The sequence below is a fragment of the Mycobacterium genavense ATCC 51234 genome (genome assembly GCF_000526915.1).
Taxonomy (GTDB): Bacteria; Actinomycetota; Actinomycetes; order Mycobacteriales; family Mycobacteriaceae; genus Mycobacterium; species Mycobacterium genavense.
The window spans coordinates 1-42,828 of sequence record NZ_JAGZ01000020.1 but is presented as its reverse complement, the minus strand read 5'-3'; the positions used below and the strand labels follow the sequence as shown (position 1 = coordinate 42,828).

At 67.2% G+C, this 42,828-nt stretch carries 35 protein-coding genes, 7 pseudogenes and 1 riboswitch; of the genes and pseudogenes, 26 read left to right on the top strand and 16 right to left on the bottom strand.

Annotated elements, in window-relative coordinates:
* The first annotated feature begins 54 nt into the window (after window positions 1–54).
* Window positions 55–1,473 (top strand): annotated as a pseudogene (locus T428_RS30740) (HNH endonuclease signature motif containing protein).
* Between the two features lie 14 nt (window positions 1,474–1,487).
* Here the strand turns inward: T428_RS30740 and T428_RS0124270 are convergent.
* The 3 genes from T428_RS0124270 to T428_RS0124260 are packed head-to-tail and all read right to left on the bottom strand — an operon-like array spanning window position 1,488 to window position 4,269.
* Complete coding sequence (locus T428_RS0124270) at window positions 1,488–2,576, bottom strand: adenosine deaminase (RefSeq protein WP_025738489.1); 1,089 nt, start codon at window positions 2,574–2,576, stop codon at window positions 1,488–1,490.
* Entirely contained in the window at window positions 2,573–3,871 is a 1,299-nt protein-coding gene (locus T428_RS0124265; RefSeq protein ID WP_025738488.1) for a thymidine phosphorylase, read from the bottom strand. The genes T428_RS0124270 and T428_RS0124265 overlap by 4 nt, the downstream gene beginning before the upstream one ends.
* Window positions 3,868–4,269, bottom strand: coding sequence for a cytidine deaminase (locus tag T428_RS0124260; RefSeq protein ID WP_025738487.1), 402 nt, complete (start codon window positions 4,267–4,269; stop codon window positions 3,868–3,870). Before T428_RS0124260 ends, T428_RS0124265 begins: the two co-directional genes overlap by 4 nt.
* Window positions 4,270–4,499: 230 nt before the next feature.
* Here T428_RS0124260 and sdhC point away from each other — a divergent pair, with 230 nt between their 5' ends.
* From sdhC to T428_RS30725, 9 genes and pseudogenes are all read left to right on the top strand, one after another.
* Window positions 4,500–4,838, top strand: a complete 339-nt coding sequence (sdhC, locus tag T428_RS0124255) for a succinate dehydrogenase, cytochrome b556 subunit (protein ID WP_025738486.1) — start codon at window positions 4,500–4,502, stop codon at window positions 4,836–4,838.
* Window positions 4,835–5,305 (top strand): succinate dehydrogenase hydrophobic membrane anchor subunit, encoded by a 471-nt coding sequence (locus tag T428_RS0124250; RefSeq protein ID WP_025738485.1) that lies wholly within the window; start codon window positions 4,835–4,837, stop codon window positions 5,303–5,305. The genes sdhC and T428_RS0124250 overlap by 4 nt, the downstream gene beginning before the upstream one ends.
* 4 nt (window positions 5,306–5,309) lie before the next feature.
* On the top strand, window positions 5,310–7,064 hold the full coding sequence (sdhA, locus tag T428_RS0124245; protein ID WP_025738484.1) for a succinate dehydrogenase flavoprotein subunit: 1,755 nt from the start codon (window positions 5,310–5,312) through the stop codon (window positions 7,062–7,064).
* Window positions 7,064–7,843: a succinate dehydrogenase iron-sulfur subunit gene (locus T428_RS0124240; protein ID WP_025738483.1), complete on the top strand. Its 780-nt coding sequence runs from the start codon at window positions 7,064–7,066 to the stop codon at window positions 7,841–7,843. Before sdhA ends, T428_RS0124240 begins: the two co-directional genes overlap by 1 nt.
* A 511-nt stretch (window positions 7,844–8,354) precedes the next feature.
* Window positions 8,355–8,943 (top strand): annotated as a pseudogene (locus T428_RS30735) (carboxymuconolactone decarboxylase family protein); the annotation flags it as partial.
* A 17-nt stretch (window positions 8,944–8,960) separates the two neighbouring features.
* A complete protein-coding gene (locus T428_RS33055) occupies window positions 8,961–9,104 on the top strand; it encodes a hypothetical protein (protein WP_156943053.1) in 144 nt (47 codons plus the stop codon).
* A gap of 16 nt (window positions 9,105–9,120) precedes the next feature.
* Entirely contained in the window at window positions 9,121–9,693 is a 573-nt protein-coding gene (locus tag T428_RS31480; RefSeq protein WP_025738481.1) for a helix-turn-helix transcriptional regulator, read from the top strand.
* 48 nt (window positions 9,694–9,741) lie between these two features.
* Complete coding sequence (locus T428_RS0124215; RefSeq protein ID WP_025738480.1) at window positions 9,742–10,317, top strand: class I SAM-dependent methyltransferase; 576 nt, start codon at window positions 9,742–9,744, stop codon at window positions 10,315–10,317.
* Window positions 10,314–11,444, top strand: a complete 1,131-nt coding sequence (locus tag T428_RS30725) for an alpha/beta hydrolase (RefSeq protein WP_245605064.1) — start codon at window positions 10,314–10,316, stop codon at window positions 11,442–11,444. Before T428_RS0124215 ends, T428_RS30725 begins: the two co-directional genes overlap by 4 nt.
* Here T428_RS30725 and T428_RS30720 read toward each other — a convergent pair.
* A pseudogene (locus T428_RS30720) lies at window positions 11,330–12,225 on the bottom strand (sigma-70 family RNA polymerase sigma factor). The gene T428_RS30725 and the pseudogene T428_RS30720 overlap by 115 nt on opposite strands.
* 82 nt (window positions 12,226–12,307) lie before the next feature.
* On the opposite strand from T428_RS30720, the pseudogene T428_RS30715 reads away from it, so the two are divergent.
* From T428_RS30715 to T428_RS30705, 3 pseudogenes are all read left to right on the top strand, one after another.
* Window positions 12,308–13,140: pseudogene (locus T428_RS30715) on the top strand (mycofactocin-coupled SDR family oxidoreductase).
* Between the two features lie 35 nt (window positions 13,141–13,175).
* Window positions 13,176–14,506, top strand: a pseudogene (locus T428_RS30710) (aspartate aminotransferase family protein).
* A 9-nt stretch (window positions 14,507–14,515) separates the two neighbouring features.
* A pseudogene (locus T428_RS30705) lies at window positions 14,516–15,524 on the top strand (SMP-30/gluconolactonase/LRE family protein).
* On the opposite strand, the gene T428_RS0124185 reads toward T428_RS30705, so the two are convergent.
* The gene (locus T428_RS0124185) at window positions 15,521–15,784 is read right to left on the bottom strand and encodes a hypothetical protein (RefSeq protein ID WP_036468827.1); all 264 of its coding nucleotides are present in this window, start codon (window positions 15,782–15,784) and stop codon (window positions 15,521–15,523) included. The pseudogene T428_RS30705 and the gene T428_RS0124185 overlap by 4 nt on opposite strands.
* A 138-nt stretch (window positions 15,785–15,922) precedes the next feature.
* On the opposite strand from T428_RS0124185, the gene dacB1 reads away from it, so the two are divergent.
* Both dacB1 and T428_RS33790 read left to right on the top strand, forming a co-directional pair.
* Window positions 15,923–17,149, top strand: a complete 1,227-nt coding sequence (gene dacB1, locus T428_RS0124180; RefSeq protein ID WP_025738478.1) for a D-alanyl-D-alanine carboxypeptidase DacB1 — start codon at window positions 15,923–15,925, stop codon at window positions 17,147–17,149.
* Window positions 17,150–17,307: 158 nt separating this feature from the next.
* Window positions 17,308–20,206, top strand: a pseudogene (locus T428_RS33790) (MMPL/RND family transporter).
* Here T428_RS33790 and T428_RS31475 read toward each other — a convergent pair.
* From T428_RS31475 to T428_RS31465, 3 genes are read right to left on the bottom strand one after another with little or no spacing between them, the layout of a single operon-like run.
* Window positions 20,203–20,463, bottom strand: coding sequence for a hypothetical protein (locus T428_RS31475; protein WP_051465349.1), 261 nt, complete (start codon window positions 20,461–20,463; stop codon window positions 20,203–20,205). The pseudogene T428_RS33790 and the gene T428_RS31475 overlap by 4 nt on opposite strands.
* Entirely contained in the window at window positions 20,430–20,720 is a 291-nt protein-coding gene (locus T428_RS31470; protein WP_156943052.1) for a hypothetical protein, read from the bottom strand. Before T428_RS31470 ends, T428_RS31475 begins: the two co-directional genes overlap by 34 nt.
* Window positions 20,717–21,511, bottom strand: coding sequence for a hypothetical protein (locus tag T428_RS31465; RefSeq protein WP_051465347.1), 795 nt, complete (start codon window positions 21,509–21,511; stop codon window positions 20,717–20,719). The genes T428_RS31470 and T428_RS31465 overlap by 4 nt, the downstream gene beginning before the upstream one ends.
* Window positions 21,512–21,682: 171 nt before the next feature.
* Here T428_RS31465 and T428_RS0124165 point away from each other — a divergent pair, with 171 nt between their 5' ends.
* Window positions 21,683–23,017: a sugar porter family MFS transporter gene (locus tag T428_RS0124165; RefSeq protein ID WP_025738477.1), complete on the top strand. Its 1,335-nt coding sequence runs from the start codon at window positions 21,683–21,685 to the stop codon at window positions 23,015–23,017.
* Entirely contained in the window at window positions 23,008–24,135 is a 1,128-nt protein-coding gene (nagA, locus tag T428_RS0124160; RefSeq protein WP_025738476.1) for an N-acetylglucosamine-6-phosphate deacetylase, read from the top strand. The genes T428_RS0124165 and nagA overlap by 10 nt, the downstream gene beginning before the upstream one ends.
* On the opposite strand, the gene yhjD is transcribed toward nagA, so the two are convergent.
* Together yhjD and trpS are read right to left on the bottom strand one after the other, a co-directional pair.
* Window positions 24,132–25,160: an inner membrane protein YhjD gene (gene yhjD / locus T428_RS0124155; RefSeq protein ID WP_025738475.1), complete on the bottom strand. Its 1,029-nt coding sequence runs from the start codon at window positions 25,158–25,160 to the stop codon at window positions 24,132–24,134. The genes nagA and yhjD overlap by 4 nt on opposite strands.
* A gap of 10 nt (window positions 25,161–25,170) precedes the next feature.
* The gene (gene trpS / locus T428_RS0124150; protein ID WP_025738474.1) at window positions 25,171–26,190 is read right to left on the bottom strand and encodes a tryptophan--tRNA ligase; all 1,020 of its coding nucleotides are present in this window, start codon (window positions 26,188–26,190) and stop codon (window positions 25,171–25,173) included.
* Between the two features lie 129 nt (window positions 26,191–26,319).
* Between trpS and T428_RS0124145 the strand changes: the two genes are divergently transcribed.
* On the top strand, window positions 26,320–27,129 hold the full coding sequence (locus T428_RS0124145; protein WP_025738473.1) for an alpha/beta fold hydrolase: 810 nt from the start codon (window positions 26,320–26,322) through the stop codon (window positions 27,127–27,129).
* On the opposite strand, the gene T428_RS0124140 is transcribed toward T428_RS0124145, so the two are convergent.
* Both T428_RS0124140 and T428_RS0124135 read right to left on the bottom strand, forming a co-directional pair.
* Window positions 27,126–28,352, bottom strand: coding sequence for an NADP-dependent isocitrate dehydrogenase (locus T428_RS0124140; RefSeq protein ID WP_025738472.1), 1,227 nt, complete (start codon window positions 28,350–28,352; stop codon window positions 27,126–27,128). The genes T428_RS0124145 and T428_RS0124140 overlap by 4 nt on opposite strands.
* Before the next feature lies 1 nt (window position 28,353).
* Window positions 28,354–30,591, bottom strand: a complete 2,238-nt coding sequence (locus tag T428_RS0124135) for an NADP-dependent isocitrate dehydrogenase (RefSeq protein WP_025738471.1) — start codon at window positions 30,589–30,591, stop codon at window positions 28,354–28,356.
* A 125-nt stretch (window positions 30,592–30,716) separates the two neighbouring features.
* Window positions 30,717–30,838, top strand: a riboswitch (SAM riboswitch).
* 174 nt (window positions 30,839–31,012) lie between these two features.
* Between T428_RS0124135 and T428_RS0124130 the strand changes: the two genes are divergently transcribed.
* From T428_RS0124130 to T428_RS33040, 5 genes are all read left to right on the top strand, one after another.
* Entirely contained in the window at window positions 31,013–32,356 is a 1,344-nt protein-coding gene (locus T428_RS0124130; protein ID WP_025738470.1) for a bifunctional o-acetylhomoserine/o-acetylserine sulfhydrylase, read from the top strand.
* A 20-nt stretch (window positions 32,357–32,376) separates the two neighbouring features.
* Window positions 32,377–33,516, top strand: a complete 1,140-nt coding sequence (gene metX / locus T428_RS0124125; protein ID WP_025738469.1) for a homoserine O-acetyltransferase MetX — start codon at window positions 32,377–32,379, stop codon at window positions 33,514–33,516.
* Window positions 33,513–34,247, top strand: coding sequence for a class I SAM-dependent methyltransferase (locus T428_RS0124120; protein WP_025738468.1), 735 nt, complete (start codon window positions 33,513–33,515; stop codon window positions 34,245–34,247). Before metX ends, T428_RS0124120 begins: the two co-directional genes overlap by 4 nt.
* Window positions 34,248–34,563: 316 nt before the next feature.
* Window positions 34,564–35,196 carry an MFS transporter gene (locus tag T428_RS33045; RefSeq protein ID WP_169733704.1) on the top strand — a complete coding sequence of 211 codons (633 nt, stop codon included), beginning with the start codon at window positions 34,564–34,566 and terminating at the stop codon, window positions 35,194–35,196.
* Window positions 35,193–35,789 (top strand): MFS transporter, encoded by a 597-nt coding sequence (locus T428_RS33040; protein ID WP_169733703.1) that lies wholly within the window; start codon window positions 35,193–35,195, stop codon window positions 35,787–35,789. Before T428_RS33045 ends, T428_RS33040 begins: the two co-directional genes overlap by 4 nt.
* Here the strand turns inward: T428_RS33040 and T428_RS30685 are convergent.
* Together T428_RS30685 and T428_RS0124105 are read right to left on the bottom strand one after the other, a co-directional pair.
* Complete coding sequence (locus T428_RS30685; protein WP_036468825.1) at window positions 35,761–36,174, bottom strand: pyridoxamine 5'-phosphate oxidase family protein; 414 nt, start codon at window positions 36,172–36,174, stop codon at window positions 35,761–35,763. The two genes, T428_RS33040 and T428_RS30685, sit on opposite strands and share 29 nt — an antisense overlap.
* Window positions 36,175–36,373: 199 nt before the next feature.
* The gene (locus T428_RS0124105; RefSeq protein WP_025738467.1) at window positions 36,374–37,816 is read right to left on the bottom strand and encodes an FAD-dependent oxidoreductase; all 1,443 of its coding nucleotides are present in this window, start codon (window positions 37,814–37,816) and stop codon (window positions 36,374–36,376) included.
* Window positions 37,817–38,084: 268 nt separating this feature from the next.
* On the opposite strand from T428_RS0124105, the gene T428_RS0124100 reads away from it, so the two are divergent.
* Window positions 38,085–38,588 carry a DUF732 domain-containing protein gene (locus tag T428_RS0124100; protein WP_025738466.1) on the top strand — a complete coding sequence of 168 codons (504 nt, stop codon included), beginning with the start codon at window positions 38,085–38,087 and terminating at the stop codon, window positions 38,586–38,588.
* On the opposite strand, the gene T428_RS0124095 is transcribed toward T428_RS0124100, so the two are convergent.
* Window positions 38,585–38,869, bottom strand: coding sequence for a DUF3017 domain-containing protein (locus T428_RS0124095; RefSeq protein ID WP_025738465.1), 285 nt, complete (start codon window positions 38,867–38,869; stop codon window positions 38,585–38,587). The two genes, T428_RS0124100 and T428_RS0124095, sit on opposite strands and share 4 nt — an antisense overlap.
* Window positions 38,866–39,711: a bifunctional methylenetetrahydrofolate dehydrogenase/methenyltetrahydrofolate cyclohydrolase gene (locus T428_RS0124090; RefSeq protein ID WP_025738464.1), complete on the bottom strand. Its 846-nt coding sequence runs from the start codon at window positions 39,709–39,711 to the stop codon at window positions 38,866–38,868. The genes T428_RS0124095 and T428_RS0124090 overlap by 4 nt, the downstream gene beginning before the upstream one ends.
* Before the next feature lie 119 nt (window positions 39,712–39,830).
* On the opposite strand from T428_RS0124090, the gene T428_RS0124085 reads away from it, so the two are divergent.
* Together T428_RS0124085 and T428_RS0124080 are read left to right on the top strand one after the other, a co-directional pair.
* Window positions 39,831–41,045, top strand: coding sequence for an NADH:flavin oxidoreductase (locus tag T428_RS0124085; RefSeq protein WP_025738463.1), 1,215 nt, complete (start codon window positions 39,831–39,833; stop codon window positions 41,043–41,045).
* A gap of 76 nt (window positions 41,046–41,121) precedes the next feature.
* The coding region (locus T428_RS0124080; protein WP_036468829.1) for an ATP-binding cassette domain-containing protein at window positions 41,122–42,828 on the top strand (1,707 nt) is incomplete at its 3' end.

Here is a 42,828-nt window from a genome sequence, read left to right as displayed (position 1 = left end):
CTATAATCGAACACGTGTTCGACGGGGGATGCCGATGCGGCGGTGGTGGAGCGGATGTGGGCGGCGGCGCTGGCGGAGAACCGGGCGGCCGGGGCGCGGTTGACGGCGATCGGTGAGCTCGACGTGCTGCGGCTGCGCCAGTGGGGGGAACGAGAGTCCTGGGTGGCCGATACCTGGGCGGCCATCTCCGCCGAGATCGCCGCCGCCCTGGATATCAGCCAGGGGTTGGCGTCGAGTTATCTGAACTATGCCCGCGCGCTGCGCATGCGGCTGCCACGCATCGGTGCGCTGTTGCTGGCCGGCGACATCAGTTAGGCGACGTTTCAGACGATCGTGTACCGCACCGACTTGATCACCGACCCCGAGGCCATGGCCACCGTCGACGCCCACCTGGCGGCCAAGGTGCGTCACTGGCCCTCGATGACCCGCGCCCAACTGGGTGCGGCGGTCGATCGCGTCGTCGCGACCACTGACCGTGACGCGCTCCGGCGCACCCGACAACAGCAGGCCGACCGCGAGGTGTCCTTCCACGACAGCGGCAACGGGCTCAGCGAGATCTTCGGCCGCCTACAAAGCCCTAACACCCACCTCGTCGACGCCCGCCTAACCGCCCTAGCCCAGTCGGTGTGTCCGGCCGATCCGCGCACGCTGGCCCAGCGCCGCGCCGACGCGATGGCCGCACTGGCCACCGACGCCGACCGGCTGCTGTGTCGCTGCGGACAACCCACCTGCCCCGCCGCCACCACCACAGCACCCAGCCCGGTACTCATCCACGTCGTGGCCACCCAATCCACCCTCGATGGCAGCGCCCCCGCACCCGGCGCACTGATCGGCACCGACGTACTCATCCCCGCCGAACTGATCGCCCAACTGGCCGCACAGGCCACCCTGCGACCACTGGTCCACCCCGGCAACGCACCAGCCGAACCCCACTACACCCCCACACCCGCGCTGGCCGACTTCGTCCGCTGCCGCGACCTGACCTGCCGATTCCCCGGCTGCGACCGCCCCGCCATCGACACCGACCTCGACCACACCATCCCCTACGCCCACGGCGGCCCCACCTGCGCGGCGAACATCAAATGCCTATGCCGACTGCACCACCTGATCAAAACCTTCTGGGGATGGCACGACCGACAACTACCCGACGGCACCATCATCTGGACCTCCCCGGCCGGGCGCACCCACATCACCGCCCCCGGCGCCGCCCTACTATTCCCAGCCCTATGCGCCCCCACCGGTGAAATCACCACACCAGACCCGCCCCACCCCTGCACCGACCGCACCGCCATGATGCCCCGACGCCGCCGCACCCGCACCCGACGCCGCTACGACTACATCGGACTACATCGCCGCCGAACGACGCCGAAACCACGCAACACGCCAAGCACACCAACCACACCAACCAGCCCACCCCCAACACAACTCACCACACCGAGCCACCCACCCGACGACGAACCCCCACCCTTCTAAGCGTGGTGACCGCTCTACCCGATCAGGACCGCGTACCGCGGTTTGATCACCTCGTCGATCAACGCCAGCCGCTGGTCGAACGGAATGAACGCCGACTTCATCGCATTGATGGTGAACCGCTCGAGATCGCTCCATCCGTAGCCGAAAACCTCTACCAGTCGGTGCATTTCGAGGCTCATCGTGGTGTCACTCATCAACCGGTTGTCGGTGTTGACGGTCACCCTGAACCGCGCCCTGGCCAGCAGATCGAAGGGGTGGTCGGCGATGCTCTTGACCGCACCGGTCTGCACGTTCGAGCTCGGGCACAACTCCAGCGGAATTCGCTTGTCGCGCAAGATCGATGCCAGCCGGCCCAACTCGACGCGGCCGCCCTCGCCCATCTGGATATCGTCGACGATGCGCACCCCGTGACCGAGCCGGTCGGCGCCGCAGAACGCGATCGCCTCGTGAATGGACGGCAGGTCGAATGCCTCGCCGGCATGAATGGTGAAGCGCGCGTTGTGGTCTCGCATGTATTCGAACGCGTCCAGATGCCGCGTCGGGGGATTTCCGGCCTCGGCTCCTGCGATGTCGAACCCGACAACTCCTTTGTCCCGGAAGCGAATTGCCAGATCGGCGATCTCCCGCGACATTGCGGCATGGCGCATCGCGGTCACCAGCAGACGCACCACGATCGGACGACCCGCGGCCACGGCCGCCTTCTCGCCGGCGGCGAAACCTTCCAGCACCGCCTCGACCACTTCGTCGAAAGACAGCCCCCGGTTGATGTGCAGCTCGGGCGCGAACCGGATCTCGGCGTACACAACCGAGTCCGCGGCCAGGTCCTCCACGCACTCGTAACCGACGCGGAACAACGCCTCGGGGGTCTGCATCACCGCCACCGTGTGCGAGAACGGCTCCAGGTAGCGCTCCAGCGAGCCGCTGTGCGAGCGGGTGCGAAACCAGGTCGCCAACTCCTCGGCGTCGGTGACCGGCAGCTCGTCGTAGCCGATCTGGCCCGCAATGTCCAGCACGGTCGACGGGCGCAATCCCCCGTCGAGGTGATCGTGCAGCAGCGCCTTCGGCGCCTTGCGGATCTGCCGCAACTCCAGCGGGGCGCTCACGACGCGACCCCGATGATCAGCGGCCGCGCCGGCGGTGCCGCATCGCCCACACTCCATCCGCCGTTCAGCTCGGCCATCGCGGCGCCGAAGCGTTCGGGGGTGTCGGTGTAGAGGGTGAACAACGGCTCACCGGACACCACGGGCTGCCCCGGGCGCCGATGAATCCTGATGCCGGCGCCGGGCTGCACTCGCTCACCCGGGCGGCATCGGCCCGCGCCGAGTCGCCAAGCTGCCAGCCCCACTGCCATAGCGTCGATGTTCCCCATTGTGCCGCTCCGCGCCGCGATCACGGTCTCTGAATGTGAACCGATCGGCAACGGTACCGACAAGTCGCCACCCTGCGCCGCGACTAGCTTCCGGAAGCGATCCATCGCGGTGCCGTCGCGCAGGGTCTGGGCGGGATCACGGCCGTCGATTCCCGCCAGCTCGAGCATCTCGACGGCCAACCGCACGGTCAGCTCCACGACGTCGGCAGACCCGCCGCCGGCCAGCACCTCGAGCGCCTCGGCGACCTCGAGCGCATTGCCGACCGTCGCACCCAGCGGGCAGTCCATATCGGTCAGCACCGCGCGGGTGGGCACGCCGTGCGCCGCACCCAGCCCGACCATGGTTTCGGCCAGTTCGCGGCATTGCGCCTCCGACTCCATCAGCGCCCCGCCACCGACCTTGACGTCGAGCACCAGCGCGCCGATGCCTTCGGCGAGTTTCTTGCTCATGATCGAGCTGGCGATCAACGGCAGCGAGTCGACCGTGGCGGTGATATCGCGCAGTGCATAGAGCTTCTTGTCGGCGGGCGCGAGCTCACCGGCACCGAAGATCGCCGCGCCGATATCGCAGAGTTGCTGGCGCACTTGCTCTTTCGAGATCTCCGCGGAGAACCCCGCGATGGACTCCAGCTTGTCCAGCGTGCCGCCGGTATGACCCAGCCCGCGGCCGGAGACCTTGGGCACCGCGCCACCACAGGCGGCGACGACGGGCACCAATACCAGCGTGGTCTTGTCTCCGACCCCGCCGGTGGAATGCTTGTCCACGGTGGCCAATGGCTTACCGCCCGAGCGCAGATCGCTGAAATTCAGCCGATCGCCCGAGGCCAGCATCGCCGCGGTCCACCTGACGATCTCGCCGCGATCCATGCCGCGCCAAAAGATGGCCATCAGCAGCGCCGCCATCTGCTCCTCGGCCACGCGGCCATCGGTATAGGCATCGATGACCCAGTCGATCGCGGCATCGGACAATCGGGCACCGTCGCGCTTGGTCCTGATGACCGTCGGGGCGTCGAATACGAAGGCGGTCAAGGGCGTTCCCGGGCGAGATCGTCGGCATCGAACGGATCGGGCAGCAACTCCTCGAGGCGACGCGGCCCGGCCGGATGCGCGATCAGCAGGTCGCGTCCGCCGTGCTCGAGTAGGAGTTGGCGGCATCGCCCGCACGGCATCAACGACGCCCCTTGTGAGTCAACGCACACCAGCGCAACCAACCGGCCGCCACCGGTCGCATGCAGGGCAGATACCACTCCGCATTCGGCACAGAGACCAAGGCCATATGAGACATTCTCCACATTGCAGCCGGTGATCACCCGGCCGTCGTCGACCAACGCGGACGCACCCACCGGGAACCGCGAATACGGCGCATAGGCTCTTGCTGCTGCTTGTATTGCCTTGTCCCGCAGCAAATTCCAACCAATATCAGGCATACCGCAACCTCAATCACCGATCGGATCAGTCGAGAAAGCCACCCTAACCCTGGCACGAAAACGCCGTTCGCGAATGCTGTTGGCTGGTTCCGGGCGCATCTTTGCCGGGCTAAGCTCAAGTGCCCGGCTTTAGTTTCGCAGCGGATATAAGGACCGGATTGAGCACTGAGACCACAGCGTCATCACGCAAGCGGCGACCACCACGGACCCTGTATCGGGGAGATCCGGGAATGTGGTCGTGGGTGCTGCATCGCATCACCGGCGCGACGATCTTCTTCTTCCTGTTCGTGCACGTGTTGGATACCGCCCTGGTCCGGGTGAGCCCGCAGACCTACAACGAAGTGGTCGCGACCTACACGACGCCGATCGTCGGTCTGATGGAGTTCGGCTTGGTCGCCGCGGTCGGATTCCACGCACTCAACGGGATCCGGATCATCTTGATCGACTTCTGGGCCGACGGTCCCCGCCATCAGAAGACGATGTTGTGGATCATTGCCGTCGTCTACCTGTTGGTCATGGTGCCCGCGGCGGTGGCCATCGGCATCCACATGATGGAGCACTTCCGATGAGCAGCCCCGACCTGCAGCTCGGCCCCGGCGACCTCGCCCCCGTCAGGCAACGCTTTCACGATCGCCCCGCCAGCCTGGACAATCCGCGGTCACCGCGGCGGCGCTCCGGCATCCCCAACTTCGAGAAATTCGCCTGGCTGTTCATGCGATTTTCCGGCGTCGCGCTGGTGTTCCTGGCGATCGGGCACCTGTTCATCATGCTGATGTGGGACGACGGTGTGTACCGCATCGACTTCAACTACGTGGCGCAACGCTGGGCGTCGCCGTTCTGGCAATTCTGGGACCTGTCGCTGCTGTGGCTGGCGCAATTGCACGGCGGTAACGGCCTGCGCACCATCATCGACGACTACAGCCGCACCAACAGCACCCGGTTCTGGCTGAACACCCTGCTGCTGTTGTCGCTTACGTTCACGCTGGTGCTGGGTACCTACGTGTTGATGACGTTCAACCCCGATGTCGGAGGCTGACCCGGTGATCCAGCAACACCGATACGACGTGGTGATCGTCGGCGCGGGCGGTGCCGGAATGCGCGCGGCGGTGGAAGCGGGTCCGCGGGTGCGCACCGCGGTGCTGACCAAGCTGTACCCCACCCGCAGCCACACCGGCGCGGCCCAGGGCGGCATGTGCGCGGCGCTGGCCAACGTCGAAGACGACAACTGGGAATGGCACACCTTCGACACCGTCAAGGGTGGTGACTATCTCGCGGACCAGGACGCCGTGGAGATCATGTGCAAGGAAGCCATCGATGCGGTGCTCGACCTGGAGAAGATGGGGATGCCGTTCAACCGCACCCCCGAGGGACGGATCGACCAGCGCCGCTTCGGTGGTCACACCCGCGACCACGGCAAGGCCCCGGTGCGCCGGGCCTGCTACGCCGCGGACCGCACCGGCCACATGATTTTGCAGACGCTCTACCAAAACTGCGTCAAGCACGACGTGGAGTTCTTCAACGAGTTCTACGCGCTCGATTTGGTGCTCACCCAGACGCCGGGCGGCCCGGTGGCCACCGGCGTGGTCGCCTACGAGCTGGCCACCGGAAGCATCCACGTCTTCCACGCCAAGGCCGTGGTGCTGGCCACCGGCGGCTCGGGCCGCATGTACAAGACCACCTCCAACGCGCACACGCTGACCGGTGACGGCATCGGCATCGTGCTCCGCAAGGGACTTCCGTTGGAGGACATGGAGTTTCACCAATTCCATCCGACCGGCCTGGCCGGGCTGGGCATCCTGATCTCCGAGGCCGTGCGCGGCGAGGGCGGCCGGTTGCTCAACGGCGACGGTGAGCGCTTCATGGAGCGCTACGCCCCGACGATCGTCGACCTGGCTCCCCGCGACATCGTGGCCCGCTCGACGGTGCTGGAGGTCCTGGAGGGGCGCGGCGCCGGCCCGCACAAGGACTACGTCTACATCGACGTCCGCCACCTGGGTGAAGACGTGCTGGAAGCCAAGCTGCCCGACATCACCGAGTTCGCCCGCACATATCTGGGCGTGGACCCGATCACCGAGCTGGTGCCGGTTTACCCCACCTGTCACTACGTGATGGGCGGCATTCCCACCACCGTCACCGGACAAGTGTTGCGGGACAACACATCTACCGTGCCGGGCCTGTACGCGGCCGGCGAGTGCGCATGCGTGTCCGTGCACGGCGCCAACCGGCTGGGTACCAACTCGCTGCTGGACATCAACGTCTTCGGGCGCCGCGCCGGCATCGCCGCGGCAGGCTACGCGCAAGGCCACGACTTCGTCGACATGCCCCCGCAGCCCGAGGCGATGGTGGTCGGCTGGGTGGCCGACATTTTGAGCGAGCACGGCACCGAACGCGTCGCCGACATCCGCGGCGCCCTGCAGCAGACGATGGACAACAACGCCGCCGTGTTCCGCACCGAGGAGACGCTCAAGCAGGCGCTCACCGACATCCACGCGCTCAAGGAGCGTTACTCGCGAATCACCGTGCACGACAAGGGGAAACGTTACAACAGCGACCTGCTGGAAGCGATCGAGCTCGGCTTCCTGCTGGAGCTGGCCGAAGTCACGGTCGTCGGCGCCCTGAACCGCAAGGAGTCACGCGGCGGTCACGCCCGCGAGGATTACCCGAACCGGGACGACGTCAACTACATGCGCCACACGATGGCCTACAAGCAGGGCAGCGAGTTGTTGAGCGACATTGCGCTCGACTTCAAACCCGTCGTGCAGACGCGCTACGAGCCCAAAGAGCGGAAGTACTGATGACAGCTGAGGTTGGGGACCCGCCGCTGCCGCCCGTACCGGACGGCGCGGTGATGGTGACGCTCAAGATCGCCCGGTTCAACCCGGACGACCCCGATGCTTTTGCGAAAACCGGTGGCTGGCAAAGCTTTCGGGTACCGTGTCTGCCCAGCGATCGGCTGCTCAACCTGCTGATCTACATCAAGGGCTACCTGGACGGCACGCTCACCTTCCGCCGCTCCTGCGCCCACGGTGTGTGCGGATCCGACGCGATGCGGATCAACGGCGTGAACCGGCTGGCCTGCAAGGTGCTGATGCGCGACCTGCTGCCCAAGAAGCCGGGTAAGTCGTTGACCATCACGGTCGAACCGATCCGCGGGCTACCGGTGGAGAAGGACCTCGTCGTGGACATGGAGCCGTTCTTCGACGCCTACCGCGCGGTCAAGCCGTACCTGATCACCAGCGGCAACCCGCCGACCCGGGAACGAATCCAGAGCCCGACCGACCGCGCACGCTACGACAACACCACCAAGTGCATCCTGTGCGCGTGCTGCACCACCAGTTGTCCGGTGTTCTGGAGCGAGGGCACCTACTTCGGCCCCGCCGCGATCGTCAACGCACACCGGTTCATCTTCGACAGCCGCGACGAGGCCGCCGGGGAGCGCTTGGACATCCTCAACGAGGTCGACGGCGTGTGGCGCTGCCGCACCACGTTCAACTGCACCGAGTCCTGCCCGCGCGGCATCCAGGTCACCAAGGCGATCCAAGAGGTCAAACGCGCGCTGATGTTTTCGCGCTGAGCGTTCCGGCGTTGTACTCGAGGGCCACGTCGCCGACCACGAGCAACCAGGCTTTCGTCGATGCACAGCCGACTGGCGGTGAGCACCACCCGGTCGGGATCTCCGGCAGCAGGGAGGCCGCGAACAACCTGCCGGTGTGCATGTCGAAGCTGGCCAGATGCCGCGCGACGACGTCGGCGACGGTGCCGCCGGGGGGGCTCCACGCCCCACGCCCAGCCGCCGCCGGGGCGGGTCATCCAGATCTTCAATTTCGACTCGAACACCGTGCCAAGGTCGGGGTGAGCAGCGAAGACCGCGTCGATCGCGGCGCGCATCCGCCCCTGGTCCAGTCGTGAGCCGGCGACCAGCACCTCGGTGTGGGTAGCGGGCTCGATGTCTTCCAGGCGGGGCGGCTCGTCGAAGTAGCAGTAGGTCATTGCTCCACTGTTGCGGGCAATCCTTAGCGGATTCTTGGCGAATTCTTGGGATCGCACTGATCGCGGTCGGTCACACTCGCCGCGGCTGTGTCGTCTTGGAGGGTATGACACAGAAAACACGCATCCAGTCCCTCGCACCCAAAAGCGCCGGCCTGATGACCCGCGCCATGTACCGGATCGCCAAGCGCCGCTACGGCCAGGTTCCCGAACCGTTCGCGGTGGCCGCGCATCACCGTCGGCTGATGGTCGCCGGCGCCGTACACGAGACCCTGATCGACCGCGCGTCGCGCACACTGCCGGTCAACGTGCGCGAGCTGCCCGTGTTCTGGACCGCGCGCGATCGGTTGCTCGTGGTGCGTCGACTTCGGGTCCATGCTGCAACGCCTGGACGGCCTGGATATCAAGCGGCTCAAGGAGATCGACGACTACGCCACCTCGCCGGCGTTCACCGACGACGAGCGCGCCGCCATCGCGTATGCCGATGCGATGACCACCGATCCGCACACCGTCACCGACGAGCAAGTGGCCGACCTGCGGGCCCGCTTCGGCGACGCCGGGGTGATCGAGCTGACCTATCAGATCGGCGTGGAGAACATGCGGGCCCGAATGAACTCCGCGCTGGGCATCACCGAACAGGGCTTCAATTCCGGTGACAGTTGCCGCATTCCGTGGGCGACCGCCTAGCGGCGCTACAGTGGCGTATGCGCGTCTGGGAGCTGGGGCCGGGCCGGGTGATGGTGTCCGGCGCGTTCTCCGACCTCGCCGTGCACCACCACCCCGCGGTTCAGGTCACCCTCGGAATGCAAGGGCCGCTGGCGATCACCCGGGGACGGCGACGCGTTTGACGAGTGCCGGGCGGTCGTGTTCGGCAGCGGCGCCCGCCACGCGGTACGCTCGGACGCGAACTCCGCGGCGCTGACCATGTACTTCGGGCTGCAGACGTCGGCGGGGCTGGCGCTGAACACGCTGGCCCGTCGCGGAATCCGGCTTGTCGATGACGGTCGGCAGCTGGCGGAGGCGACGGCCGCGCTGCTGGACACCGACGGCCCGGAGGCGGCCGCCGACCTCGTCGTCGAGACGTTGTGCGGGCCACCGGAATCCGGGGCCGTGCACCCGCAGCTGCGGCAGGCGATCGAAGTGGTGTCGAGCCGGGTGCCCGAACACCTCGACGTCGCGTCGGTCGCCGGGGCGGTCGCGTTGTCGCCCAATTACTTGGGGCGACTGTGCAAGCAGCAGACGGGCGTTTCGTTCTCGGCCACGATCCGCTGGCAGCGGCTGGTCGCCGCCGTCGGCCACCTCGTCGACGGCCACTCAGTCACCGATGCCGCGCACCTGGCCGGGTTCGCCGACGGCTCGCACGCCAACCGGGTCTGCTGGGAGATGACGGGCCTGGCGCCGCGCGATTTCGCCCGGGCGGTCCGCGACTCGATCTGACGGATCCGTACAAGCGCCGAGCCCCGGGGGTGCGCGACGCTTGGGCCCATGCCCGTGATGTCACGCCCCGAACGTGCCTTCTGCTGCGGTGCCCTGTGGCGTTCCAGCAGTGCGGCCATCGCCCGCGAACTTCGCGCCCAACGACTGGGCCGCGATATTCTCGAAATCGGCTCGGGCAGCGGATCCGTTGCCCGGCAAGTCCTTTCGTCCAATCCGGGGATCGCCTGGGTGGCACTGGATCTCGACCCACGCATGACGCGCGCCGCCGCCGACCGGCTGCGTGAATTCCCCAACGCGTCGGCGCAAACGGGCGATGCCACCGCGATGCCCTTCCTCGACGAGTCGTTCGACTCCGTCGTCAGCTGCCTGATGCTGCACCACACCATCGACTGGGAGCGCGCGCTGGGCGAGGTGACCCGGGTGCTGCGACCGGGCGGCACCTTTGTCGGCAACGACCTGGTCCGCACCCCGCTCGCCGGTGCATTCCACCGGCTGGATGGCTCGCCGCACCGGCTGATCGCGCCGGATGAATTCCAGGCCGAATGCGAGCGACACCAGCTCGCGGTCAGCGTGGACTTGCGGCTGTTCGGCCACGTCATGCGTTTTACAGGAAGGAAATCATGATCGTCAACGCCCTCTTCGCGCTACCCAAGCCCGTGCGCCGACTCCTGGCCGGGCGGCCGCTGCGCATTGACGGACAGGAGCTGAATCTGGACGCGCAGCTGGCGATCAGGCTCAAGAATGCCTCACGCTCCGACGTTTTCGACGGTCCGATCTGCAAGGCCCGGGCCCGCTATGACAGACTGCCACGGCTGATCGGGTACCGATCGCCGACTCCGATAACCTTGCGGGACATAGTGATTGGCGTCGAACACACCGACATCCCGGCCACCCTCTACATTCCCGGCGATGTGCCCGCACCGTCCGGATTGTTGGTGTACTGCCACGGCGGCGGGTTCACGGTCGGCTCCCGGGTCAGCCACGACCCCGTCGCCCGGTATCTGGCCGGCCACGCCGGCGTGCGGGTGCTGTCGGTCGAATACCGGCGCGCACCCGAGCATCCCTTCCCGGCCGCCGTCGACGACGCGATCGCCGCCTTCGAATACGCGCACCACCACGCCGCCGAGCTGGGTGCGGATCCCGCCCGCATCGCGGTCGGGGGCGACAGCGCCGGTGGCAATCTGGCGGCGGTGACCGCACAGCAAGCGGTGCGACGCGGCGGCCCGGTCCCCGCGTTTCAGCTGCTGATGTATCCGCCGACGGATCTCGGCACGCGCCGGCCCTCGCGCGACCTGTTCGCCCAGGGCTCCACCTTCACCGACCGGAATTACCAATGGGCGCTGGACAATTACGTACCGCCAGGCAGTGACCTGACCGATCCCCGACTCTCGCCGCTGCACGACGACGTCACCGGCCTGCCGCCGGCGTATGTCGCCAGCGCCGGTTTCGACCCGATCCGTGACGACGCCGTGGCCTACGCCGACAAGTTGCGTGCCGGCGGAATCCCGGTCGCACTGACCCGACAGCCCGACCTGCCGCACGGCTACCTCAACTTCGTCGGCCTCGGGGCCGGTTCACCGAGGCGGCTAGCGAGGCAGCCGGAGCGCTGCGACTGGGCCTGGCCGCCAACGCCCCGTCAGCGGCGCAGCGGGGATCCGGTGAACTTGTCGGAGTTAGCGATATCCCATAGGGCGCAGACTTTTCCGTCGCGCACCGTCATCGCCATGATCCGCGGCATTATCTCGCGGTAACCGTCGCTGGCGGGCACGCCCGCGGTGTAGCCGCCCAGTTCGCCGTTGACCAGCCCCAGCTGATACGAGGTGAACATCGTCGGGCCGTAGCGTTGTGCGAGGCCGAACATGAACCGGGCCACCTTGTCCGCTCCGTGGATGACGTTGATTGCGGTGGGCGCCTTGTTATTCGAGTCGCCCGTCAGCGTCACATCCGGATGCAGCAGCGCCACAACGTCTTCCAGGTTGCCGGAGGCCATCGCGGCCATCAACTTGCCGACCACCTCGTTGTGCGACGGATCGGGTTCCGGCGGCGGCTGACCCGCGAGCGCCTTGCGGGCCCGCGACGCGAGCTGGCGGGCGGCGGGCTCGCTGGTGCTCAGCACCTGGGCCACTTCGGAGAACGGCATCGAGAATCCGTCGTGCAACACGAACGCGACCGCTGATCCGGGGACAGCCGCTCCAGCACCACCATCGCCGCGAACCGGGCATCCTCGCGCGCCACCACCGCGGACAGCGGATCGGCACCGTCGAAGCCGGTCACCACGGGCTCGGGCAGCCAGTTGCCGGTGTAGGTCTCGCGACGATGGGCCGCCGAGCGCAACCGGTCCAGCCCGAGCCGGCTCACCACGGTGGTCAGCCAGGCCCGCAGGTCCGCGATCGCACCGTCCTGTTTGTCCCAGCGCAGCCAGGCTTCCTGGACGATGTCCTCGGCGTCGGCCACGGTGCCCGTCACCCGGTAGGCGACCACCATCAGGTGCGGCCGCAGCGCCTCGAATTCGGTGACCTGCGTCGAGGTCATGGCCCGAGCTTATGCGCATCTCGAACAGATCTGTGCGCGCACCGGCTAGCGGCAGGCCCGCGTTTGGCTGGACAGTGAATTCATGGCTGGGCGACTCGCGGGCAAAGTGGCGTTCATCAGCGGCGTGCGCGCCGGCAGGGCCGCGCGCACGCCGTGCGGTTCGCCGAAGAGGGCGCCGACATCATCGCCGTGGACATCTGCCAGCAGATCGATTCCGTCGCCTATCCGATGGGCTGCCCGGAGGATCTCGACGAGACGGTCAATTTGGTGGAGAAGACCGGGCGCCGCATCGTCGCCGAGCAGGCCGATGTCCGCGACTTCGAGCGTCTTCAGTCGGTCCTGGCCAACGGGGTGAGCGAATTCGGCCGCGTCGACTTCGTCCTCGCCAATGCGGGTGTGGCACCCGGAATCGGCCACGCCGAGCCGACGGCACACGCCTACCTCGATGCGGTCGGCGTGATGCTCGACGGTGTCTATTGCATGATCGAAGCGGCGCTGCCGCATCTGCTCGAGCACGGCGACGGCGGGGCGATCGTCATCACCAGCTCGGCGGCCGGACTCAAGTCCCCGGTGCCCGAATTCAGCCTGCGCAACCCGGGTCTGGCCGGCTACACCGCGGCCAAGCACGGGGTCGTCGGGTTGATGCGCTACTACGCAACCACCTTGGCGGAGAAGCAGATTCGGGTGAACTCAGTGCATCCGACCGGGGTGGCGACGCCGATGATCAACAACGACGCCGTCGAAGAGTTCACCGCGAAGAACCCGGCGCTCGCGGCGTCCTTGGCCAACATGCTGCCCGTCTCGGTGATCGACGCCGAGGACGTCACCGAGGCGATGCTCTATCTGTGCGCAAGGTCCGGTCGCTACATCACCGGCACGACGCTGACGGTGGATGCGGAGAACCTGCTGCGGTGATCGCCGCCCCCGGGGTGGGTTACGCTCACGGCACGATGACTGACAATCTCTGGCTGCATTTTTCCCGGCACGGCGCGACCATCACGCCGCCGATCATCACCCGCGGCGAGGGCGTCACCATCTAAGACGACCGCGGCCGCAGCTACCTGGACGGGCTGTCCGGGCTGTTCACCGTCCAGGTCGGGCACGGCCGCACCGAGCTGGCCGAGGTGGCGGCCCGCCAAGCCGGCACGCTGGCGTTCTTCCCGCTGTGGGGGTACGCCACCCCGCCCGCGATCGAGCTCGCCGAGCGGCTGGCACACTACGCCCCGGGCGACCTGAACCGGGTCTTCTTCACCACCGGCAGCACCGAGGCCGTCGAGACCGCGTGGAAAGTGGCCAAGCAATACTTCAAGCTCACCGGCAAACCCGGGAAACACAAGGTGATTTCGCGGGCGGTTGCCTACCACGGCACCACCCAGGCGCGCTGGCGATCACCGGGTTGCCGCGCTTCAAGGCGCCGTTCGAGCCGGTCACGCCCGGCGGCTTCCGAATGCCCAACACCAACTTCTATCGCGCGCCCGAACCCTTTCACACCGACGCCAAAGCCTTCGGGCAGTGGGCCGCCGACCGGGTCGCCGAGGCGATCGAGTTCGAGGGACCCGACACCGTGGCCGCGGTGTTCTTGGAACCGGTGCAGAACGCCGGCGGCAGCATCCCCGCTCCCCCAGGCTATTTCGAGCGGGTTCGACAGATCTGCGACGAATACGACGTGCTGCTGGTGTCCGACGAGGTGATCTGCGCGTTCGGCCGGATCGGCTCGATGTTCGCCTGCGACGACCTGGGCTATGTGCCCGACATGATCACCTGCGCCAAGGGCATGACGTCGGGCTACGCCCCGATCGGCGCGATGATCGCCAGCGAGCGCTTGTTCGAGCCGTTCGACGACGGCGAGACGATGTTCCCGCACGGATATACCTTTGGCGGGCACCCGGTTTCGGCCGCCGTCGGGCTGGCCAACCTCGACATCTTCGAGCGCGAGGGCATCAACGACCACGTCAAGACCAACGCGCCCGCCTTCCGCGCCACCCTGGAGAAGCTGTACGACCTGCCGATCGTCGGCGACGTTCGGGGCGAGGGCTTCTTCTACGGCGTCGAACTGGTCAAGGACAAGGCCACCAAGCAGACGTTCACCGACGACGAACGCCGCACCCTGCTGGGCCAGGTGTCGGCGACCCTGTTCGAGGCGGGGCTGTATTGCCGCACCGACGATCGCGGCGATTCCGTCGTCCAGTTGGCGTCGCCACTGATCAGCGGTCAAGCCGAGTTCGACGCGATCGAATCGATCCTGCGCGGCGTGCTTTCGGAGATCCAGGGGCGCCTCTAAAGTCCAGGCATGGCGCGCAAACCCCGCATCCATCCGGTCCGGTGGCAGCCGCCACCAATCGAGGCGTTGCCGAACCTGCCGGCGCCGAGCGTCACCGTCGTCGGGGTGCCCGGCAACGGGCCCGAGGACATCGTCGTCGACCCGGACGGCCGGTTGTGGACGGGCCTCGAGGACGGGCGCATCGTGCGGATCGCGCCCGACGGGCAGCCCACCGTCCCCGAGGTTGTTGCCAACACCGGCGGGCGGCCGCTCGGTCTGCACGTCGCCCGCGACGGCCGGGTCCTGATCTGCGACAACCATCGCGGCCTGCTCGCGCTGGACCCAGGCGGCGGGCTAACTGCGCTCGCCGAATCCGTCGGCGGCAGGCGGCTGAAGTTCTGCTCGAATGTCACCGAAACACCAGACGGGACAATACTATTTCACCGAATCGACGGCCGACTACCATTTCGAGCACTACACCGCCCCCATCGTGGAGGCACGCGGAACCGGCGGCTTGTACCGTCTCGATGCGGACGGCTCGATCACCACGCTGGTCGACGGCCTGTACTTCGCCAACGGGCTGACGACGACGGCCGACTCCTCGGCGCTGGTATTCGCCGAGACCCAGGCGCGCCGGCTGTCGAAGTACTGGCTGCGCGGGCCGCGGGCCGGATCGGTGACGCCGCTGGCGGCCCACCTGCCCGGAATGCCCGACAACCTGTCCACCGGCGCCGACGGCCGGATCTGGGCCGCGCTGGTCGCCGAGGCGAACCCGGCGCTGGAGGCGCTGTTCCCCCGCGCCCCGATGCTCCGCAAGGTGGTGTGGCGGCTGCCCGAGCGGCTGCAACCGACGATCAAGCAGGAGATCTGGGCGGTCGCGTTCGACCCGGACAGCGGCGCGGCCGTCGCGGGGCTGCGCACGCATCATGCCGACTTCGGCGCCGTCACCGGCCTGGTCGAGTCGGCCGGCAAGCTGTGGCTGGGCACGATCAACTTTCCGGCCATCGCACGCGTGGACCTGGCCGCCACCGCGCTCTAGCCGGCCGCGCGCTTCACCCCGTCGGCGGCCATCAACACCTCGCGGGCATGCGCCGCCGACGAGCTGCCCGTCAGCCGCGTCAGCGCGTTGCACAGCCACGCCAGCGCGGACTGCAACTCGGGATCGTGCGTGGTTTCGCGCAGCGACCGCAGCTCGGCCAGCACCTGCTCGGTCCCGGCCCGCCGCACCTGGGTCGCCTTCTCGGCCTGCTTGAGCAGTTGGTCCAGCGACCTGGGCCCCTTGGGACCCTTGAACCACATTCGAAGTTTTGGAATAGCCGACAGTGTAGGGGCTGGGCACCGCGTTCGCGCGCCGGGGCAAAGTTTGCAACTTGTGCCCCACCAGTCACAGCGCGGCTCCCGGCGATCTGGCCCGCAATCACCTAGTCTGCACTCACCATGAGCTTTGTACGTTCCGCATCCTGCCTGGCCGCGGCTGTTTTCATGGTCGCCGCCCCGGCCGCTATGGGCATGCCGGCCGCGCTGGCGGAGCCGAGCCCGGGACCCAATGCCGGGAGCCCCAATTGCCCGTACCGGGTGAACACCCCGCCGGCGGTGGACTCCTCGGAAGTGCCGCAGGCCGGCGACCCGCCGATCCCGCTGGCGGTGCCGGCCAAGCCGGTTGGCGGCGAGGCGCTGTCGGGCTGCGGCATCATCACCGCACCCGATACCCCGGCGCTGCCGACCGACGTCTCCGCCGAGGCCTGGCTGGTCGCGGACCTGGACAGCCGCGCGGTGATCGCGGCCAAGGATCCGCACGGCCGGCACCGTCCGGCCAGCATCATCAAGGTGTTGGTCGCGATGGCGTCGCTGAACGCGCTGCCGCTCAACAAGTCGGTGACGGGAACGGCCGACGACGCCGCGGCCGAGGGCACCAAAGTCGGCGTGGACGACGGCGGCGTCTACACCGTCAACCAGCTGCTGCACGGGCTGCTGATGCATTCCGGCAACGACGCCGCGCACGCGCTGGCCATGCAACTGGGTGGGATGCAGCAGGCGCTGGAGAAGATCAACGTGCTGGCCGCCAAGCTCGGCGGCCAGGACACCCGGGTGGCAACACCGTCGGGACTGGACGGACCCGGCATGAGCACCTCGGCCTACGACGTCGGCCTGTTCTACCGATACGCCTGGCAGAACCCGACTTTCGCCGACATCGTCGCAACGAAGACCTTCGACTTCCCCGGCCACGGCGACCACCCCGGCTACGAGCTGGAAAACGACAACCAGCTGCTCTACAAGTACCCGGGCGCGATGGGCGGCAAGACCGGCTACACCGACGACGCCGGGCAGACGTTCGTGGGCGCGGCCAACCACGACGGCCGACGGCTGGTCGCGATATTGCTGCACGGCACCCGCCAGCCGATCGCGCCCTGGGAGCAGGCGGCGCACCTGCTAGACTACGGATTCGCCACCCCGGTCGGCACCCAGGTCGGCACGCTGATCGCACCAGACCCGTCGCTGGCACCCAAGCAGGACGCCGCCGCGGAGCGGCCCGGACCCCAGGCGGCGGGGCTGCTGCCGTCGGCCGACGCGATGCCGGTGCGGGTGGGCGTGGGGATTGTCGGGGCCGTCGTCGTGTTCTCGTTGATCATGGTCGCGCGCTCGATGAACCGCCGCGCCATATAACGATTGGCTTAACTCTTTCGACGCCGCCGCGCGTCGGCGGTAGCGTTTAAAATTAGCTGACGCAATCAAACACCAAATTGTTTTGCGACCCGGTAACACAGCGCGGGAGTAAAGATGATTTCGGTTACCCGAGTCGCGAAGCGAATGGTGAACGCGGGATGAGCGAAATCGCCGATGCGCCGAATTTTGGCACGCCGGTTCTGCCGCGGATGATCGCCCGCTTTGCGGTGCCTATCGTGCTGTTATGGGTGGGGCTGACGGCCGTCGTTAATCTGGCCATCCCGCAGCTGGAAGTGGTCGGTAAGGCACACTCGGTATCGCTGAGCCCGAAAGACGCGGCCGTGGTCCGGGCAATCAAACACATGGGTCAGTTATTCCACGAGTTCACGTACAACAGCTCGGTGACGATCGTGCTGGAAAGCGACAAACCGCTCGGCGACGATGCGCACCGTTTCTATAGCGAGCTGATGCGGCGGCTTACGGCCGATACTGTGCACGTCGCGCACATCCAGGACTTCTGGAGCGACCCGCCGACGGCGGGGGGATCGCAAAGCGCGGACGACAGGGCCGCCTACGTCGTGGTGTTCCTGGCCGGCAACAACGAAACACAGGCGTACAACTCGGTGCACGCCGTCCGGCAGATCGTGGACAGCACACCGCCGCCGCGCGGGGTCAAGGCCTACATCACGGGTCCCTACGCGCTGATCGCCGACCAAACCTAGGCCGGCAACGAGAGCGTCGCCAAGGTCACCCTGATCACCACCCTGGTGATCATGGCCATGTTGTTGTTCATCTACCGATCCATCGTGACCACGGTCCTCGTCCTCGTCCTGGTCGGGATCGAGCTGGGGGGACGATCCGCGGAGTCGTCGCGATTCTCGCGTACCACAACGCTTTTGGCCTTTCGACCTTCGCGACGAACCTGGTCACATTGCTGGCCATCGCCGCCAGCACCGACTACGCGATATTCATACTGGGTCGCTACCACGAGGCCCGATACGCCGGCCAAGACCGGCAAAGCGCCTTCTACACGATGTTCCGCGGCACCGGCCACGTGATTCTGGGCTCCGGGTTGACGATCGCCGGCGCCATGTTCTGCCTCAGCTTTGCCCGGCTGCCGTACTTCCAGTCGATGGGCCCGCCCTGCGCGGTGGGCATGTTGGTCGCGGTGCTCGCCGCGCTCACGCTCGGGCCGGCGGTGCTGACCGTCGCCGGCTCGTTCAGGCTGTTGGACCCCAAGCACCGGCCGAACACCCGGCGGTGGCGCCGGGTGGGCACCGCGATCGTTCGCTGGCCGAGCCCGGTGCTCGCCGCGACCTGCGCGGTGGCGTTCGTCGGGCTGTTGGCCTTGCTGAATTACCGGACCACTTACGACCTGCGCCGATTCATGCCGGCCAGCATGCCGTCAAATGTCGGCGACACGGCGGCGGGCCGGCACTTTTCGCAGGCTTGGCTGAACCCCGATGTGCTATTGATCGAGACCGATCATGATATGCGCACGCCCGTCGACATGCTGATCCTGGATAAGGTCGCAAAGACCATCTTTCACAGTTTCGGTATCTCACAGGTGAAATCGACAACGCGGCCGCTGGGAACGCCGCTCAAACACACGTCCATTCCGTTCATCATGAGCATGCAAGGTGTGTCGAATGCCGAGAACATGCAATTCATGAAGGATCGGCTGGACGACATGCTGATTCAGGTGCAGGCGATGGATGTCTCCATCGCGACGATGAAACACATGTATCAACTGATGGGAGAAATCGTCGACAACACCGTCGATATGGATCACCTCACGCATGACATGTCGAACACCACCGACACCATCCGGGATCACCTCGCGGACCTGTCGGATTTCCTTCGCCCGGTCGGCAGTTACTTCTACTGGGAAAAGCACTGTTTCGACATCCCCGCGTGCTGGGCGGTGCGATCGATATTCGAAACGTTCGACAACATCGATCAGCTGAGTGAGAAGTTGGAATCGCTCGTCAAGGACATGGATGTCCTGATCCGGTTGTTGCCGGAGATGCGCGCGCAGATGCTGCCGATGATTTCGACGATGACCATCATGCGCGACATGATGGTCATCTGGCACGGCACACTTTTGTCCTTCTATAAGCAGCAGGAAATGACCAGCAAGGACCCCGGCGCGATGGGCCGGGTCTTCGACGCCGCCCAGGTCGACGATTCGTTCTATCTGCCGCAGTCGGCCTTCGAAAACCCGGATTTCAAGCGGGGCCTGAAGATGTTCTTGTCCCCGGACGGTAAGGCGGCGCGCTTCATCATCTCCCTGGACGGAGATCCCGCGACGCCGCAGGGCATCGCCCGCGTCGAGCCGATCCAGCAGGCGGCCAGGGAGGCCATCAAGGGAACCCCGCTGCAGGGCGCCGCGATCTCCATGGGCGGCACCGCGTCGACGTACCGCGACATCCAGGAGGGCGCCTTCTACGACCTGCTGATTGCCGGCGTCGCCGCGATCAGCCTGATCTTGATCATCATGATGCTCGTCACCCGCAGCGTCATCGCCGCCGCGGTCATCGTCGGCACCGTGCTGCTGTCGCTGGGCTCCTCCTTCGGCCTGTCGGTGCTGCTGTGGCAAGACCTCCTCGGCATCGACCTGTACTGGCTGGTACTAGCCATGTCGGTCATCCTGCTGCTCGCCGTCGGATCCGACTACAACCTGCTGTTGATCTCACGACTCAAAGAAGAAATCGGCACCGGACTTCAACACCGGCATCATCCGCGCCATGGCCGGCACCGGCGGCGTCGTCACCGCCGCCAGCATGGTCTTCGCCGTCATCATGTTACTTCAGCGACCTACGCATCATCGGCCAAATCGGCACCACCATCAAGCTGGACCTACTCTTCGACACCCTGATCGTGCGCTCGTTTCTGACACCGTCCATCGCCGCACTGCTCGGACGCTGGTTCTGGTGGCCCCAACGAGTACGCCCCCGCCCCGCCAGCCAAATGCTGCGACGCCACGCCGCCCGCCGCCTGGTCCGCGCCCTACTCCTGCCACCCGCCGAGAAACCCTCGGAGATAGCCCGGCTTTAGGCTGCCTGCAGGATCGGCGCGGGGGCGGCCGCCGGGACGCGCAGCGGGGTGAGCGCCCGCCGGGTTTCCGACGGCGGAGCGCCCAGCGCAGCCAGCGCGGCGCCGATGGCCAGGATCAGCACGATGACGTCGGGCCAGACGGTGGAGTGCTTTTGCGCGATGCTGCCGAGCACCGCGGCCAGTGCCATGGTTTCCAGGGTGACCAGCGTCGAGCTCAACGCGATCAGCGTCGGCCGGTGCGCCTCCTCGGCGACCACACTGAGCCAGGAGATCGCCTGAGCCAGGAGATCGCCGCGGCGAAGACGGCCTGGGCGGCGACCGTCGCCACCAGGAACACCGTACCGTACGCCCAGACGTGGGTCCATTGGCCGTAGACCTCGACCGCCAGGGTCAGCGTGGCGGCGGCGACACTGAGCAGCGCGCTGCCCAGCATCATGCCGCGCACCCCGAAGAAGCGGTAAACCTTGCGCCACAACGGCGAACCGCAAACCAGTCCGATGCTGGACAGGATCACCAACACATGCAGGCTGCGGCTGTGGTCGGCGGTGCGCAGGGCGTAGAACGTGGTGCCCAGGCTGACCGGACCGAACAGCAGGCACGCGACCATGTAGCGGCGAAACCAAGGCTGGGACCGAGCGATCGCGATGCCCTGCCGGTAGGTGTCCCGCATCGACATCCGGGGGCGGCGGTGGACCGCACCGGCCCGACGAACAGCGCCGCGATGGCCGAGCCGGCCAGCCCGACCGCGCCCAGCCCCAACAGGTCGCGGCGATACGCCATCTCGCTGCCGTGCGCCAGCACCGGCACCACGAACAGCGTGACGGCGGTGGCCAGCACCGACCCGATGGCGCTCTGGAACAGGAACAGCTCGCCACGCCGCAGCGCGGATAGCTTGCTGGAGACCATGTCGGGGTAGGCGACGCCGGCGATCCCGAGCAGCACTCCCGCTATCACGCAGGTCAGCAGGAACACCACCGCGGTGAAACCGCCGTGCCAGGGAATCACCGCGTCGCACATGGTCAGGGCTGCCACGCCGGCCGCCATCGCCGCCAGCAGCCGGTGCCGCATCCGGCCCACCCGCTGTATCACCACCGGAGACACCGAATTCCCGACGATGTCACCGAGGCTGAAGGCCGGAAATAGCAGGGCGGCCACCCAGGGCAGACCCTGGTGCGCGCAGATCAACGGCAGGATGACGGTGCCGTTGCTCAGCTGCATGCCGGCGGTGTAGAAGGTGCCTTGGGACAGCAGCCGCCCGAACACACGCGGCTGGGCCGGGGCGGGGGACACCAGGGTGAGGGGCATAACAACAGAATCTAAGATGGTCAAGAAGCAATAACATCCTCCGATCGGAGAGCCCGGGTGGAATTGCTGGTCCCCCGATCGGGGGCCGCGGCCGACACCGTTGACCACCCATGTTGGCTGTGGCACCATCTTGCGGATGACTGAGTTGGCGCCCGGTCGGGTGCAGATCACTTGAGAGGTCCGCGCATTGGGCTCACCGGCGCCAGTGTCGGCCTCATCTACGGCTACGACCTGTCCATCATCGCCGGCGCCCAGTTGTTCATCACCGAGGATTTCGGACTCACCACTTCTGAACAGGAACTGCTGACGACGATGGCGGTGATCGGGCAGATCGCCGGGGCGCTCGGGGCGGGCGTGCTCGCCAACGCGATCGGCCGGAAACGATCGATCGTGCTGATCCTGATCGCGTATACGACGTTCGCGCTGCTGGGCGCCTTCTCGCCGGCGTTGCCGATGCTGCTGGCGGCGCGACTGCGGCTGGGCGCGACCGTCGGGGTGATGGTGGTGGTCGTCCCGGTGTTCATCGCGGAGTCGGCTCCGGCGGCGGTGCGCGGCGCGCTGCTGACGACCTACCAGTTCGCGATCGTCACCGGCCTCATCGTCGGCTACCTCGCCGGCTACCTGTTGGCCGACGCCCATGGCTGGCGGTGGATGCTGGGACTGGCCGCCGTGCCGGCGATGTTGTTGCTGCCGTTGGTGATCCGGCTGCCCGACACGGCTCGGTGGTACCTGCTCAAGGGCCGGGTCGACGACGCGCGGCGCGCGCTGCTGCGGGTGGAGCCCACCGCGAACGCCGACGACGAGCTCGCCGAGATTCACCGCGCGATGAGCGAAGGCAGTGGCGGTATCGCCGAGATGCTACGGCCGCCGTATCGACGGGCCACGATGTTCGTGATCGCGCTCGGTTTTCTGATCCAGATCACCGGCATCAACGCGATCATCTACTACAGCCCCCGCATTTTCGAAGCCATGGGATTCACCGGCAATTTCGCGCTGCTCGGTCTGCCGGCACTGGTCCAGGTCGCCGGGTTGGCCGCGGTCGGCGCGGCGTTGGCGCTCGTCGACCGGGTGGGCAGACGCCCAATCCTGTTGTGCGGCATCGCCATGATGATCGCCGCCGACGTCCTGCTGGCGGTGGTGTTCGCTCGCGGCGGCGGCGCGGTGCTCGGGTTTGCCGGCATCCTGGTGTTCATCATCGGCTACACGCTGGGATTCGGCTCGCTGGGCTGGGTGTACGCCAGCGAGAGCTTCCCCACCCGGTTGCGGTCCATCGGGTCGAGCACCATGTTGACGTCCAACCTGATCGCCAACGCCATCGTGGCGGCGGTCTTTTTGACCATGCTGCATTCGCTCGGCGGCGCAGGCACTTTCGCGGTGTTCGGGGTTTTGGCGGTCATCGCGTTCGGGTTCGTCTACCGGTTCGCGCCGGAGACCAAGGGACGCCAACTCGAGGAGATCCGGCACTTCTGGGAAAACGGCGGCCGCTGGGAAGACCCGTGCCCCTGATCCGCGCCGGCACCGTCGTGCTCGACGGCCGGGTCTGCCGGCCGGGATGGGTACAGGTCGCCGGGACGCAGATTCTGGCCTGCGGGGACGGCGCACCGCCCGGGCAACCCGACCGCGACTTCCCGGATTGCCTTGTGGTGCCGGGGTTTGTCGACATGCACGTGCATGGGGGCGGCGGAGCCTCGTACCTGGACGCCGAACGCATCGGCGCGGCCGCGCAGTTCCACCAACGCCACGGCACCACCACAACACTGGCCAGCCTGGTCCCCGCCGCACCCGGCCCGCTGATCGCGGGCGTGCGCGCGCTGGCCGACGCCACCGGATCCGGCACCATCGCCGGTATCCACCTGGAAGGGCCGTGGCTGTCCGCCGCACGCTGCGGGGCACACGATCCCGCCCGGCTGCGCGATCCCGAACTCGCCGAGATCGACGAGGTGCTGGCCGCCGGCGACGGCACGATCCGGATGGTCACGCTGGCGCCGAAGCGGCCCGGCAGCAGCGAGGCGATCCGGCGCTTCGTCGACGCGGGAGTTGTTGTCGCCGTGGGACATACCGACGCGACCTACGAGCGGCCTCAGCAGGCGATCGCCCTGGGCGCCACGGTCGGCACGCATCTGTTCAACGCGATGCCGCCGCTACACCATCGCGCGCCCGGCCCGGCGCTGGCGCTGCTGGAACACCCGGATGTGATCGTCGAGCTGATCCCCGACGGTGTGCACCTGCACCCCGTCGCGGTGCACGCGACCGTCCGGGCCGCCGGGCCCGACCGGGTCGCGGTCATCACCGATGCCATCGCCGCGGCCGGCTGTGACGACGGCGCATATCGGCTCGGCGGGGTACGGGTCGACGTCGACGTGGGGGTGGCCCGGGTGCACGGCACGTCGACGATCGCCGGCAGCACCGCCACGATGGATCGGCTCTTCCGCACGGTTTCGCGACTCGGCCCCGACGCCGACGCCACCCTGGCCGCCGCCGTGCAGATGACCTCGACCACCCCGGCGCGGGCGCTGGGGCTGCAGCGGGTCGGCGCGCTGCGGGCCGGCTACGACGCCGACCTCGTCGTGCTGGACCGTGAATTGCGGGTCGCGGCCGTGATGGCCCGGGGGGTCTGGCGCTAACGGAGCCGGCGGGTCAACCGGGAAAAGGCCAGCGCGCCAACGGCTCCCATCGCCATCGCGGCCAGCGTCTGCCGGGTACTGATTCCCCCGTCCAGCAGCACCCGTGGAGCGATGACCGCCGGCGCCGGCGGTGGGGCGTACTTGCTGCGCGGGTCGTTGGAAAGCGTGGCGGCCCACGCGGCGGCGAAGAGCACGAGATACCCGGTGATGTAGGAGAACACCATCAGCCCCAGCACCGGCCCAAACGTCGCACCCGCCGGGCTGCGCAACACGACCCGCAGGTAGATCGAGGCCACCTGTTTGAACAGCTCGAAGCCGATCGCCGCGAGCAAGCCGGCCCGGGCCGAGTCGGGCAGGCTGACCTTGTGTCGCGGCAGCCGGCCGATCATCCAGGTGAACAGCATCCACGACACCAGCAGCGACACCAGGATCGACAGGCCGCGGAACAGTTCGCCGAATATCGAGAAATCCGGTATGCCAGCCCATTTCAATACCGTGCGCATCGGCGCGGCGTGCCCGAGCGCGGTGAGGGCGAGGGTGGCGAGGATGACCACGAAGGTGCCCACCATCGCGACCAGATCGGAGAGCTTGTCGCGCACGAATCCCGCCGGTTGCAGCGGTTCGTCCCACCACATCTCGGTGACCGCCCCGCGCAGGTTCGACATCCAGCCCAGACCCGCCCACGCCGCGGTGGCCAGCCCGATCACACCGACCGACGTACGTGCGTTGATCGCCGAATTCATCAAGCCCACCAGCTGCTGTCCGAGCGCGCCCGAGACCGTGTTGCGGATGTGGTCGTCGATGCTGGCGAGCAGCTTGGGATCCTGGGCCAGCACGAAACCCACGACCGCGAAACTGACCATCAGCAAAGGGAATAACGCGAAGATCGTGTAGTAGGTGAGTCCGGCCGCCAGGAAGCCGCCGTTGCGCTCGTCGAAATGCTTGTAGGCGCGCAGCGCGTGGTCGAGCCATCCGAACCGGGCCCGCAACCGGTCAAGGATGCCTGGCTTGGCCGGCTCGTCCATGGTGAGCGCACTACCTCCGTCGCGAAAGAAACCCCAGCCGATCGTAGACCCGCTGGACCGTTTTCCCGGCCACCTCGTCGGCGCGCTGTGCACCGGCCGCCAGCACGGCCTCCAATTCGGCCGGATCCGCGGTCAATTCGTCGACCCGGGCCTTGATCGGGGTGACGAATTCGACGACTGCCTCGGCGGTCTCCTTCTTCAAATCGCCGTAGCCGCGCCCGGCGTAGCCGTCGACGAGCTTGTCGACGGCTACACCGGTGACCGCCGACTGGATGGTGAGCAGGTTCGATACGCCCGGCTTGGCTTCGGTGTCGAACCGGATCTCGCGCTCGCTGTCGGTCACGGCCGAACGAATCTTCTTGGCGGACAACGCCGGATCGTCGAGCAGGTTGATCAGCCCGGCGTCGGTGGCGGCCGATTTGCTCATCTTCGACGTCGGGTCGCCCAAGTCGTAGATCTTGGCGGTGGCCTTGGGGATCAGCATGTCGGGAACCACGAACGTGTCCGGGAACCGGCTGTTGAACCGCTCGGCGATGTCACGGGCCAGCTCGAGGTGCTGGCGCTGGTCCTCGCCCACCGGGACCAGATCGGTGTCGTAGGCCAGCACGTCGGCGGCCTGCAACACCGGATAGGTGAACAGCCCGACGGTGGTGGAGTCGGTGCCGTGGCGCTGCGACTTGTCCTTGAACTGCGTCATCCGCGAGGCCTGTCCGAAGCCGGTGAAGCAGCCCAGCACCCACGCCAGCTGCGTGTGGGCGGGCACCTGGCTCTGCACGAAGACGGTGCTGCGGGCGGGGTCGATGCCCAGCGCCAAGTACTGGGCGGCGGTGACCAGGGTGCGGCGACGCAACGCCTCGGGGTCCTGCGCGACCGTGATGGCGTGCAGGTCGACCACGCAGAAGAACGCGGCGTAGGTGTCTTGCAGCGCGACCCACTGGGTGATCGCGCCCAGCGCGTTGCCGAGGTGAAGCGAATCAGAGGTGGGCTGCACGCCGGAGAAAATCCGGCCGGATTTCGAAGCGGTGCTCATGATGTTTCCGATCTTTTCACGCCGGTGTCCGGCCTCGTCCGACACCGCGTTTCGGAACCGCCGGTACCGGGTAAAGTCCAGGGCATGACGACTCGCGCGCCGATCCACCTGGGTTCTGGAGAGCCGGTCCTGCTGCTGCACCCGTTTCTGATGTCCCAGATGGTGTGGGACGAGGTGTCCCGGCGACTGGCCGACACGGGCCGCTACGAGGTGTTTGCGCCGACGATGGCCGGCCACAACGGCGGACCGTACGCGGGCACCTGGTTGCTGAGCTCGGCGGTGCTGGCCGACCACGTCGAACGCCAACTCGACAAGCTCGGCTGGGACACCGCCCACATCGTGGGCAACTCGTTGGGGGGCTGGGTCGCCTTCGAACTCGAGCGGCGCGGCCGGGCCCGCAGCGTCACCGGCCTCGCGGCGGCGGGCGGCTGGACCCGCTGGAGCCCGGTCAAATTCGAGGTCATCGGCAAGTTCGTGGCCGGCATGCCGGTCTTGGCGCTCGCCCGCTTGTTCGGCCAGCGGGCACTGCAACTGCCGTTCAGCCGCCGACTGGCCAGCCTGCCGCTGCGCGGCTCGCCCGACGGGATCAGCGAGCGCCAGCTGTCCGGCATCGTCGACGACGCCGCGCACTGCCCGGCCTACTTCCAGCTGCTGGCCAAGTCGCTGCTGGGGCCCGGCCTGATGGAGTTGGCGCAGACCGCGGTGCCGGCGCATGTGGTGTTGTGCGAGAAGGACCGCGTGGTGCCGCCGAGCCGCTTCAGCCGCCATTTCACCGACTTCCTGCCCGCCGGGACGAAGGTCACCCGGCTCGACGGCGTCGGGCACGTTCCGATGTTCGAGGCGCCCGACCGGGTGACCGAGGTCATCTCCGGTTTCATCGAGGAGTGCGCCCGCCCGGCCCGGGTCCTGAAAAACCTGGAGACCCCGCCGGCGAGTTAGGCCAGTGCCTTCTGCAGGTTTTCGGCGATCGAGGCGAGGAACTCCTCGCTCTGCTGCCACTGCTGATCTGGCCCAATCAGGATGGCCAGATCCTTGGTCATCTTCCCGCTCTCGACGGTGCCGATGACGACGGATTCCAGCGTCTGGGCGAAGTCGATGACCGCGGGTGTGTTGTCCAGCTTGCCGCGGTGCTGTAGTCCCCGCGTCCAGGCGAAGATCGAGGCGATGGGGTTGGTCGACGTCGGCTTGCCGGCCTGATACTGCCGGAAGTGCCGGGTGACCGTGCCGTGGGCGGCTTCGGCCTCGACGGTCCTGCCGTCGGCGGTCATCAGCACCGAGGTCATCAGCCCCAGCGAGCCATAGCCCTGCGCGACGGTGTCGGACTGCACGTCGCCGTCGTAGTTCTTGCAGGCCCAGACATAGCCGCCCTCCCACTTCAGGCAGGCGGCCACCATGTCGTCGATCAACCGGTGCTCGTAGGTCAGGCCCTCGGCCTCGAAGGCCTCCTTGAACTCCTCGTCGTAGATGCGCTGGAACTCGTCCTTGAACATGCCGTCGTAGGCCTTGAGGATGGTGTTCTTGGTGGACAGGTACACCGGCCATTTGGCGTTCAGGCCGTATTTGAACGACGCCCGGGCGAAGTCGCGGATGGAGTCCCGGAAGTTGTACATCCCCATGACGACACCGCCGTCGGCGGGGATGTCCACCATCTCGTGCACGATCGGCTCTCCGCCGTCGGCGGGGGTGAAAGTTATTGCGACGGTGCCGGGTTTGTCGACCTTGAAATTGGTCGACCGGTACTGGTCGCCGAACGCGTGCCGGCCGATGACAATCGGCCTGGTCCAGCGCGGAACCAGCCGCGGCACATTGGAGATCACGATCGGCTCGCGGAAGATGGTGCCGCCCAAGATGTTTCGGATCGTCCCGTTCGGGGATAGCCACATCTTATTGAGGTTGAACTCGGCGACGCGTGCCTCGTCGGGGGTGATCGTCGCGCACTTGACACCCACGCCGTGCTTCTTGATGGCATAGGCCGCGTCGATCGTCACCTGGTCGTCGGTGCGGTCGCGGTTCTCGATACCCAGGTCGTAGTACTCCAAGTTGATGTCGAGGTGCGGAAGGATCAGCATGTCCTTGATCATCTTCCAGATGACGCGGGTCATCTCGTCACCGTCGAGTTCGACCACGGGGCCCTCGACTTTGATCTTGGACGTGCCTGCCATGTCAGCCCTGGGACGCCGCCAGCGCGTCATTGAACGTCTTGCTCGGCCGCATCACCGCGGTCGTCTTCTCGTTGTCCGGCTGATAGTAGCCGCCGATGTCGACCGGTTCGCCTTGTACCTTGGTCATTTCGTCCACGATGGCTTCCTCGTTCTTGCTCAACGAGTCAGCAAGGACGGCAAAGTGTTTGGCCAGCTCTTCGTCGTCGGTTTGCGCGGCGAGTTCTTGGGCCCAGTACAGCGCCAGATAGAACTGGCTGCCGCGGTTGTCGAGTTCACCGGTCTTACGCGACGGACTCTTGTTGTTGTCCAACAACTTGCCGATCGCGGCGTCCAGCGTCTTGCCCAGAAGCTTGGCGCGCGCGTTGTCGGTCTTGATCCCGATGTCTTCGAAACACGCTCCGAGAGCGAGGAACTCGCCGAGGGAGTCCCAGCGCAGGTGGTTCTCTTCGAGCAGCTGGTGGACGTGCTTGGGCGCCGAACCGCCGGCCCCGGTTTCGTACATCCCGCCACCGGCCATCAACGGCACGATGGACAGCATCTTGGCGCTGGTGCCCAGTTCCAGGATCGGGAACAGGTCGGTCAGGTAGTCGCGCAGGATGTTTCCGGTCGCGGCAATGGTGTCTTGTCCGCGCATGGCGCGCTCGATCGTGTGCCGCATGGCGCGTTCCTGCGACATGATCTGGATGTCGAGGCCCTCGGTGTCGTGCTCGGCCAGGTAGGCGTTGACCTTCTTGCGCAACTCGCTCTCGTGCGGACGCTCCTGGTCCAGCCAGAACACCACCGGCATACCCGAGTTGCGCGCCCGGGTGACGGCCAGCTTGACCCAGTCGCGGATCGGTTCGTCGCAAACGATCGGCATACGCCAGATGTCGCCGGCTTCAACGTTTTGCGTCAGCAGCACCTCACCCGTGTCGAGGTCGACGATGTTGGCGACACCGTCCTCGGGGATCTCGAACGTCTTGTCGTGCGAGCCGTATTCCTCGGCCTGCTGGGCCATCAGGCCGACGTTGGGAACGGTGCCCATCGTGGTCGGGTCGAAAGCGCCGTGGGTCTTGCAGAAGTTGATGATCTCTTGGTAGATCCGGGCGAAGGTCGACTCGGGGTTGACGGCCTTGGTGTCCTTCTGCCGTCCGTCGGCGCCGTACATCTTGCCGCCGGCGCGGATCATCGCCGGCATCGACGCATCTACGATCACGTCGCTGGGCGAGTGAAAGTTGCTGATGCCCTTGGCCGAATCCACCATGGCCAGCTCCGGGCGGTGTTCGTGGCAGGCATGCAGGTCGCGGATGATCTCGTCGTGCTGCGAGGCGGGCAGCGACTCGATCTTGTCGTACAGATCGACCAGCCCGTTGTTGACGTTGACGCCGAGTTCGTCGAACAGCTCCTGATGCTTGGCGAAGGCGTCCTTGTAGAACACCTTCACGGCGTGGCCGAAGACGATGGGGTGGGAGACCTTCATCATCGTCGCCTTGACGTGCAGCGAGAACATCACGCCGGTCTTGTAGGCGTCGTCGATCTCGGCTTCGTAGAACTCGCAGAGCGCCTTCTTGCTCATGAACATGCTGTCGATGATGTCGCCGTCGCGCAGCGACACCGTCGGCTTGAGCACAATCTTCTTGCCGTCCTTGGTCTCCAGCTCCATCTTCACGCTGCGCCCGCGATCTAGCGTCATCGACTTCTCGCCGTGGTAGAAGTCGCCGTGCTTCATCGTCGCGACATGGGTGCGCGACGCCTGCGACCACTCCCCCATGCTGTGCGGGTGCTTGCGGGCGTACTCCTTGACCGCCTTGGGGGCGCGACGGTCGGAGTTGCCTTGGCGCAACACCGGGTTGACCGCGCTACCAAGACATTTCGAATAGCGCTCGCGAATCTCCTTGTCCTCGTCGGTCTTTGGGCTCTGCGGGAAGTCGGGAATCTTGTAGCCCTTGCCCTGCAGCTCCTTGATCGCGGCGATCAGCTGGGGCACCGACGCGCTGACGTTGGGCAGCTTGATGATGTTGGTGTCGGCCAGCTTCGTCAGTCGGCCCAGCTCGGCCAGGTTGTACGGCACCCGCTGCTCTTCGGTCAGGTGCTCGGGGAACTCGGCGAGGATCCGGGCGGCCACCGAGATGTCGCTGGTCTTGATCTCGATGCCCGCCGGCTCGGCGAAGGCCCGCACGATGGGCAGGAACGCGTAGGTCGCCAGCAACGGCGCCTCGTCGGTCAGCGTGTAAATGACGGTCGGCTTATCGGCGCTCACGGACGGTCCCTCTCCCGGTCAGATTGGGGGGCTCAGCGTTATCGTTGCCACGTTATCAAGGGCGTTTGTGCAGGCGTCGACCCGCCATTGGCATCCGGTCGGCTCAGTAAGCTAGTCTTTGTATCGGTCATGAGCGCCAGCATCAAGCCCCGGCTTGCTGGCCGGCAACCCTCCAACCGCGGTGGGGTGCCCCGGGTGATGACCAGGTTGAGTAGCCACAGCACCGGCTATCCGGCAAGCGCGGGTCCGCCATGACGGGCCCCTGAGTAGACAGGGAAACGTGATGTGCAGTCGTTCACCGCATCCGCGTCTCATCGTGTGTCGGTGCTGAACCTGCGGCCGCCGGGTGACGTCACCGATGCAGGCTCCCGGACGGCTACCAGCACCTCGATACGTTCCCTTCCAGCAGAAAGCCCCGCTCATGAGCGCCGACGGCGATAGCAACAGCGATCCGACCGCGCATTGGTCCTTCGAGACCAAACAGGTGCACGCCGGCCAGCAGCCCGACCCGGCCACCAACGCCCGCGCCCTGCCGATCTACCAGACCACGTCCTACGTCTTCGACGACACCGCGCACGCCGCCGCCCTGTTCGGACTCGAGGTCCCGGGCAACATCTACACCCGGATCGGCAACCCGACCACCGACGTCGTCGAGCAGCGCATCGCCGCGCTCGAGGGCGGCGTCGCCGCGCTGTTTCTGTCGTCTGGACAGGCCGCTGAGACATTCGCCATATTGAACCTCGCATGTGCCGGCGATCACATCGTGTCCAGCCCTCGGCTCTACGGCGGCACGTACAACCTGTTCCATTACTCGCTGGCCAAGCTCGGCATCGAGGTCAGCTTCGTCGAGGATCCCGACGATCTGGACTCGTGGCAGGCGGCCGTGCGACCGAATACCAAGGCGTTCTTCGGCGAGACGATCTCCAACCCGCAGATCGACATCCTGGACGTCCCGGGAGTCGCCGGGGTGGCCCACGCCAACGGCGTGCCGCTGATCGTCGACAACACCATCGCCACGCCGTACCTGATCCAGCCGTTCACCCACGGCGCCGACATCGTCGTGCACTCGGCGACCAAGTACCTGGGCGGGCACGGCTCCGCGATCGCGGGGGTCATCGTCGACGGCGGCACCTTCGACTGGACCCAGGGCCGCTTCCCCGGGTTCACCACGCCCGAGCCGAGCTACCACGGTGTGGTGTTCGCCGAGCTGGGGCCACCGGCGTACGCCCTCAAGGCGCGCGTGCAGTTGCTGCGTGACCTCGGGTCCGCGGCCTCGCCGTTCAACGCGTTCCTGGTGGCCCAGGGCCTCGAGACGCTGAGCCTGCGCATCGAGCGGCACGTCGCCAACGCCCAGCGGGTCGCGGAATTCCTCGAGGGGCACGACGGCGTGGTGTCGGTCAACTACGCGGGGCTGCCCAGCTCGCCATGGCATGAGCGGGCAAAGAAGCTGGCGCCTAAGGGAACCGGCGCCGTGCTGGCGTTCGAGCTGGCCGGCGGCATCGAGGCCGGCAAGGCGTTCGTGAACGCGCTGCAACTGCACAGCCACGTCGCCAACATCGGCGACGTGAGGTCGCTGGTGATCCACCCGGCGTCGACCACCCACGCCCAGCTGAGCCCGGCCGAGCAGCTGAGCACCGGCGTCACACCGGGACTGGTGCGGCTGGCCGTCGGCATCGAGAACATCGACGACATCCTGGCCGACCTCGCGCTCGGATTTGCCGCGGTCCCGAAGAGTTCGGACCCGCAGTCCGTGGCGGCGTTCTGAGGACTCGAAAGAACAGCGTCATGACGATCTCCGACGTTCCCACCCAAACGCTGCCGGCCGAAGGTGAAGTCGGCCTGGTCGACATCGGCTCGCTGACCACCGAGGGCGGCGCGGTCATCGACGACGTCTGCATCGCCGTGCAGCGCTGGGGCAAGCTGTCGCCGACCCGCGACAACGTCGTGGTGGTGCTGCACGCGCTCACCGGCGATTCCCACATCACCGGCCCGGCCGGGCCGGGACACCCCACGCCCGGCTGGTGGGACGGCATCGCGGGGCCGGGTGCGCCGATCGACACCGACCGCTGGTGTGCGGTGGCCACCAATGTGCTGGGCGGCTGCCGCGGTTCGACCGGGCCAAGTTCGCTTGCCCGAGACGGGAAGCCGTGGGGTTCGCGGTTCCCGCTGATCACCGTGCGAGATCAGGTGGAGGCGGACATCGCCGCGCTCGACGCGCTGGGAATAAACCAGGTCGCCGCCGTGGTTGGCGGGTCCATGGGCGGCGCACGCGCGCTGGAATGGATGGTCAGCCACCCCGAGCGGGTCCGGGCCGGATTGCTGCTGGCGGTCGGGGCGCGTGCCACCGCCGACCAGATCGGCACCCAGACCACGCAGATCGCCGCCATCAAGGCCGACCCGAATTGGCAGGGCGGCGATTACCACGACACCGGTCGCGCGCCGGATGCCGGGCTGGCGATCGCGCGGCGCTTCGCCCATCTGACCTACCGCGGCGAGGTCGAACTCGACGACAGGTTCGCCAACGATCGCCAGAGCGACGAGGACCCGTCGAACGGCGGGCGCTACGCGGTGCAGAGCTATCTGGAACACCAGGGCGACAAGATCCTGGCCCGCTTCGACGCCGGCAGTTACGTGATCCTGACCGAGACGCTGAACAGTCACGACGTCGGCCGCGGCCGCGGCGGAGTCAAGAAGGCGTTGCGCCGGTGCCCGGTGCCGGCGGTGGTCGGCGGCATCACCTCCGACCGGCTCTATCCGCTGCGCCTACAGCAGGAGATAGCCGAGCTGCTGCCGGGCTGCGCCGGCCTGCGAGTTGTCGACTCCATCTGCGGACATGACGGCTTTTTGGTGGAAACCGAGGCGGTGGGCGAATTGATCCGCGAGACACTGGATTTGGCCGCGAACGAAGGTGCGTGTCGGCGGTGACCCGGTCGAGGAACGACCGCTCGCTGTCGTTCGGTGCGGCGGCCGCGGCCTACGAGCGTGGCCGCCCGTCGTATCCGCCCGAGGCCATCGACTGGCTGTTGCCGCGGGGTGCGCGTCAGGTGCTCGATCTGGGCGCGGGTACCGGCAAGCTGACCACTCGTCTGGTGGAACGCGGCCTCGACGTCGTGGCGGTGGACCCGATTCCGGACATGCTGGAAGTGCTCAGCGTTTCGCTGCCGGAGACTCGTGCGGTGCTGGGCACCGCAGAAGAGATTCCGTTGCAGGACAACAGCGTTGACGCCGTGCTGGTCGCTCAGGCGTGGCACTGGGTGGATCCGGAGCGAGCGATCCCCGAGGTGGCCCGGGTGTTGCGGCCCGGTGGGCGCCTGGGTCTGGTGTGGAACACCCGCGACGAGCGGCTCGGCTGGGTGCGGGAACTCGGCCAGATCATCGGCAGCGACGGCGACGGTCGCCGTTTCGACGTGTCGCTGCCGCCGCCGTTCACCGACCGCCAACGCCATCAAGTGGAATGGACGAATTACCTTACGCCGCAAGCGCTGATCGATCTGGTGGCCTCCCGCAGCTACTGCATCACCTCGCCGACCGAGGTTCGCACCCAGACCCTTGACCGGGTGCGCCAACTGCTGGCCACGCATCCGGCGTTGGCGAATTCGACCGGGCTGGCGATGCCGTATGTCACCGTGTGCATCCGGGCGACGCTGTCGGATTGAAGAATCCGGGACATCCAACAACCTAACTCCATCTTAAAGTTCGGCGCGAGGGCGCGAATCGCCCATTGTCGCAGCTAAAGATGATGTCGCGCAGGGTATCTTGAGCTCGTGCCGACGGCCGCGGAGTACGCCTGGACGGTACAGGAGTATCCAGCCGCGAAGGCTGCACGATTCCAGCGTCCCCGCGACGTCAGCGTCCCCAGCGACCTCAGCGTCCACCGCGTCTTCAGCGACTTCAGCGTCCCCCGCGTCCCCAACGGTGGAAGCCGATTGTGCTGCTCGCCTTGGTGGTCGGGTTACAAAGCGCCGACGCACGGTGGGGGCGCTGGTCGTCCCGCTGACACAGTCATTGCACATCAACAACATTCAGGTCGGACTGCTGGTCACCGTGTCGACCGGGGTCGGTGCCGTCGCCACGCTGCTGGCCGGGCCGCTGGCCGACCGCACGGTGCGGGTCCGCCTGCTGTGGATAGCACTGCTGGTGTGCTCGGCGGCGATGGCGTTGAGCGCCGCCAGCCCCAGCTACGGCTGGCTGCTGGCGTGCCGGGTCGCCCTCGGCGCCGGGATCGCGGTCTCCGGGCCGGTGGTCGCCTCGCTGGTCGGTGACTACTTCAGGCCCGCCGAGCGCGGCCGCGTGTACGGGCTGGTGCTTGCCGGCGAGGGGACGTGCACGGCGATCGGGCTGCTGGTGGCGGGCGAACTCGGGGCGATCAGCTGGCGGCTGGGCTTCGGCTGGCTGGCCGGGGTGGGATTCCTGCTCAGCATCGCGGTGGCGACGCTGCTTCGCGAGCCGCTGCGGGCCAGCCGCCTCGGCGGCCGGACGCAGCATTCACCAGCCCGCTCCGTCTGGCGGGAACTGCGCTGGGTGCTGTCGATCCGAACCAATGTCGTTCTGATCGCGGCGTCCTCGTTCGGCTACTTCTTCTCCACCGGTTCTCCACCGGGTTGAGCACCTTCGGGGTCGCGCTGTTGTGCGGCCGGTTTCAGATCGGCCAGCCGGTGGCGACGATGCTCATCGCCGTCCTGGGCGTCGGCGCGCTGACCGGCGTGCTCACCACCGGACGCGTCGCCGACTGGCTGACCGGCCGGGGTCAGATCAGTGCCCGGATCATGGTGGGCGGGGTGGCATTCCTTGCGGCCGCGGTGTTCATCCTTCCCACGCTGCTCGCCGACAACCTGCTGCTGGCACTGGCATTCGCGTTCTTGGCGGGCACCGCAATGGGCGGGGTGAACCCGCCGCTCAACGCGGCGCGACTGGATATCGTGCACTCGCGGTTGTGGGGCACCGCGGAGGCGGTGCGCAGCACCCTGGTGTCGATATCGACGGGGTTGGCGCCGGTGACGTTCGGCGCGGTGTCGACCACACTGGGCGGCACTCCCAGCGCGCTGGGTGACACCTTCCTGATCATGCTGGGCATGCTGATCGTCGCCGCGGGGCTGCTGTTATGCCTGGCCCGCCGGACCTATCCGCGCGATGTCGCGACGGCGATGGCGTCCGAGGTGCTGACGGCTGCTACCGAACCGGCGCCGGACCGAACTTGAACCGGCGCCCGGAGATCTCCATGGCGATCACCCGGACGAAGTGCGGCTTCACCGTGGCCGGCCACGACAGCAGCTGCGCGTCCTCCGCGTCGAGAATCTCGTCGCGCGCCGTCAGCAGGTGTGCCCGGCCGTGGATGATCACGCTCCACCCCTCGACGTCACTGTGCCCGTCGGCCTCGAAGGCTATCCGGTCGCTCATGACGGCCTGGTAAAGCTTGGTACCCGAGGCAGTTCGAAACAACAGCGTCCGGCGCTGGGTGATGAAGTTGACCGGAAAGATTTCGGCTCGCCCGTCCGCGACGACGACAAATCGCCCCAACGCCACGCTCGACAGCAAGTCCCAGCCGTCTTCGCTCAGCACAGTCACCGGATCATCAGCAGGCATGGCTCAGCCTAACGCGACGCGGATCCGACGCGATACCAGCATGACGGAGGCTGGGGAACCATCCGGTGGATGACACCCGCGTACTCGCGTCGCCCGAAACGCCTGGCGCACATCGCCTGCCGCGCTCGGCTACGCCTCCTCGTCGTTCACCGTCGGTGAGCAAGGGTACACGGATTTAGCGGTGTGCATGGAGGAGCTTTCAGAATTTCAGGCCGGAGTACATCACCTGGTTGGGGTCGTACTTCTGCCGCACGCTGTTCAGCTGCGACAGATTCGAGCCAAAGTAGCGCGACGCCGAGCCGTTGGGCTCCAGGTAGTTGACGTACCCACCGACCGAAAACTGTTGCACCGCTTGGTGCGCTGAGCTCAGCCACTGGGTCGCGGCGGCGACCTGGTTGGCAGCCGGCTCCACGTACCACTGCAGCACCGCGGACTGCCGGCGCCACGGAAACGCCGAATCACCGGGGGCCACGTCGGCGACGGCTCCGCCCAGCGGATCCACCAACAGCGAAGCGCATCCGCCGGAGGCGGGCCATTGCCCGATCGCGGTCGCAATGGCATGGGCCGCAGCGGAATTCACGGTGGTGATCACATCGGATCCGGCCACGAACCCGCGCGGCGACGATGTCGAGCTGCCGCCGGCCAGATACGTCACCAGGTCCATCCGGTTCATCGTCTTGGTGGTCACCGTGCTGGGCTGCAAGCCGACCGCGGCCTTGATCGCGTCGGTCAGACCGGCGGCCCCGCCGGCGGGGCAGGTCGCGAGGATATGGCAGTCGGGCTGAGCCGAGCCGACCGCGAGATCGACCATGGCCCAAGCATTTCGGTCCGCGCCGTTGAGCCAATTCTGCCAACCGACGAGCACCTGGACGGCCGCCGACGGGGCGAACTCGAGCCGGATGACGTCGGTGTCACCGGTCGGGAACGTCGTCAACGTCATCGACGTCGTCACCCCGATGTTGCCCCCACCCCCGCCGCGAAGTGCCCAGAACAGGTCCGGATGATCGTTGGCGGACGCGGTGACCACGTCGCCGCTGGGCAGCACCACCGTAGCCGACTGCAACGCGTCACACGCCAGGCCGGCATGCCGGGAATCGTTGCCGATTCCCCCGCCAAGCGTCAGGCCCGCAACGCCGACGGTGGGGCAACTGCCCGTGGGGACGCCGCGACCGGCACCCGCGCAGGCCTGATGCACCGCCCACAGCGTCGTCGCCGGGGTGACGGTGACGTTGCCGCCGTCGAGGTTCGCCCCACCCGGAAGCCCGCGCAGATCGAGCACCATGGTGCCGTCGGCGGTCGACGCGCCGATGTAGGAATGCCCGCCGCCGCGCGGAGCGACCTTCAGCTTGTTTGCCGCCGCGAAGGCAATCGCCTTCTGCACGTCGGCCTGGGAGGAAACCATCACGACCGCCGCAGGGGTGAAGTTGTCGTAGAACGAGTTGAATACCTGCTTGCTCGAAGCGAATTGGGTTCCATTGGCCGGCAGCAGCACACTGCCACCGATGGTGGAAGCCAAGCCGTTCCAGCCGGCCACCGCGGCGCCGGGGTCCGCGGCAGCCCGCGTGGTCCCGAGCACCGCGCCCGTCGCCAACATTGAAACGGCACCGCGAAGAAACGTCTGACGCGAGATGCCACGGTCCATGATGCCGCATTCTCAACCATTTCTCGTTCCAGAGCACGGTGCTGCGGCACGTGTCGGATCACAGACTGGCCTCGATTGATCGGGACTCGATCCGCGTTCGCGTAACGCTTTCCGCGCGATAACCGATGTCTCGGAAGCATCGCGCCCACGAAACGCATAGTGTGCAAACCTTGACCTTCCCGTGTCGCAAACGTGACTGCCATAGATCAGTCTTCCTAGAGTGATTCGAGTGCCTTCAGGGCACTGGGCGACAGATGGGGAAGCTGTCATGAAAGCAGTTGTTGCTGCACAGAGTTGGGCCTGGACGTTTCGCCATCAGCCGCTGACCGTTCGGTTGCTGGCGGCGGTGGCGGGCCTGCTCACCATCGCCGCCGCGTTCGGATCGCCGCCGGCCGAAGCCGACCCGAACACCGACGACAGCTTCATCGACGCGCTGAACCACGCCGGCGTCGACTTCGGCCAGCCCGGAAACGCCATGGCAGTCGGCGAATCCATCTGCCCGATGCTTGCCCAGCCCGGCGGCAGCTTCGCCGGAGCCGTCACCAGCGTGCGACGCCAGGGCATGTCACCGGCGATGGCGCAGATGTTCACCACGATCGCGATTCAGTCGTACTGCCCGCAAATGATGGCGAACTTGGCCAACGGCAACATGCCCAACCTGCCCGGCGGCATGCAAAACCTGCCCGGCGCGATGCCGAACATGCCCGGTATGCCGAACATGCCGGGCGGCGCGATGCCCGACCTGCCCCAGATCACGGGCCCGGGGATTTAACCCGTACCAAGCGGATCGATGGTCCAGGCGATGTAGACCATCGCGGCCCCGACCGTCGCGGTCGTGACGAAGTCAATGCCCTTGCTGCGCACCACCAACAGGCCCGCGCGCTCGTCGGACAGCACCAGCCGCAGGATCGCGGCGACACCGACGGCGATGCCGATCAGCAGCGAGCCGCGACGCCAGAAGTTGGCGCCCACCAACGCGAATGCCGTCACGAAGATCAGCCCGACCAGCAGGATGGGCCACTGCGCTCTGGCCGCGGTCTTCGCCGAACTCATTGCCGCTCGGCCAACTCGACCACGTTCGTCAGCAGAAACGCCCGGGTCAGCGGGCCGATGCCGCCGGGGTTCGGCGACACATTCCCGGCGACCTCCCACACGTCGGGATGCACGTCGCCGGTGAGCTTGCCGTCCACTCGGCTGACCCCGACGTCGAGCACCGCCGCACCCGGGCGCACCATGTCGGCGGTCACCAGGTACGGCACACCGACCGCGGCGACGATGATGTCGGCCTGCCTGGTCAGCGCTGGCAAGTCACGAGTTCCGGTGTGGCACAACGTAACCGTCGCGTTCTCCGAGCGGCGCGTCAGCAGCAGGCCCAGTGGCCGGCCGACCGTCACGCCGCGGCCGATGACGACCACGTGCGCGCCGGCGATCTCGACGTCGTAGCGACGCAGCAGGTGCACGATGCCACGCGGGGTGCACGGCAGCGGTGCCGGGTTGTTCAGCACCAGCCGGCCCAGGTTTGTCGGGTGCAGCCCGTCGGCGTCCTTGGCGGGATCGATGCGCTCCAGCGCGGCGTTCTCGTCGAGATGCTTGGGCAGCGGCAACTGCACGATGTAGCCGGTGCACTCGGGGTTGGCGTTCAGCTCGTCGATCGTCTCGTTCAGCTTGGCCGTGGAGATGTCGGCGGGCAGGTCGCGACGGATCGAGGTGATGCCCACCTTCGCGCAGTCGGCATGCTTGCCGCGCACGTAGGCCTGAGACCCCGGATCGTCGCCGACCAGGATCGTGGCCAGCCCGGGCGTACGCCCCGCCGCGGTCAGTGCCGCAACACGCTCTTTGAGGTCGACGAAGATCTCGTCGCGGGTGGCCTTGCCGTCCAGTGTGATTGCGCCCACGACTGACAGTCTGGCACGACCACCGGCGGTGCCCGATGACGGTGACCCTCCCCCGCAAGCGGGAGGTGCCCCCATACGCCCTGCTTCGCAGGCCATGCGATCGCCGATACGCTCCTCGCATGGCATCTGCCCAGCCCCAGATTCCGGACGTATTCAGCCCAGCGCAGCTGGGACCGATCACGCTACGCAACCGGACCATCAAGTCCGCGACGTTCGAAGCCCGCACGCTCGGCGCTCTGGTGAGCGACGACCTGATCGAGTACCACCGGGCGCCGGCCGCCGGCGGGGTCGGCATGACGACCGTCGCCTATTGCGCCGTCTCCCAGGGTGGACGCACCGAGGGCAACGGGCTGTGGATGCGGCCCGAGGCGGTGCCCGGGCTGCGCAAGCTCACCGACGCCATCCACGCCGAAGGCGCGGCGATCAGCGCCCAGATCGGCCATGCGGGTCCGGTCGCCAATGCGAAATCCAACAAGGCCAAGGCGCTGGCGCCGGTGCGGTTCTTCAACCCGATCGGAATGCGGTTCGCCCGCAAGGCGACCCGCGACGACATCAAGGACGTAATCGACGCGCACGCCGACGCGGCCCGGTTCGCCATGGAAGCCGGCTTCGACGCCGTCGAAATTCATCTGGGCCACAACTATTTTGCGAGTTCGTGCCTGTCACCACTGATCAACCGGCGCAATGACGAATTCGGCGGTTCGCTGGAGAACCGGGCCAAGGTCGCCCGCGGAATGGTGATGGCGGTCCGCCGCGCGGTCGAAAAAGAAGCAACGCCGATCGCGGTCACCGCCAAGCTCAACATGGCCGACGGGGTGCGCGGCGCCATCACCACCGAAGAGTCGCTGATCACCGCCAAATGGCTGGAGGAAGACGGCGGCCTGGACGCCATCGAGCTCACCGCCGGCAGCTCCCTGGTCAACCCGATGTATCTGTTCCGCGGCGACGCCCCGCTCAAGGAGTTCGCCGGTGTGTTCAAGCCGCCGCTGCGCTGGGGCATGCGCATGACGGGCACCAAGTTCCTGCGCGAATACCCCTACCGCGAGGCGTATCTGCTGCGCGACGCCAAGCTGTTCCGGGCCGAACTCAAGATGCCGCTGATCCTGCTCGGCGGCATCACCAACCGGGAGACGATGGACCTCGCGATGGCCGAGGGCTTCGAGTTCGTCGTGATGGCCCGGGCGCTGCTGGCCGAGCCGGACCTGATCAACCGGCTCGCCGCCGACGGCGCGGCGCACAGCGTCCATTCGGCGTGTACACACTGCAATCGATGCATGCCGACGATCTACACCCGCACCCGCTGCGTCGTCACCGGAGCGCCCGACAACCGGTGATCGCGCGGGCACAACCGGCTCGACGTGCCGCGTTGGTGCAAATGGCCAAATAGGTCCACGAGTTAGAGTTGTGGCGATGAATTCACCAGCCCCGCCGGCGCTGACGGTCCGGTATGACGGGTCGGAACGCACCTTCGCGGCAGGTCACGACGTGGTGGTCGGGCGCGATCTCCGGGCCGACATGCGCATCACCCACCCCCTGATCTCGCGGGCCCATCTATTGCTGCGCTTCGACCAGGGCCGCTGGCTGGCGATCGACAACGGTTCGCTCAACGGCACTTTCGCCAACGGCAGGCGGGTGCCGGTCGTCGATATCCACGACGGGCAGAGCATCAACATCGGAAATCCGGACGGCCCGCTGCTGACGTTCGAGGTCGGCCGTCACCAAGGCATGGCCGGGCGGCCGCCGCGGACCGAGTCGATGGGCATTCCGGTGGCGGCGCAGACCGGGGCGCGGTGGCCTTCGTCACAGGCATCGGGGCAGCCGGGTCCACCACTCGCGGCTCCGCCCGGACCGCCGCCCGGACGCCAGACCACCTGGGCCGCGCCACCCCCGCCGCGGCCGCATCCCGGCCCGCCGGGCCCGCGGCCGGCACCGCCGGGGCAACCCGTGTATCCGACCTCGACCCGGCCGCCCGCATATCCCAACCATGCCCCGCCCAACTATCAGCCGCAGATGTCCGCGCCGGTCGGGTCCATGCAGACGCCCAAGACCCAGATGTCGCCCGTCGCCGAGGCCAAGGCGTCGGAGGTCGGGAACCTGGCCACCAAGATGTTCCAGGCGTTGTTGCCGTCGCGGTCCGGCGCGCTGCAAAAGCCGGCCAACGCGCTCACGATCGGGCGCGCCACCGACAACGACATCGTCATCCAGGACGTCCTGGCCTCGCGCCATCACGCGTTTCTGATCCAGACGCCGCTGGGCACCGAGATCCGCGACGCGCACAGCGTCAACGGCACCTTCGTCAACGGTGTCCGGGTCGGTTCGGCGGTGCTCACCGAGGGCGACGTCGTCACGATCGGAAACGTCGACCTCGTGTTCAGCCGCGACACCCTCGTCCGGCGCACCGACGCGGCCACCCGCACCGGCGGTCTCGAGGTGAACTCGGTCTGCTACGAAGTCGACCACAAGCAGTTGCTGGACCACATCTCGCTGACCGCGCGGCCCGGCACGTTGACCGCGATCATCGGCGGGTCCGGTGCCGGCAAGACCACGCTGTCGCGGCTGATCGCCGGGTACACCAGCCCCAGCTCCGGCACGGTCACCTTCGAGGGCCACAACATCCATACGGAGTACGCCTCGCTGCGCAGCCGGATCGGGATGGTCCCCCAAGACGACGTCGTGCACCGTCAGCTGACCGTCAACCAGGCGCTGGGCTATGCCGCCGAGTTGCGGCTGCCACCGGACACCAGCAAGGCCGACCGCGAACAGGTCGTCGCGCAGGTGCTCGAGGAACTCGAGCTGACCAAGCACGCCGACACCCGCGTCGACAAGCTCTCCGGCGGCCAGCGCAAGCGCGCGTCGGTGGCCCTGGAATTGCTCACCGGCCCGTCGCTGCTGCTCCTCGACGAACCCACCACCGGCCTGGACCCGGCGCTGGACCGCCAGGTGATGATGATGCTGCGCCAGCTGGCCGACGCCGGCCGCGTCGTGTTGGTCGTGACGCACTCGGTGTCCTACCTCGACGTCTGCGATCAGCTGCTGCTGGTCGCGCCCGGCGGCAAGACGGCCTACTGCGGCCCGCCCAGCCAGATCGGCGCGGCGATGGGCACCACCAACTGGGCC

Bases quoted from the DNA above. Each gene is read 5' to 3' on its own strand.
- T428_RS0124250 (WP_025738485.1), top strand. From the start codon at position 4,835: ATGAGCAGCCCCGACCTGCAGCTCGGCCCCGGCGACCTCGCCCCCGTC.
- dacB1 (WP_025738478.1), top strand. From the start codon at position 15,923: ATGAGCTTTGTACGTTCCGCATCCTGCCTGGCCGCGGCTGTTTTCATG.
- T428_RS0124215 (WP_025738480.1), top strand. From the start codon at position 9,742: ATGCCCGTGATGTCACGCCCCGAACGTGCCTTCTGCTGCGGTGCCCTG.
- T428_RS0124095 (WP_025738465.1), bottom strand. From the start codon at position 38,869: ATGAGTTCGGCGAAGACCGCGGCCAGAGCGCAGTGGCCCATCCTGCTG.
- T428_RS33055 (WP_156943053.1), top strand. From the start codon at position 8,961: ATGCGCGTCTGGGAGCTGGGGCCGGGCCGGGTGATGGTGTCCGGCGCG.
- sdhC (WP_025738486.1), top strand. From the start codon at position 4,500: ATGTGGTCGTGGGTGCTGCATCGCATCACCGGCGCGACGATCTTCTTC.
- yhjD (WP_025738475.1), bottom strand. From the start codon at position 25,160: ATGGACGAGCCGGCCAAGCCAGGCATCCTTGACCGGTTGCGGGCCCGG.
- T428_RS0124140 (WP_025738472.1), bottom strand. From the start codon at position 28,352: ATGGCAGGCACGTCCAAGATCAAAGTCGAGGGCCCCGTGGTCGAACTC.
- T428_RS0124085 (WP_025738463.1), top strand. From the start codon at position 39,831: ATGGCATCTGCCCAGCCCCAGATTCCGGACGTATTCAGCCCAGCGCAG.
- T428_RS0124240 (WP_025738483.1), top strand. From the start codon at position 7,064: ATGACAGCTGAGGTTGGGGACCCGCCGCTGCCGCCCGTACCGGACGGC.
- T428_RS0124185 (WP_036468827.1), bottom strand. From the start codon at position 15,784: ATGTGGTTCAAGGGTCCCAAGGGGCCCAGGTCGCTGGACCAACTGCTC.
- metX (WP_025738469.1), top strand. From the start codon at position 32,377: ATGACGATCTCCGACGTTCCCACCCAAACGCTGCCGGCCGAAGGTGAA.
- T428_RS30725 (WP_245605064.1), top strand. From the start codon at position 10,314: ATGATCGTCAACGCCCTCTTCGCGCTACCCAAGCCCGTGCGCCGACTC.
- T428_RS31465 (WP_051465347.1), bottom strand. From the start codon at position 21,511: ATGCCCCTCACCCTGGTGTCCCCCGCCCCGGCCCAGCCGCGTGTGTTC.
- trpS (WP_025738474.1), bottom strand. From the start codon at position 26,190: ATGAGCACCGCTTCGAAATCCGGCCGGATTTTCTCCGGCGTGCAGCCC.
- T428_RS30685 (WP_036468825.1), bottom strand. From the start codon at position 36,174: ATGCCTGCTGATGATCCGGTGACTGTGCTGAGCGAAGACGGCTGGGAC.
- T428_RS0124100 (WP_025738466.1), top strand. From the start codon at position 38,085: ATGAAAGCAGTTGTTGCTGCACAGAGTTGGGCCTGGACGTTTCGCCAT.
- T428_RS0124105 (WP_025738467.1), bottom strand. From the start codon at position 37,816: ATGGACCGTGGCATCTCGCGTCAGACGTTTCTTCGCGGTGCCGTTTCA.
- T428_RS0124130 (WP_025738470.1), top strand. From the start codon at position 31,013: ATGAGCGCCGACGGCGATAGCAACAGCGATCCGACCGCGCATTGGTCC.
- T428_RS0124260 (WP_025738487.1), bottom strand. From the start codon at position 4,269: ATGCCTGATATTGGTTGGAATTTGCTGCGGGACAAGGCAATACAAGCA.